The sequence below is a fragment of the Lysobacter enzymogenes genome (assembly GCF_900106525.1).
In the GTDB taxonomy this organism is placed as follows: domain Bacteria; phylum Pseudomonadota; class Gammaproteobacteria; order Xanthomonadales; family Xanthomonadaceae; genus Lysobacter; species Lysobacter enzymogenes.
This window is the reverse complement of sequence record NZ_FNOG01000004.1, coordinates 457286-513881: the sequence shown is the minus strand read 5'-3', so window position 1 is coordinate 513881 and position 56596 is coordinate 457286. Positions and strand designations below refer to the sequence as shown.

The following is a 56596-nucleotide window of genomic DNA, read 5'->3' as shown; positions in this document are numbered from 1 at the left end:
CCGCTGGGGTTGCGCGTGTTGCCGCGCCCGCGTGCGGGCGGGTGCGCGGGCCGGCGAAGCGGTCGCCGGGCCGCTGCGCGCAGCGCCGGCCGCGTGGCGGCCGGGCGTTCGTCGGTTCCGGTCGGAGCCGGTTCAGTGCTGCGGGCACTGCCCGTGTTGCTTGAGGATCTTCAGCTTGGCGGCGTCGTTGCGCGCGATGTAGTCGCAGGTCAGGTACTTGCCGTAGTCGCCGGTGATCTGCTTGCCCTGCGCCGAGACCATGAAGGCCTGCACGCGCTTGCTGCAGTCCGACGACAGGAAGGCGATGACCGCCTGCTGTTGCGCTTGCGGCAGCGCTTCGAGCTCGGCCACCAGCCGGTCGGGGACGCCGGCCTTGCGGCTGGCGCCGCGCAGCGCGGCGCCGTCGGCGGAGTCGACGAAGGCCGCGCAGGCGCGGGCGTCCTCGGCCGGCAGCGACGGCGCCAGGCCGTCGGCGATCCGGCCGGCGAGCGCGTCGGGGTCGAACTGCGCGAACGCCCCGCCGATCAGGGCGCGAAGCTCGGGTTCGTCGGCGGCGCCCTGTTCCAGGCTCTGGTTCATGGCATGGCGGACGTAGAACACGTCGAGGAAGTAGGCCACCACCCGTTGCAGCCCCGGCTCGGCGCGGGTCTGGGCGTGGCTGGCCGTGCACAGCCACAGCAACGGCGCCAGCGCCAGCAGCCGGATGAGCGGACGTTTCATCGGTGATCCCCTGTGGTCCGGCGCGCGCAGCGGCGCCGCGGGCGCCACTTTAGCCCAGGCCTGTGCGATTTCGGCGCCTGCGCCGGGCGCTGCGGGCGCGCGTCCGCCTTGCACGGCCCCTGCATCTACCGATGGTCGGTCGATGTGGCCGCGCGTCGCTCCGATGATGTTTTTAAGCATGAATAATGCGTACAAGGAGTTCGAATAAGTGGCCTGAATTGCGCTTATTCCGCGTTAACGGGGAAAGAAGCCTGGGATTCCAGGCCGCAGTGACGTCCGGACGGCCGCTTCAGCGACGGCCGTGGACGTAAGCGAACCGGGCGCTGCGCCCGGCTCGCAATCGGGGCGCGCCAGGGGCTGGCGTCGTCAGGGGATCGGGATGGCAGGGCCGCACACCGCGGTCCGGCAACGGGCGCCGCTGAGCAGCGGCCCGTCAGGGGACAACATGATCGGTTCGATGGGTGGGACGAAGCGCGCGGGCGCGTCGTTGGATGCGGGCCTGCGGGCACGCCAGGGGCGGCGTCGCGCCGCGTGGTGGGGTTGGCTGCTGCTGCCGGGCCTGGGCCTGGCCGGCGCGGCCCAGGCGCAGAGCTGCGCGGTCGGCGAGACGCCGGCGGCGTTCGGCTTCACCGGCGGCGAGCAGGTCTTGACCGTCCCGTCCGGCGTGCAATCGCTGACCGTGTACCTCAGCGGCGCGCAAGGCGGGGCCGGGCGCAGCGGCGCCGGCACCATCGGCGGCAGTCCCAATTCTCCCGGCGGCACCGGCGGCCTCGGCGGACGCGTGCGCGGCACCCTGGCGGTGACGCCGGGCGCGACCTTGTCGATCTGGGTCGGCGGGCAGGGCTCGCAGGCGGTCAACCCCGGCGGCGTCGGCCAGGGCGTGGACGGCATCGGCGGCGGCGGCACCGACCTGCGCCTCGGCGGCAACGGCATCGGCAACCGCGTCGCCATCGCCGGCGGCGGCGGTGGCGGCGGCAACGCCGGTTGGAGCACCGCCAACGTGATCGCCGGCGGCGCCGGCGGCGTCGGCGGCGGCGGCACCGGTGGCGCGGGCGCGACCGTGCCCGGCGGCCCCGGCCCGTTCGGCGGCGGTGGCGGCAGCGTCGGTACCGGCGGCGCCGGCGGCGCTGGTTGCGGCAGCTTCCCGGCCACGGCCGGCAACGCGGCCAACGGCAACGGCGGTAGCTCGTTCAACTTCTCCGGTTCGTTCGTAGGCGCCGGCTTCGGCGGCGGCGGCGGCGGCGGCGCCACGGTCGGCGCGGGCGGCGGCGGAGCGGGCGTGGGCACCACCGGCTGCCAGCAGAACTGGAACGGCGGCGGCGGCGGCGGCGCGGGCGGCAGCTCGGGCGCGACCGGCTTGTCCGCGGTGTCGATCAACAACGGCGTGCAGGCCGGCAACGGCGCGGCGCTGATCTGCTTCGCCTCGCCGCAGTATTCGGTCGGCGGCACCGCGGCCGGCCAGACCGGCCCGGTCACCCTGCAACTGGCGGCGACCAATCCGGCCAGCAGTCAGCAGGTGGTGGTGGCCCAGGCCGCCAATACCTTCGTTTTCCCCACCCGCTTGCCGCAGGGCGCGAACTGGAACGTCAGCGTGCTCAGCGCGCCGGCCGGGCAGTTGTGTTCGGTCGCGCCGGCCAGCGGCGCGGCGATCGCCGCGGACGTGAGCAACGTCGCGCTGACCTGCACCACGGTGACGGTCGCGATCGCGCCGGCGACCTTGCCCAACGGCGCGCTCGCCACCGCGTATTCGCAGACGCTCAGCGCCAGCAGCGGCAACGGCGGCGTCGCGCCTTACACCTTCGCGATCAGCGCCGGCGCCTTGCCGGCCGGGCTGACCCTGTCGGGCGCAGGCACGCTGAGCGGCACGCCGACCGCGGCGGGCTCGTTCAACTTCACCGCCCAGGCCACCGCCAACAACGGCTTCAGCGGCACCCGCGCCTACACCCTGGTCATCGCCCAGGGGACGCAGGCCATCACCGCGTTCGCCGCCAATCCGGCCGCGCCGACCTATGCGCCGGGCGGCGCGTTCACTGTGTCGGCCAGCGGCGGCGCCTCGGGCAACCCGGTGGTGTTCGCCAGCACCACGCCGGCGGTGTGCACGGTCGCAGGCAGCACCGTCACCATGCTCGCCGCAGGCGCGTGCGGGCTGACCGCCAACCAGGCCGGCAACGCCAATTACAGCGCCGCGCCGCAGGCGAACTTGAACGTGACCATCGGCCAGGCCGCGCAGGCGATCTCCGCCTTCGCCGCCAACCCGGCCGCGCCGGTGTATTCGCCGGGCGGCACCTTCACCGTTTCCGCTACGGGCGGCGCCTCGGGCAATCCGGTGACCTTCGCCAGCACCAGCGCCAGCGTGTGCACGCTCAGCGGCAACACCGCGACCATCCACAGCGCCGGCACCTGCGCGCTCACCGCCGATCAGGCCGGCAACGGCAACTACGCCGCCGCGCCGCAGGCGAGCTTGAACGTGACCATCGGCGCGGCGACCCAGTCGATCAGCAACTTCGCCGCCAACCCCGCCGCGCCGGTGTACGCGCCGGGCGGCAGCTTCACCGTGTCGGCCACGCCGGGCCTGTCGACCAGCCCGGTGGTATTCGCCAGCACCACGCCGGCGCTGTGCACCGTCGCCGGCAACACCGTGTCGATGCTCGGCGCGGGCAACTGCGCGCTGACCGCGAACCAGGCCGGCGACGGCAACTACAGCGCTTCGCCGCAGGTGAACTTGAACGTCGCCATCGGCCTGGCCGCGCAGACCATCACCGGTTTCGCCGCCAATCCGGCCGCGCCGGTGTTCGCCGCCGGCGGCAGCTTCGCGGTTTCGGCCACGCCGGGCGCCTCGACCAGCCCGGTGGTGTTCGCCAGCACCACCGCCGCGGTGTGCACGGTCAGCGGCAGCAGCGTGACCATGCTCAGCGCGGGCACCTGCGGCTTGACCGCGAACCAGGCCGGCGACAGCAACTACAGCGCCGCCGCGCAGGTGTCGTTGAACGTGACCATCGGCGCCGCGGCGCAGGCGATCAGCAACTTCGCCGCGAATCCGGCGACGCCGGTGTACACGCCGGGCGGCAGCTTCGCGGTCTCGGCCAACGGCGGCGCCTCGGGCAATCCGGTCACGTTCGCCAGCGCCTCGCCGGCGGTGTGCACGGTCAGCGGCAGCACCGTGGCGATGCTCGCCGCGGGCACTTGTTCGCTGACCGCGGACCAGGCCGGCAACGTCAGCTACACCGCCGCGCCGCAAGTCGCGCTGCAGGTGGTGATCGGCGGCGCGACGCCGACGCTGTCGTGGATCGGCGACCTCGCCAAGACCCTCGGCGAAGCCGCGTTCGACCTGCCGAACCCGAGCAGCAACAGCAGCGGCGCCTTCACCTTCGCCAGCTCGAACACCTCGGTGGCGACGGTGAGCGGACGCCGCGTGACCATCGTCGGCCCCGGCACGGCGACGTTGACCGCGACCCAGGCGGCGACGCCGAACTATCTGCAGGGCAGCGTCAGCCTGGTGCTGACCGTCGCCGACCGGCCCGACCCGACCCGCGATCCCAGCGTGGTCGGCGGCCTGCAGGCGCAGGCCGACGCCAGCGTGCGCTTCGCCGCCGCGCAGCAGTCCAACATCAACGACCGCCTGCGCCAGCAGCGTTACGCCGGCGCCAACCGTTCCAGCAACGGCCTGGCGCTGAGCGTGAACAGCCGCTCGGGCGGCGGGATGTCGCTGAGCGGCGAGCAGATCGCGCAGATCGACGGCTCGCGCCTGCCGCAGGGCTGGGGCGTGTGGACCGCCGGCACTGTCAGCAGCGGCCAGCGCGACCGCAACGCGCGCAGCGACGGCTTCGACTTCCAGAGCGACGGCGTCACCGTCGGCGCCGACTGGCGCATGGGCGAGCGCTTCCTGCTCGGCGTCGCCGGCGGCTTCGGCTGGAACGACACCGACCTCGACGACGGCCGCTCCAAGCTGGAAGCCAAGCAGCGCGCGTTGTCGCTGTACGGCCTGTGGCGGCCGAGCGAGCGCTGGTTCGTCGACGGCATCCTCGGCTGGGGCCGGCTGGACTTCGACATCCGCCGCTTCAGCGCCACCGCCGGCGCCATCGCCCGCGCCGACCGCGAAGGCGACCAGGTGTTCGGCACGCTCACCGCCGGTTACGAGCACACCAGCGCCGGCGGCGTGCTGCTGACCGGTTACGGCCGCCTCGACGGCAGCCGCACCAAGCTCGACGGCTACCGCGAAACCGGGCTGGGCATCTACGACCTCAGCTACGGCTCGCAGACGGTGGAAAACAGCGGCGCCGCGCTCGGCCTGGAAGGCAGCTTCCCGATCCTGACCACGCGCGGCAACGTGTTCCGCCCGTACTGGACGATCGAGTACCGCCAGGCGCTGGAAGACCGCAGCGACGTGCGCCTGAACTACGTGATCCTGCCGGCCGCCAACGACTACCTGCTGCGTATGCGCAGCTACGGCGACAACGCGCTGAGCTACGGCGCGGGCCTGGACATGGAACTGGCGCGGCGCTGGCGCCTGTCGTTGCTGCTGCGCCGCCAGCACGCCAGCGGCCTGGACGCCGGCACCAGCTTCGGCCTGTTGCTGTCGTACTCGCCGGCCAGCGGCTTCGGCGCCGCTTCGGCGATGGCGGCGGCGCCTGCGGGCGGCGATGCGCCGGCCGGCGAAACCGGCACGCAGCGCACCGGCAGCAGCGACGGCGCTCGCTGAGCGCGCGCTACGGCCCGGAGCGTCGCTCCGGGCCGGCCTGGAACAGACGCAGGAGGGGCGAAAGCCCCTCCTTTTTTGTGCGCGAAACCTGCGCGGCGTTGCTTCGATGTGCGCCGGCGTCGCCATCGAAGTGCGCTCTCGCCATCCCCGGCGCACGCCGCCGTCCAGGCTCACGTTGCGCTTACATTCCCGGCGAAGGCATTGGCTATCCTGCCGGCGGCCCCAGCGCGCGCCGATCGGATCGGCGCCGGGGCCTTGCCCCGCGGGCATCCCCCGATGCCCCTCGCAGTCGTCGAACAAGGAGTTTCGCCATGCCGAGCTTTACCCCGTCGCGTCGTGTCCGCGCGCGTTCCGCCTCGCCCCGCCGCCTGTTCCCGCTCGCGCTCGCGCTGCTGCTCGGCGCCGGCGCCGCCCACGCCCAGAGCGACAACGAAGTCTACGAAGCGGCCATCGCCAAGGCCTCGCGCCTGTGCCCCGGCCATTCCAAGGAACGCACCACGCCGGGCGTGCGCGCGGTCCCGGTCGGCGCGCTGCGGGTGCTGGCGCAGCGCAACTACACGATGTGTCCGGATCGCCGCCTCGACGCCGCCGCGCCGGCGGTGTGGTACGGCCAGGTCGGCGTGTTCGCCTGGAATCCGGAGGTCGAGGGCGCGGCGAAGCTGATCGCCAAGCAGATCGACGCGATGACGCGCAAGGAAGATTTCCCGCCCGAGACGCTGGTGTGGAAAGCCGACGGCCGCCCGGCTCAGGGCGTGACCGTGCCGATGTTCGAGCCGCGGCCGCGGCCGGTGGGTTCGTACTGAGCGCGGCCGGCGCTTAGCGGTCGCAGCGCGCGGACGCGGCGTGGGCCGCGTCCGCGTTGTTTTTGAGGCGCGTTGTTTTGGGCCGCGCTGTTTCTGAGGCGCGCCGTTTCGCAGCCGCGCCGTTTCCGGGCTATTGCCGAGTAATTGCGCGACCGGCGCCGCTCCGGCGCGCGATGTTGCCGCACCGGCCGGTTGCGCGCGTGGCGGCTGACAAGCGCGCGCCGGCTGGCTTATCGTCGGCGCACCCGCACCGTGCGCCCGCCCGATCGCCTCATGCAGCAACACGCCGACCTGCTGATCGCCTTGCTGACCCGGGTCCGGCTGGAAGCGCGCTTCGTGTGCGAAACCAACCGACCGCAGCGTTGGCGCGAGGGCGGCGCGGATTCTGCGAACGCCCTGTTCGTGTACGCCGCGCGCGGCCGCATCGAACTCGACGATCGCGGCCGCACGCTGGTGCTGGAGCAAGGCGATCTCGCGCTGCTGCCGCACAGCGTGGCCGAACGCATGGCCGGCGCCGCGGCCGACGCCGAATTGCCCGCAGCGCTGCTGCGCGGCGATGCCGCCGGCGCGCAAGGCGAGACCGCGCCGCGCGCGCTGTGCGCCGGCCTGCACTACGACGCGACCAGCGCGATGCCGCTGTGCCGGCTGTTCGGCGCGATCATGATCGCGCCGGCCGCGGCCATCGCCGGCGAGCCGATGCTGAGCCACGCGCTGCACGGGCTCAGCCGCGAACTCGAACGCACCGCCGCGTTGCGCAATCCGGTGCTGCTGCGCGCGCTGGAACTGATCTACGCGCTGGCGCTGGAACTGGCCGTCGCCGGCGCGGTGCGCGCGGGCGAGGAGCAGGCCGACACCGCCTTGCGCGATCCGCGCATCGCGCGCTGCCTGTACTACATGTACACCCACTTCGGCGAGAAATGCTCGCTGGACGAACTGGCCGCGCACGCCGGCCTGTCGAAGTCGGCCTTGTCGGCGCGCTTCAACGCGCTGGTCGGCGAACCGCCGGCGCGGCACCTGGCGCGCATCCGCGTGGCCGAAGCGCGGCGGCTGCTGCGCAGCACCGAACTGTCGCAGGAAGCCGTGGCCGAGCAGGTCGGCTATGCCTCGGTGGTGGGGATGCACCTCGCGTTCCGCAGCATCGCCGGAGAACCGCCGGGCGCCGCGCGCCGGCGCGCAGGAGCGGGCGAGGCGGTGTGAGTCCGGGCAAGACCTCCGGCTTGAGCGCCGCGCCGCAGCGGCCGTGGACGATCGTTTAAACGCCCAGCACTCGGCTTAATGGCCGCGCCGCGGACGCTGGCCTACATTGCGCTGCGTCCGTTGATCGCCTGCCGCACGCGCAGCGATTCGGACCGCCATCGCCGCGCGCCCCGACACGAATCGAACCGAAGGCCGAAGCGCCGTCGGACGGGCGCGCGTTTCGTTCGATCCTGCAAGGAGTTGCCCATGAACCATCCCACCCTGCGCACCATCGGCGGCGCCGCCGCGCCGCAATCGCTCGCCGCCGGCCGCACCGCGCTGCTCGTCGTCGATTTCCAGAACGAATACTTCAGCGGCCGCATGCCGCTACCGGGCGGCGCTGCGGCGCTGCGCAACGCGCGCGCGCTGGTCGAGCACGCCGATGCCCACGGCCTGCCGGTCTTCCATATCCAGCATGTGACCCCGCCCGATGCGCCGGTGTTCGCCGAGAACGGCGACGGCGTGCGCTTCCACGCCGAACTGCAGCCGGCCGCGCACCATCGCGTGGTGCGCAAGACCTCGGTCAGCGTGTTTCCGACCACCGACATCGAACAGCAACTCAAGCAGGCCGGCATCGACACCTTGGTGATCGCGGGATTGATGACCCACGCCTGCGTCGCCGGCGCCGCGCGCGACGCGGTGCCGCTGGGTTTCGAGGTGATCGTCGCCGGCGACGCCTGCGCCACCCGCGATCTCGACAACGGCGATGGCACGGTGCTGGCGCATGCGGACCTGCATCGCGCCGCGCTGGCGTCGATCGCCGACACCTTCGGCGAAGTGATGCATACCGCGCAGGTGCTGGCCTTGCCGGTGCGTTGATCGCGCTGCATTGATCGCGCCGCGCCGCCCGACGCGGACCGGCGGCGCGGCGGCCGCGCGTCGCCGCCGGTGCTGCGTGCTACGCTGCGGCCGGGTCGCGCCGAGCCGTGCCGGTTTTGTGCGAAGCCCATCAAGGACACCCGGCCGCGATCTCGCGCCGGGCCGCCGAAGGACTCAGAGGCCGCCGCATGAATCACCCGACCTTTCGCGCCGAAATCGACAAGCTGCGGATCCTGTCGGCGGTGGCGTTCCTGCTCGCGCTGGGCATCGCCTGCGCCTATCTGCTGCTGCGCGGTCCCGACCCGGACAGCGCCCGGGCGATGCTGCGCGATCCGCGCATCTTCTATCCGGCGGTGGGACTGGGCGGCGCCTTGTTCCTGGGCCTGGCCGCGTTCGGCGCGGCGAAACTGCGCGGCGGCAGCCCGCTGCGGGCCGGCCCCGAGGGCCTGGACTTGAATGGCGCTATCCGCATCGCCTGGCGCGACATCGACCGCGTCGAGCCGTACTACGACTTCACCGATCCGGCCTTGCACGGCTACAAGGTCGTGCTCAAGGACGCCGACCGCTTCCTCGCCGCGCACCGCGATCATCGCCTCTATCGGCGCATGCTGTCCGCGCACCAGACCGCCGGCTCGCCGGTGATCGTCTACACCAACAGCCTGCGCTACGACCCGCAGCGGTTCGACGAAGTGGTCGAGCATTACCTGCGCGAGAGCGAAGCGCGGCTCGCCTAGAGCCTGCGCGCGGCGCGACGGCCGCCGCGGCGATGAGTAGGTCGACATTGCGCCGAGCGGCGCAGCGCTCAATTCGCCCGAACCCCGATGCCCGCGTTCGCCGCGACGATGCCGCGCCGCCGGCGCGCATCCGAAAATTTTTCCCCCAACCTCGATGGAGAGTCACATGCCCACCCACATCCGCCGAATCGCTGCGCTCGCAGTCGCCTGCGCCGCCGCGATGCCGCTGGCGTCGCTGGCCCAGAACGACACCGCCAAGGCGCTGGCCGATTTCGTCGAATGCAAACTCAGCGCCGAGCAGGTCGCCCAGTTCAACCAGAAGCTCCATGCCGAGGAGTTCGCCGGCTTCGCCCAGAGCGACGACGGCGGCTCGGCCGCGCTGATGCTGTGGAAGTCGGCGCAGCCGGTGTCGGCCTGGGGCGAGAACTCGGCCTACATCAACTTCCCCAGCCGCAAGGAGATGCATCTGGCATTCAAGGTGCCCGAAGGCCAGGAAATCAAGGTCGGCGAAGCGCTGGCCGCGCGCATCGGCGGGATGAAGCCGCGCCCGGACCTCGAAGCGATGAAGGAAACTTACGACTGGAAGGGCATGGACTCGCGCAAGCCCTTGGGCGCCGACAAGACCGTGCGCGTGCTGGTCGATGTGAGCTATGCGCCGGGCTGGGTCACGGTCGGCTGCGGCTACGGCGACGCGATTCAGTAAACCGCCCGCACCGTCGGATCGATTCACGCCCGCGGGCCGGCGCCTCAGCCGCCGGCCCGCGCGGAAACGCGCGCAGAAGCAACGCCTGCGTGCGCCGGCCGCCGATCAGCCGCCGGCGTCGCCGCCGCGCCCGGCGACCAGCTTGTCGACGATGGCGTTGTACAAGGACGCGACGAACTCGGCGTCGCCGCCGGTGTCCTCGCTCATGGCGTACTGCCCGCTGGCCAGCATCCCCGCGGCGAGATGCGCCGCGATCTGTTCGGCTTTTTCGCGATTCATATCCGTCTCCACTCCATGTCAGTGCGCGGCCTCGCCGCGCCGCGCCGACGGCGCGTGCACCCAGGCTACGTCCGCTCGCGCTTGCGCGGGTTGGCGCAAATGGAATGGTTCGGCCCAGCGGCAGCGTTCGGGCAGGGTAGGCAAGGCGGCCTCGCCAGAGTCGGCAAGCTCCGGCGAGCCCAATCATGAGGAGCCGTCAAGCCGCTGCGGATGCGGCCAAGCTGCGCTCGGTCCGTCGAGCCCGCGGCCGATAGACGCGCGCAGTCGCTGCCGATAGAAGAGCGTCGCCTCAACCGACAACGGGGCGCTGCGCCCTCTTGGCGAACAAGAACCAAATCGCCGGTGCCAGATAGAACGGCAGCATGTGCCCACTGAACCCGCGGACCTGTCTCACTATCGCCTCGCGGTACTGTTGCGCGGTGAGTTCCCGAATCACGCGCCCATGCTCCTGCAGCACATACCTGCCGTCGGAAACGACGGGCGAGCCGTTGGACGCGACATTCACAAGAAAGTTGAGCCCGGCATACACCGACACTGCGATGACGACGGCGACCGCCCACCGGGGCAGTTTGCCGGGCAGTCCAACGATGTTGCGTTGTTCGGGCGGGATGCGGTAGGTCTCGAGCACCAACGGTGCGAATACCACGGGCAGGGCGAGCGCGAGCAGATGTTGGCCGCCGGGCAGGTCCAGGGTGTAACCCCAGAACGTGCGCAAGTGCACGATCAAGCTCGCTGCGAAGCCGCACAAGGCAAGCACGCCGAAAAAACCATCCAGGTACTTTCTCATCGGCTGCTTGCCCCGGCGATCGAGATACGAGATGCGAAGCTGGCGCCGCGGCGTTGCGGCAAACAACTCGCGGCTGGGCCGGCGTACCGGGCCAGCCGCGCAGTGGCGGCGGCCTTACTCGACCGCCAACCCTTCCACCTTCTGCCACCCGCGCGGCAACAACCCGCCGCGAGTCGCGCGCGCGCCGAGGTACGTGTCGAGATCCTTGAACGACAGGCTCATCGTCCGCGCTCCCGACTTCACGCTCAGCGTTTGTCCCGGCGCGACCACCGCCACCGCAACCACGCGCTCGGTGCCGAGCTTGGCCTTCGGAATATCGATGATCTTGTTGCCCTTGCCCTTGTCGAGCTCCGGCAGCTCGGCCACCGGGAACGCGAGCAGGTGGCCGACGTTGGTCACCGCGACCACGCGGTCTTGTTCGACGTCGCCGATCTGCGCCGGTTGCAGCACCTTGGCGTTCGGGGTCAGCGACAGCATCGCCTTGCCGGCCTTGTTGCGGCCGGTGAGGTTTTCGAAGCGGGTGACGAAGCCGTAGCCATGACTGCTGCCTAGAACGAAGCGCATGTCGTTGTCGCCCGCCGCCAACGCCTGGAACGACGCGCCCGCGGCCGGCGAGAAGCGCCCGGTCAGCGGCTCGCCGTTGCCGCGCGCCGACGGCAGGCCGTGGATCAGCGCCGAGTAGGCGCGGCCGGTCGAATCCAGGAACGCGACCTGCTGGGTGCTGCGCCCGCGCACGGCCGCGAGCAGGCCGTCGCCGTCGCGGTAACTCAGGGTGGACGCGTCGATCTCATGACCCTTGGCCGCGCGCACCCAGCCCTTTTCGCTGACCACCACGGTCATCGGTTCGCTGGCGACCAGTTCGGTTTCCGACAGCGCCTGCGCCGCATTGCGCGACACCAGCGGCGAGCGGCGGGCGTCGCCGAACTTCTTGGCGTCGGCCAGCAGTTCGTCCTTGATCAGCTTCTTGAGCTTGGCCTTGCTGGCGAGGGTCGCGATCAGCTGTTCGCGCTCCTTCTCCAGCTCGGCCTGCTCGCCGCGGATCTTCATCTCTTCCAGCCGCGCCAGCTGGCGCAGGCGGGTTTCCAGGATGTAGTCGGTCTGCTCTTCGGTGAGGTCGAAGCGCTTCATCAGCACCGGACGCGGTTCGTCCTCGCTGCGGATGATGCGGATGACTTCGTCGAGGTTGAGGAACGCGACCAGCAAACCCTGCAACAGGTGCAGGCGGCGCTCGACCTTCTCCAGCCGGTGATTCAGGCGGCGGGTGACGGTGTCGGCGCGGAAGCTCAGCCACTCGCTCAGGAACGCCCTCAGGCCCTTGACCTGCGGGCGGCCGTCCAGGCCGATCACGTTGAAGTTGACGCGGAAGCTGCGTTCCAGGTCGGTGGTGGCGAACAGATGGCCCATCAACTGATCGGCATCGACGCGGTTGGAGCGCGGCACCAGCACGATCCGGGTCGGATTGGCGTGGTCGGACTCGTCGCGGATGTCTTCCAGCCACGGCAGTTTCTTGGCCCGCATCTGGCTGGCGATCTGCTCGATCACCTTGCCCGGCGAGGTCTGGTAGGGCAGGGCGGTGATGACCAGGTTGGCGCCGTCCTTCTCGAACACGGCGCGGGCGCGCACGCTGCCCAGGCCGGTTTCGTACATCTGCAGCAGGTCGGCGCGCGGGGTGATGATCTCGGCCGTGGTCGGGTAGTCCGGGCCGAGCACGTGCTCGCACAGATCGCGCGTGGTCGCGTCGGGATCGTCGAGCAGGCGCACGCAGGCGCTGACCACTTCGTTCAAGTTGTGCGGCGGCACGTCGGTGGCCATGCCCACGGCGATGCCGGTGGTGCCGTTGAGCAGCAGGTGCGGCAGCCGCGCCGGCATCCAGGTCGGCTCTTCCAGGGTGCCGTCGAAGTTCGGGGTCCAGTCGACCGTGCCCTGGCCGAGCTCGCCCAGCAGCACCTCGGCGATCGGGGTCAGCTTGGACTCGGTGTAGCGCATCGCCGCGAACGACTTGGGATCGTCGCTGGAACCGAAGTTGCCCTGGCCTTCGACCAGCGGATAGCGGTAGGAGAACGGCTGCGCCATCAACACCATCGCCTCGTAGCAGGCGCTGTCGCCGTGCGGATGGTATTTGCCGATCACATCGCCCACGGTGCGCGCGGACTTCTTCGGCTTGGACTGGGCGTTCAGGCCCAGCTCGCTCATGGCGTAGACGATGCGGCGCTGCACCGGCTTGAGGCCGTCGCCCAGGAACGGCAGGGCGCGGTCCAGGACCACGTACATCGAGTAGTCCAGGTAGGCGCGTTCGGCGTATTCGCGCAGCGGGATCTGTTCGAAGCCGTGGAACGCCGTACGTACGGAATCTGTCATCTGAAACTGGCAACCGGGTGGGGCACAGGCCCGGATTCTACCCGGGAGCAGGTCGCAGGGGGTGCGACGGGGGTGAAGGCGGCGGGGCGGCCGGCGGCGACGCGAGGGGCTCGCAGCCTTTGTGGGAGGGGCTTCAGCCCCGAAGCTCTTGTGCCAGATCGCCGCGACCTGAGCGGAGGGCATCGGGGCTGAAGCCCCTCCCACAAGAGCCCTGGCGCCTGGGCGAGGCAGTCGCCGAGCCATGGCCCAAGGTATTCTGCCGCCTTGGCTCCCGGAACCCGCCCATGCCCCAGCGTCGTCCTTGCCTGCATCCGTTCGCCGTCGCCGCGTTGACCGCGGCCCTCGCCAGCGCCTGCGCGCCGACGCCGGCCGCGCCGCACGCCGCCGCCGCCGCCGCGCCGGTGTATTCCTACAAGGTGATCGCGCGCCATCCGCACGATCCGCAGGCCTTCACCCAGGGCCTGATCTGGAAGGACGGCTTTCTGTACGAGAGCACCGGCCTCAACGGCCATTCCTCGGTGCGCAAGGTCGAGCTGGCCAGCGGCCGGGTGCTGCAGCGCACGGCGCTGCCGGACGAGGTGTTCGGCGAAGGGATGACCGACCGCGGCGATCAGCTGCTGGTGCTGAGCTGGACCAACGGCGCCGGCTACGTGCTCAACCGCGCCGATTTCTCCTTCGCCGGCACCTTCCAATACCCGGGCGAGGGCTGGGGCCTGACCCGTTCGGCCGACACGATCTACATGAGCGACGGCAGCGCGCAGATCCGCCTGCTCGACCCGGCCACGCTGCGCGAGCGCTCGCGCATCCAGGTCCGCGACCAGGGCCGCGCCATCGACCAGCTCAACGAACTGGAGTGGGTCAAGGGCGAGATCTACGCCAACGTCTGGCAGAGCGACCGCATCGCCCGCATCGACCCCAAGACCGGGCAAGTGCGCGGGTGGATCGACCTGTCCGGCCTGTTGCGCCAGCACGGCAGCGGCGGCCGCGGCGCCGACGTGCTCAACGGCATCGCCTACGACGCCCAGGGCGACCGCCTGTTCGTGACCGGCAAGCTGTGGCCGGACCTGTTCCAGATCGAACTGGTGCCGCCGGCCAAGCCCGGCAAGCGCTGATCCGGCAAGCGCCGCGCCTCACACCCCGCGCAGGCGGCCGTTTTCGCTGACGTAGACCGCGCCGGCGAAGCGCGGGTGCGCGGCCTCGATGTCCTGCAGAAAACGGTGTTCGACCGAGAACAGCCGCAGCATCGAATTCCACGGCTGCGCCAGCAGTTCGATCCGGCCCTCGCGGAAGAAGCACAGCTCGTCCGCGCACAGTTCCGGGTCGGTGCTATGCCAGTGGTTGAAGCCGGTGCGGCCGAGCAGATACGCGGTGTAGGCGTTGAAGTCGCAGACCTGCAGGTCGTAGCGTTCGCCGTCGATTTCGGTCGCCGGCAGCGCTTGCGCCGCGTCCAGTTCCAGCGTACGGGCGATGCCGCTGCGCAGGAAGTCCTCGCTGCCCGCGCCGAGGCGGATGCCGAAACCGAAGCCGAAGCCGATGCGGTCGTAGCGCCCGGCCAGCACCGGCGCCAGCGCGCGCCAGGTCGCATCGGGCAGACGCGCCCAGGCGTGCAGGAGGCCGTCGGATTCGAACACCGCATCGACGATCAGCGCCGCGTCGACCTGCCAGGCCGGGGCGCGCGAGGGCGGAGGGTTCGCGGTCATGCGCGGTGGGTCGTTCCTGCGACGGGGCGGCGGGGGATGCGCCGATGCTAGCGCAGCCGCCGATGCCGCCGCCGGCGCCTGCGCGTTCTTGCAACCCAGTTCGCAACCGCGGCGCCCGCGCGCAGCGGCGCAACTGACGAATTTGTCAGCGCGGCGACAGCGTGGCGTAGGCGCCGCGCGCCTACAGTGCCGCCCATGGCCCGCGTCCTCCCCTCGCAGGCCATGGGCGGCGCGTCGAGCGAGGCGCCGCCTTCCTTTTTCCCGCGCCGTCCAGGACGCCGCCCATGCCCGAACGCAGCCCTTCCGCCCGCCTGCCGCACCTGCGCGCGCCGGCGCCGGGCCGCGGCGGGGTTAGGATGACCGCAGGCCCCGTCCGCAGCCACCGCCCGCCATGAAGTTGTTGATCGTCGAAGACGAAGCCAAGACCGCCGATTACCTGCGCGACGGCCTGGCCGAGCAGGGCTGGAGCGTGGACGTGGCGCGCGACGGCAACAACGGCCTGCACCTGGCGCGCGAGTTCGACTACGACGTGATCGTGCTCGACGTGATGCTGCCCGGCCTGGACGGCTTCAGCGTGCTGCGCGAGCTGCGCCTGCGCAAACAGACCCCGGTGATCATGCTGACCGCGCGCGACCGCATCGACGACCGCGTGCACGGCCTGGGCGCCGGCGCCGACGATTACCTGGTGAAACCCTTCTCCTTCATCGAACTGCTGGCGCGGCTGCAGGCGCTGGTGCGGCGCGGCCGCCAACAGGAGCCGACCGAACTGAGCATCGGCGACCTGCAGATCAACCTGATCGCGCGCCGCGCCTTCCGCGACGGCAACCGCCTGGACCTGACCGGCAAGGAATTCGCCCTGCTCGCGCTGCTGGCCCAGCGCCGCGGCCAGATCCTGTCCAAGACGGTGATCGCCGCGCAGGTGTGGGACATCAACTTCGACAGCAACACCAACGTGGTCGAGGTGGCGATCAAGCGCTTGCGCGCCAAGATCGACGGCCCGTTCCGCAGCAAGCTGCTGCACACCGTGCGCGGCATGGGCTATGTGCTGGAAACGCGCGAGGACGAGGACGCCGGCAGCGCGAGGTCGCCGGCGTGACGCCGTGGCGCGAGCTGCCGATCGCCCGGCGCCTGGCGGCGATGTTCGCCGGCGCCGCGCTGCTGGTGTTCGCCCTGGTCGGCGTCGCGCTGTATCAGGTGCTGCAGACCCAGATCGTGCGCTATCAGCACGCCGAGCTGGAAACCAAACTGCGCTACGTCGCCGGCAGCGTCGGCGCCTGCGACCTGCGCGAGCGTTGGCACAAGGTCGAGGACAAGGTCGAGAGCATGGTCTCCAGCGACCGCAGCACCAAGGTCTGGGCCTGGAGCGACAGCGATCTGTTCCGGATCGGCCCGGCCGCGCCGCAAGTCGAGGCCGCGCGCGGCGCCGCCGACCGCGGCATGGGCCGGCTGTGGCTGGACGACAGCGACGCGCCGTACCGGGTGCTGGCGCAGGCGATCCCGGCCAAGGGCGAGCGGCCGTCGGTGCAGGTGTGGGTGGCGATCGATTCGCAGCCTTATCGCGCCGCGCTGCGCAGCTTCGCCTTCGCCCTGGTCGCGCTCGGCCTGGGCGGCGCCGCGCTGGTGGCGCTGCTCGGGCACTGGATCGCCCGGGTCGGCCTGCGCCCGCTGCAGCGCTTGTCGGAGCAAGCGCAGCGGCTGAGCCCGAGCAAGCTGTCGCAGCGCCTGCAACCGACCGACCTGCCGCCGGAACTGGGCCGGCTGACCGACGCGTTCAACGGCGCGCTCGACCGCCTGGAAGCCGCCTACACCCGGCTGGAAGCGTTCAACGCCGATGTCGCCCACGAGCTGCGCACGCCGCTGACCAACCTCATGGGCCAGACCCAGGTCGCGCTGCAGCGCCCGCGCGAGGCGCAGCGCTTGACCGAAGTGCTGACCTCGAACCTGGAAGAGCTCGAGCGCATGCGCGGCATCGTCAACGACATGCTGTTCCTCTCGCGCGCGGGGCAGGGCGACATCGCCCTGGACCGGGTCTGCGTGCCGCTGGCGACGGAAGTGGCCAAGACCGGCGAATTCCTCGAATACCTGCTGGAAGAGGCCGGCATGCGCCTGCGCATCGACGGCGCCGCCGACGCCTGGATCGACACCTCGCTGTTCCGCCGGGCGATGACCAACCTGCTGCACAACGCGGTGCAGCACGCCGCGCCGGGTTCGGAGATCGTGGTGGAAGTGCGCGGCGGCGACGGCGCGGCCGGCGACTGCGGCAACGGCGCCAGCGTGGCGGTGCGCAACCACGGCAAGAGCGTGGAGCCGCAGCACCTGGCGCGGATGTTCGACCGCTTCTACCGCGTCGACGCCGCGCGCGAGCACGGCGGCGAACGCCATCACGGCCTGGGCCTGTCGATCGTCAAGGCGATCGCCTCGTTGCACGGCGGCAGTGTGTTCGCCGCCAGCGGCGACGGCCAGACCACGGTCGGCTTCAGCCTGGCCCCGCCGGCGGCGTAGCGCCGGCGGCTGCGTGCGCGGCTGCATCGCCTCCCGCCTGCCGCCCCTCCCGACTCCGTCATTCCGGCGAAAGCCGGAACCCATTTTGCGTTTGCCTTTGCTGTTGACCGCGTTTCTCGATCAGCCAAGAAACATCGCCTGCAGAGCAGCGGTGGCAGCAGCAAAAGCAAAATGGGTTCCGGCTTTCGCCGGAATGACGGAGTGTGGGGTTCTACAGTCTCCGGCAGCGCCGGATTGCTTCGCGCGCGGCGCCGACCCGGCTTCATCGCGCGGCATCGGCGCTCAACGCGCGCTTAGCGATGCAGGTCGCCGGCGGCTTCGGGCTGGTAGCGCAGCGCCAGCACCCGCAGCGAGGTGTTGCGTCCGCCCGGCAGCGGCCACTGGATGCTCGCGCCGATGCGCAGGCCGAGCAGGGCGCTGCCGACCGGGGCCAGGATCGAGATGCGTTGCGCGCTGCCGTCGGCGTCGCGCGGGTAGACCAGCGCGGCTTCGCGCTCTTCGCCGCTGTCCTCGTCGAGGAAGCGGATCACCGAATTCATGGTGATGACGTCGTCCGGCATCTGCGCCGGTTCGCGCAGTTCGGCGCGGTCGAGTTCGCGGCGCAGGCCGCTGGTGTCCAGGCCGGCGGCCTGCGGGGTTTCCAGCAAGGCTTCCAGGCGCTCGCAATCCAGGCGCGAGACGATCAGCGGCGGCGGCAGGCCGGAGGGGTGGGGCAGGTGACGCTCGTTCATGGCAGGCTCCAAAGCAAGAGCGGGCGGCGCCGACGCGCCGCCCGCAATGGGGTGTGCGCCGACCATAGCCGGCGCGTGCGCGCGCATCAAGCCGCGTGCGCCGATTCGCGATCGGTTTCTCTCGAGTCGGTATCGCGCCGGTCCCGTGGCGGCGCAGCGTACGCAAGCTCGCGCGGCGAAGGCTTGCGAGTCGCGCCCCGCGCGTTAGCCCGCGCCTGCACCGGCCCGCGCCTGCATCCGCGCCGCATTGCGCCCCGTATCCCCGATCAAGCCCCGGGCCGCGCCCGCGATCGAGCCTCCGCCATGCCGGTTCCGCCTCTCGTCACTGTCTACCCGCCGCCGCGCTGGCATGCTCGGCGCGACGCCGGCGAGGCGGCCGCGCGGTTTCCGGGGCGTCCGCCGCCGCGCGCAGGTTTGCCGAATCTGTTCGCCGGCTGGCTAGAATCCCCGCATTCGCGCGCCGAGCCGGCGTGCACCTTCGAGGCGCAGATGACCGAACTCACGGCCCCGCAGTCCGCCCTTTCCGATCCCGCCGACGACCCCGCCGCCGAGTTGCTCGGCGCGATCGCGCGCGGCGACCGCGCCGCGTTCGAGCGGCTCTACCGCGACACCTCCGCGCGCCTGTTCGGCGTGTGCCTGCGCCTGCTGCCCGAGCGCGCCGAGGCCGAGGACGTGCTGCAGGAGGTCTACGCCACGGTCTGGCGCAAGGCCGGCCAGTTCGACGCCGGCCGCGCCAGCGCCGCGGTGTGGCTGGCGATGATCGCGCGCAACAAGGCCATCGACCGCCTGCGCGCCTCGCCGTCGCTGCGGCGCGCGCCGCTGGAGCTGATGGACGAGATCGCCGACGCCGCGCCGACGCCGTCGGCGCAGGCCGAGAGCGCCGACGAGAACGAGCGCCTGCGCCGTTGCCTGGACGAGCTCGACGCGCGCCGCCGCGGCCTGATACGCACTGCGTTCTTCGACGGCAGCACCTACGAGGAACTGGCCCAGCGCACCGGCTCGCCGCTGGGCAGCGTCAAGAGCTGGATCCGGCGCGGGCTGATCCAACTGCGCGTCTGCCTGGAGCGCTGAGCCGCCATGGACATCCGCGAACACGATATCGACCGCGAACCGCCCGGCGCCGACGTGCACGCCGGCGAATACGTGCTGGGCGTGTTGAACGAGCGCGAACGCCGGCTGGCGGAATTGCGCGTGGAAACCGACCCGTCCTTCGCCCAGTTGGTCCAGCAGTGGCAGCGGCGCCTGGCCGCGCTGCTGGAAGAGATCGAACCGGTCGCCGCACCCGCGCAGTTGTGGGCGCGCCTGCGCGTGCGCCTGGGCTGGTCGCCGGCGCAGGGCGAGCGCCCGCGCGGGCTGTGGCACAGCGCCGGCTTCTGGCGCGGCGCGGCTGCGGCCGCCGCGGCGCTGGCCGCGGTGGCGCTGTGGAGCGATCGCGCGCCGTCGCCGTCGCCGCCCAAGGTGGCGCAGCAACCGCCGGTGATGATCGAGCACCAGCCCGCGTTCCCGGTCACCCGGCTCGCGCGCGACGACGGCAGCGCCGGCTGGCTGGCTTCGATCGACCAGCGCCACGCCAAGGTCATGACCATGCCGGTGCCCGCGCCGCAGGATCCGCAGGGCCGCGTCGCCGAACTGTGGCTGATTCCCAAGGGCGAGCCGCCGCGTTCGCTGGGCCTGATTTCGACCGAATGGGCCGACTCGGTGAAGGTACCGGCCGAGGCCGTGGCCAAGCTCGCCGCCGGCGCGACCCTGGCGATCACCCTGGAACCCAAGGGCGGCGCCCCGCACGGCGTGCCGACCGGGCCGGTGGTGGCGAAAGGCAACATCGCGTTGTGATTGCGCCGGCGCGCGCAGGTCGCGAGGGGCCGGTCCGGCTCTCGCGGCGGAGTGCGAAAATTTTTTGAAATAACCGTTGACAGCCGCGTCCTCGCAACGCAACATACGCCTCCTCGCAGCGGCGCCGGTTCATCGGCAACGAAGCGAAAGGCCCAGGTGGCGGAATTGGTAGACGCACTAGTTTCAGGTACTAGCGGGTAAAACCGTGGAGGTTCGAGTCCTCTCCTGGGCACCACTACATAGCTTCGGCGCACCGCGACGAAGCGAACAAAAAACCCCGCGAAAGCGGGGTTTTTTGTTTGCGCGCGAGAAAAGCGGCGCGCGCGCATCGCGGTGATCGCGCGCTAACGCCGGGTATCGCATGGGACCGGACCGCGCCGACGTATCCGCACGTGCCGCAGCGCCGAATCGATCCCGCCGCAGCCCCCGCGATCGAGCCCAAACGCCGGGTTTTCGCGCCTGCGCCGGCGGCCGCGCCACAGCGTCGGCACCGGCCGCCTGCCTGAACGCCGCGCCCGCTACCAGTCAGGTCTCCGACTTCCGGCTGAAGCGGGCGGGGGCCGGAACGATTCAACTGCGGCCCGGCGGGCAATACTTGACCGCTTAACGCCCGGCCCCCGCGCCGCGGCGCAGCGCACGCCCGCCGCGCGGGCGCGCTCGCACTCCCGGCTGCGTGGTTATGACCGATATCCTGCTCATCGAAGACGACGAACGCCTTGGCTCGCTGGTAGCCAATTACCTGGGCAAACACGGTTACGACGTGGCCCTGGAAACCGACGGCGCGCGCGCGGTCGCCGCGATCCTGGAACTGCAACCGGCGGTGGTGCTGCTGGACTTGTCGCTGCCGGGGCAGGACGGGTTCGAGATCTGCCGGGCGGTGCGTTCGCGCTACGCCGGGGTGATCTGCATGCTGACCGCGCGCACCGACGACATCGACCAGGTGCTGGGCCTGGAGCTGGGCGCGGACGACTACATCGGCAAGCCGATCGAGCCGCGCGTGCTGCTGGCGCGGCTGCGCGCGCATCTGCGCCGCGATCACGCCGCGCGCCACAGCGGCCGGGTGATGCGTTTCGGCCAGTTGCGCATCGATTGCGAAACCCGCGAGGCGACCCTGCGCGAGGCGCGCATCGACCTGACCACGGCCGAGTTCGACCTGCTGGTGCTGCTGGCCGGCCGCGCCGGCCAGATCCTGAGCCGCGACGATTTGCTGCAGGCGCTGCGCGGCATCCAGTTCGACGGGCTCGACCGCTCCATCGACGCGCGCATTTCGCGCCTGCGGCGCAAGCTCGGCGATCTGGCCGAGGAGCCCGAGCGGATCAAGACCGTGCGCGGCAAGGGTTATCTGTTCAATCGGGCCGCCTGGGAATGACCGCGGCGCAATGGCTGCGGCAGTGGCTGCCGCGCAAGCCGGGCTCGGCCGACGCCGGCTGCGCCCGCTTCGATCCGGCCAAGCCCGCTCCGGCCAAGCAGGGCCACTTCGGCCTGTTCGTGCGCTATTACCTGATCGTGGTGCTGATCTACGCCCTGGTCGTGGTCGGCGGCATCTCGGCCTGGCTCAGCATTACCGCCGAGAACAGCCGCGGCTACGGCGAGGCGCAGCTGCGCGGCACCCACTACCTGATCGAGCAGCGCTACCTCGGCGCGCCGCGCGAGGAATGGCCGGCGCTGGGCGAGGAACTGAGCGAGCACTTCGCCTATCCGGTGCGGCTGGCGCCGCTGGCGGAACTGCGCGAGACGCTGACCCCGCGCGAGTACGAACGCCTGCTGCGCGGTGAAGTGGTGATGGAAAGCGAGGACGAGGCCTACACCTATCAGCGCCTGCCCGGCAGCGACCAGGCCGTGGCGCTGGGCAATTTCGACGATGTGATGGTGCAGGGCGTGCCGTGGAGCGACCTGGACCTGATCGATTCGATCGTGATCCTGGCGATGTACTTCCTCGCCATCGCGCTGCCGCTGTATTTCCTGGTCTACCGCTTCTGGCGCGACCTGCGCCGGCTGCGCACCACCGCCGAGGCGCTGAGCGCGGGCGAGCTGGACGCGCGCGCGCCGGAGGTCACCACGCGCCTGGTCAATCCGCTCGGCCACGCGCTCAACCAGATGGCCGGGCAGGTGCAGCAGGTGCTGGAAAGCCAGCGCATCCTGGCCCAGGCGGTGGCGCACGAGATCCGCACGCCGCTGGCGCGCATGCGCTTCGGTCTGGAGATGCTCGAGCAGGCCGGCGGCGACGAGGAGCGCGCGCATCTGCGCGAAGGCCTGGAAACCGACATCCAGCGGCTGGAGCATCTGGCCTCGCACAGCGTGGCCTATGCGCGGATCGGGCGCATGGTCGGGATCGAGCGCGCGCCGGTGTCGGTGAGCGCGCTGCTGGCCGATCTGGCCGATGTGTTCGATCCCGAGCCGCCGCTGCTGCTGAGCTTCGACAGCGGCGGCATCGACAGCCTGTCGGCGCATCGCGAGGCGTTGGAGCTGGCGCTGCGCAATCTGATCGGCAACGCCCTGCGCCATGCGCGCACGCGCGTGGCGGTGAGCGCGGCGCGCACCGACGAGGGCTATGCGCTGTGCGTGGACGACGACGGCGAGGGCGTGCCCGAGGCCGAACGCGAGCGCGTGTTCCAGCCGTTCGCGCAATTGCGCAAGCACCCCGAAGGCTTCGGCCTGGGCCTGGCGCTGGTGCGGGTGGTCGCGGAGAAGCACGGCGGCCGCGCCACGGTCGGCGAATCGGCGCTGGGCGGGGCGCGCTTTCGCATCGATCTGCCGGCGCAGTAAGCGCACCCGCGCGCCGCGTGCGCGTTCGCAACGGCGGCGCGCGGCGTCGTAAGCTCTCCCCGCTGGCGGCCGATCGGGCCGCCGCAGCGCCGCCCCCTTCGCCGGTAACACTCCGTTACCGAGCGTCGCCGGCCGTCACTCGCGCGCCCTGATACTGCAACTGACGTCGCGCTTCCCGCGCCGCAGCATGGTTCCGTCCCCCACGACGGAGCATTTCCCCCATGCAACGCAAGCTGTTCGCGCTGAGCGCCGCCGCGCTCGCGCTGAGCCTCTCGACCGCCGCCAACGCCCAGGGCGCCGGCGATCGCGAGGGTTTCTACGTATTCGGCGGCGTCGGCGCCGCGATGACCCAATGGGACGCCAAGCGTTCGGCCGTGCCGGCCGGGCAGAAGCGCAGCCAGGACAAGACCGGCACCAGCTACGTGCTCGGCGGCGGCTACCGCTTCAACCAGTACTTCGCCGTGGAAGGCTCCTACCACGACATGGTCAGCGAGGTCAGCCGTCGCGGCGTCGGCGATTACGACACCCGCACGCTGCAGCTCAGCGCGCTGGGCATCGTGCCGATCGGCGAGCGCTTCGAAGTGTTCGGCAAGATCTCGGCCGGGCGCGCGCGCAACGAATTCAGCCCGGTGCGCGGCGCGGTCGGCCTGAGCAAGGCCAGCGAGAGCGTCAACATCGCCTCGCTCGGCATCGGCGCCAACTACCACTTCAACGATCAGCTCGCCCTGCGCCTGGACGTCACCGGCCTGAGCAAGGCCGACGGCGGCAGCTTCCGCCGCAAGGCCGGCGCCGACGACATCAAGACCGGCGAAGCCAGCCTGAGCGTGATGTACCGCTTCTGATCCGCCCCCGCCGGCGGAAGCGGCGCGTCCGCTTCCGCCGCGTTCTCCTTCCGCCGAGCGCGCCTGATGACTATCGCGACCCGCCGTCTTTCCCCTCGACGCAGCGCCCGGAGGCCGGCATGAGCGGCCTGGCCGGGCTGTGGCGCGCGCAGCCGGATTGGGACGACGAGCGCCTGCGTTATTGCATGCGCTCGATGATCCACGCCTTGCAGCACCGCGGCGCGCATTCGCACGAGGTGTGGAGCGACCCCGCCGCCGGCGTCGCCGTCGGCCATTGCCGCGACCGCCACGGCGCCGCGCAACCGGTGGCCAGCGCCGACGGCCGCTATCTGCTGAGCCTGGACGGCGCGCTGTACCAGCGCGAGTCGCTGCACCGCGCGCTGATCGCGTCCGACGCGGTCGGCGAGCAGGCCAGCGACGCCGAACTGGTGCTCGCCGCGATCGTGCGCTGGGGCCTGCGCCGCGCGCTGGCGCGCTGCGACGGTGCGTTCGCGCTGAGCCTGTGGGACCGCCAGGAGCGGCAGCTGTGGCTGGCCCGCGACCGGGTCGGCGAGCGCCCGCTGTATTACGGCTGGGTCGGCGGCGATTTCGCCTACGGCTCCGAACTCAAGGCGCTGCACCGCCATCCCGGCTTCGACGCGCCGGTGGACCGCGATGCGCTGAGCCTGTTGCTGCGTTACGACTACATTCCCGCGCCGTTCTCGATCCATCGCGGCGTGTTCAAGCTCGCCCCCGGCACCTTGCTGCGCATGAACTTCCAGGCCGTGCGCGCCGGCGCCGGCGCGCACCAGCCCGAGCGCGACGCGCAGACTTACTGGTGCCCGCGCCAGCGCATGGCCGAGGCGATCGAGCTGCGCGGCGAGATCGGCGTGGATGAAGCCGTCGATCAGCTCGAAATCCTGCTGCAACAGGCGGTCAGCGCGCGCATGCGCGCGCCGTGCGCGGTCGGCGCGTTCCTGTCCGGCGGCACCGATTCCTCGCTGGTCACCGCGATGATGCAGGCGCAGTCCTCGGTGCCGGTGGACAGCTACGCCATCGGCTTCGACGACGACCGCCACGACGAGAGCGACTGGGCGCGCAAGGTGGCGCGCGCGCTGGGCACCCGCCATACCGAACACCGGGTCGGCGGGCGTGAGGCGCTGGAGGCGATCGAACGCCTGCCGCAGGTGTGGTGCGAACCTTTCGCCGATTCCTCGCAGGTGCCGACCCTGATCGCCAGCGAACTGGTGGCGCGGCGCAGCCCCATCGCCCTGACCGGCGACGGCGGCGACGAACTGTTCTTCGGCCACTCGGCCTATTGCCGCGCGGTGCGCAACGCGCGCTGGAAAGCGCGGCTGCCGGCGCCGCTGCGCCGGCTGGCGCCGCAACGCAGCGGCGAGCAGGCCGAGCGCGCGCGCCTGGGCGGCCTGCGCGCGCTGTGGGCGGAGCTCGGTGCGCAGCGGGTGGAAGACCATTATCTGCAGCGGGTCTCGCGCTGGCGCGACCCGGCCGCGGCGGTGCTCGGTGCGCGCGAACCGGCGACGCTGTTCTTCGACCGCGACGGCCACTTGCCGGTCGGTGACGCCGCCGACCGCGTGCAATACCTCGATTTCCGCATGGACCTGGCCCACGGCATCCTCACCAAGATCGACCGCGCCGGCAGCGCCTGCGGCCTGGAGACGCGCTCGCCGCTGCTGGACCGCAGCGTGATCGAGTTCGCCTGGTCGCTGCCGACCGCGCTCAAGCACCATCGCGGCGAGCAGAAATACGTGCTCAAGCGCCTGCTCGAACGCTACCTGCCGCAGCCGCTGATCTACCGCCCCAAGACCGGTTTCGGCGCGCCGGTCTCGCGCTGGCTGCGCGGGCCGCTGCGCGAGTGGGCCGATGCGCTGCTGGACGAATCGCGCCTGCGCCGCGAAGGCCATTTCGACGCGAGCGCGATCGCCACGTTGTGGCGCGAGTTCCAGGCCGGCGAGCGCAAGTGGCATACCCATTTGTGGAACGTGTTGATGTTCCAGGCCTGGCTGGAGCGGCATCGTTTCGCCGCGGCGCCGGCCGCGCTGACGCTGCCGGCCGAGGCCGCGCCCATCGTGCCCGCTGCGCCGCCGCGCCGCATCGGCGCCTGGGAAGGCGCGACGAGCTAGGGCCGTCGCGCTGGCCGGCGCGCGCCCGCGGCGGCATCATGGCCGCCCGCGAACGCGCAACCCCGGCTCCGACATGGATCAACTCGCGCTGATGCGCAGCTTCCGCCGGGTGGTGGAGCTGGGCGGTTTCGCCCGCGCCGCCGACGACCTGGGCCTGTCGGCCGCCGGCCTGAGCAAGCAGGTGCGCCAGCTCGAAGCGCGGCTGGGCACGGTGCTGCTCCAGCGCACCACCCGGCGCATGAGCCTCACCGACGGCGGCCGGCTGTATTTCGCCGAATGCTGCCGCCTGCTCGACGAGATCGAAGCGCTGGAGCAGCGCGTGCGCGAAGGCTCCGAGCGCGTGGACGGCCTGCTGCGGGTCAGCGCGCCGCTGTCGTTCGGCCTGTGCGTGCTGTCGCCGCTGTTGAGCCGTTTTTTGGCCGAGCATCCGCATCTGCGGTTGGACCTGGCGTTGGAGGATCGCGTCGTCGACTTGGTCGGCGAAGGCTTCGACGTGGCGGTGCGGCTGCGCGCGGAGCTGGAGGATTCCAGCTTGGTCGCGCGCCGGCTCGGCCAGGTCGGGCAGTTGCTGTGCGCGTCGCCGGACTATCTGCAGCGCCACGGCGAGCCGCGCACGCCGCAGGAGCTGTGCGGGCACGCGCTGCTGGGCTACAGCCTGTCCGAATCGCCGCGCGCCTGGCAGTTGCGCGGCGCCGACGGCGAACACGAATTCACCGTGCCGGCGCCGCGCGTGGCCGCCAACAACAGCCTGCTGCTGCGCGACCTGCTGATCGACGGCCACGGCGTGGGCAGCCTGCCGGCGTTCGTGGCGCGGCCGCAAATCGCCGCCGGCCGCCTGCGCGAGCTGCTGCCGCGCCATCGCCAGCCGCCGCGCCATGTGCATGCGGTTTACGCCACCGGCCGGCATCTGCCGGCCAAGGTGCGCGCCTTCGTCGATTTCCTCGGCGCGCAGTTGCCGGCGGCGTTGGTCGCCGACGGCTAGCGCCTGCGGTTACGAGCGCGGATTGCTGACCGCCAGCGAATAGTCCCTGCACCCGGCGCGGCTGTTTCGCCGCAAGCGCCGCGCCCAAGCTGTGTCCATGCGGCGCCGCGCCGCCCCCACCGCGCCGCCCCGGCGCGAACGCATGGAGACTTCGATGAAACTCGCCCCCACCCTTGCCGGCGCCGCGTTGGCGCTGGCTTTGACCGCCCCCGCCGGCGCCGCCGAAGTCGGCCGCAGCCCGTGGGGCGCCGACGACCAGATCGGCCGCCTCAACCTGATCACCGAACAATCGCGCGCCGCCGTGCTCGGCCGCCTGCGCGGCGGCAAGGTCTACGACCTGGCCACCGAATACTTCGTCGGCATGCCGAGCTGGCAGGCCGCCGGCGATCCGCATTACCAGTTCTGGATGACCCACACCCCGCGCGGCACCCAGGTCGACGACCCGATGCGCGTCGGCGCGGCGATGAACGCCCACACCAGCTACACCGGCACCGCGTTCTCGATGTACAGCCACACCGGCACGCATATCGACGCGCTCAACCACTTCGGCATCGGCGGGCGGATCTGGAACGGTTTCGAGGCCGACAAGCATCTCGGCGACCGCGGCTGGAACAAGGCCGGCATCGAGAAATTCCCGCCGCTGGTCGGGCGCGGGGTGATGCTCGACATCGCCGCGGCCAAGGGCGTGGACATGCTGCCCGACCAGTACCGCATCACCCGCCAGGATCTGCGCGAGGCGCTGGCCAGGCAGAAGACCGAACTGCAGCGCGGCGACATCGTGCTGATCCGCACCGGCCGGATGAAGTTGTTCGAGCAAGCCGAGGCCTACATCGCCCAGCCGCCGGGGCTGGGCATCGATGCAGCGCGCTATCTGGTGGAAGAGGCCGGGGCTATGGTGATCGGCGCCGACAACCTGAGCCTGGAGACCTTCCCCTCGGAAGTGCAGGGCGAGTACGTGCCGCTGCACACCTACCTGCTAGCCCAGCACGGCGTGCCGATCATCGAGTTGATCGCGCTGGACGAACTCTCGCGCGACAAGGTCTACGAGTTCGCCTTCATCGGCGGCCCGCTGAAGATCCGCGGCGGCGACGCCGCGCCGCTGCGGCCGGTGGCGATTCCGCTGCGCTGAGCAGTCGCACCGCTGCCGACGACGCACGACACGATCCCGGGGCCGCGCTGCGGCCCCGGGAGTCGTCGTTTCGCTGAGCTCGGCGCGAGCGCCGGTGCAGGCATTCACCGACGCCCGCGCCGCGCGGTTTACTGCGGGCACGACTCCTGCAGTTCGTAGTACTGCAGTTCCGACGGCGCTACGCCCCAGCCGCTGCCCTGGACCAGGCCGGCCGAGTCGGCGTAGGACAGGTTGATGCTCACGCCGGGGAAATCGCCGACGTTGAGGGTGGCGTACAGGCTCTTGGCGCCGCTGGTGGCGTTGTAGGCGTCCACCGCGGTCTTGAACCGCGACAGCGCCACCGAGTTGCTGGTGAAGTTGCGCAGCGAGGAGATGTCGAGCGCGAACACGTATTGCACGTTGGTCGGGCCGTAGCGGTTGACCGTGCTCGGAACGACGATGGGCTTGTTGCTCCAGTAGTGGTTGATCACGCGCAGGTCGCAGGTGCCGGCCTGCGGAAAACCGCTCGGCGCGTTGAGCCGGCCGAGCGAGGTCCAGCCGGAGGCGAGGGCGCCGTGGCTGGCCAGGGCCAGCGCGCAGAACGCAACGAAACGCTTGAAGTTCATGGGACTCCTTGTCGGAACACAGAAGGGGCGCGCCGTGGCCGGCGTCGCCCGCCGCGGTCGCGGTGCGATCGTCGGCCAGGCCATTAGCGCCGGTCGGCGTCTTACCGGGTTGGACGCGCGTCGAGGCCGGCGAGCCGCCGGTCGGGCGCAACGCCGCGTCCGTCGACGTAGCCGGACGATGTTTCGATCGACGCCCGGCCGCATCGGCGCGCGCGGCCACGGCAGTATCGGCCGCACGCATGTCGCCGCTGCGACCGCGGCGTGGCGGGTCTCGCCCGCACGCACGCGCCGGCAGTGACTGCCATCGCGATATCGCGAAGACGGCGCCGTGCGGCGCGCGATCGACAGGTCCGCGACAGCCCGGCGGCCTACAACGAAGGCCGCGGGCGCCGCCCGTTGCCTTCGCCGGCCGCGGCGGACGCATCCAGTCGATCCGGGATTCCGCCATGACTTCTCGCCGTATCCGTTTCTCCTCTCCCGGCCGCTGCCTCGCCGCCGCGCCGGCGCCGCTGGCGCGCAGCGGCCTGCCGTGGCTGGCCGGCTTCTGCACGCTGATCATGGGCAGCGCCTTCGCCGGCCAGAGCGCGCCGGTGGCGCCGGCCGCGGCAGGGGAGGCCGCACGCATCGCCGTGCGCAGCGACGCCAGCGCGGCCGCGTTCGACCTGCGCGTGCGCGACAGCGTCAGCGGCCGCGCGCTGCCGGCGCAGTTGAGCCTGGCACCGGTCGGCCGCGCCGCCGACCGCCAGAGCCTGGACCTGGCCGCCGCCGGTGGCCGCGTCGCCGGCCTGGCCCGCGGCGAGTACCGCCTGACCGTGTCCGCGCCGGGCTATCTGCCGGTGGTCACCACGGTCCATTCCGACGCTGCGCTGGGCCTGCCGACCACGGTGTGGCTGGCGCCGAAGCTCGAATCCGAGGCGCTCGACCTGCTCGCGCTCAAGGCCGCCGAATGCCGCGATTGCAGCGTGCTCAGCGGCCACGTCTACGACCAGCGCAGCGGCCAGCCCCTGGTCGGCGCGCGCGTGCGCAGCGGCCTGGGCGAGCGCGCCACCACCGATGCCGACGGCTATTTCGAAGTGCGCGGCAAGTTCGCGCAGGACGCGTCCAGGCACGAAGCGCTGCCGCCGACGACCTCGCTCGACATCGAAGCCCCGGGCTATCGCGCGCAGCGTCTGGAAGGCCTGTCGCTGGTCAACGATTCCAGCCACTTCGTCGTCGACCTGCAACGCGGCAGCGGCCGCAGCGTGGAAAAGCGCGTGCACGTCCAAGCCGACGACAATGCCGCGGCGCGGCGCGAGCGCGAGGCGGTGATGAGCAAGCTCGACGCCGACAACGCCGGCCAGGCGATGCGCGCGGGCCAGACCCTGGCCGCGGCGCAGGTGTCGGCCACCGCGGTGTCGGTGCCCTCGAGCATCCGCGTCGGCACCAGCTGCTCCGGGCGCTCGTGCTCGGGCGTGTCGGTCTACAGCCTGGAGGATTACGTCGCCAAGGGCCTGGACGAAGAGTGGATCCCATCGTGGCACGCGCAGTCGCTGGCCGCCGGCGCGGTCGCTTACCGCACCTACGGCGCCTACTTCGTCGCCCATCCGATCAGCAGCCGCTACGACATCTGCAACACCACCTCGTGCCAGGTGTTCAACGCCGACTCGGTTTCGGCCACCGTCGCCGCGGCCAAGGCCACCGCCGGGGTGATCCTCAGCCGCGACGGCAAGAGCGCGGCCTTCAGCGAATACTCCTCGGAAAACAACGCCTGGGACGACCCCAGCGACGGCCTGTCGTGCAGCAACAACGACCTGAGCTGCGGCAACGGCAACAACGGCTCGCCGCGCAACAATTGGCCGTGCCTGAGCGATTCGGTCGGCAAGGGCAAGGGCTGCTTCGGCCACGGCCGCGGCATGAGCCAGTGGGGCACCCAGCGCTGGGCGGCCAACAACGGCCGCGACTGGAAGTGGATCACCGACCACTACTTCAACAACAACGACAAGCCCGCCGGCATGCGCAACGCGTTCCGCTCCAACGGCGGCGGCTCCAACCCCGGCGGCGCGCCGGGCACGGTCGACACCAACGGCACGCCGCTCAACGTGCGCTCCGGGCCGGGCACCGGCCACTCGGTGGTCGGCACGCTCGCCGACGGCAGCAGCGTGACCATCCAATGCCAGACCAACGGCACCTCGGTCACCGGCACCTTCGGCACCAGCAGCATCTGGAACCGCATCGGCAGCGGGCGCTTCATTCCCGACGCTTACACCCAGACCGGCTCCGACTCCCGGGTCGCGCCGGATTGCTGAGCGGCGCGATGCGCGCGCGGCGCGCGGCGAGATCGCCGCGCGCCGTCACCTCCCAACTCATCCAAGGACTTTCCGTGACCGCATTTTCCAGGACTCTGCTCGCGGCTGCGCTCGCCGTCGCGTGCGCGCCGGCCGCCTATGCCGGCAAACCCGCCGCTGCGCTCGATGCGCTGGCCGATCCGGCGCTGAGCGCGCGCGTGCGCGTCGAACAGGACGCGTTGCGCGCCGAGCGCGCGCAACTGCCGGGCTATTTCCGCCAGGCCTACGCGCGCTATCCGGCGATTCCCGCCGGCACGCTCGAAGCGCTGGCGTATGTCGCCAGCCGCTGGCAGCACCTGCGTCCGAGCACGAGCCAGGAGCACAGCGAAATGCCGCGCGCTTACGGCGTGATGGGCCTCTACCACGGCGAAGGCTTCGCCGATCAGGTCGGCGAGGCCGCGCGTCTGCTCGGCGTATCGCAGTCGCGCATCCTCGCCGAGCCCTCGCTCAACATCCTCGCCGCGGCCGCCTTGCTCGACCGCGAGATCGGCCGCGACGGCGCGCTGCGCAAGCCCGATGCCGAAGCGCTGCGCCCGGCGCTGGAGCGCTACGCCGGTTTCGCTAAACCTGTGGCAGGCGCGGCCAAGAGCGCGGTGGCCGATTACGCGCGCACCAGCTTCGCTTACGACGTGTTGTTGACTCAGGATCGCGGCGTCGAGGAGAGCGGCATCCAGGTGCCCGCGCGCGCGATCGCCTGGGAGCGCGCGTTCGACGCGCCCGCGCTGGTGCGCCTGCGCGCGCCGCTGCTGCGCCTGAACGCCGATGCCGACCGCATCGAGACCGCCGATTACTACGTCGATCCCGATACACAGACGCTGCGCAGCAAGGATCCGAAGCTCGCCACCGCCGCCGCCAGCACCGACTACGCGCCGGCGTTGTGGGCGGCTTCGCCGTACCACTCCGAGCGCACGTCTTACGATTCGGCGACGATCCACACCGTGCAAGGCTCCTACGCCGGCAGCATTTCGTGGTTCCAGAACAATCCCGACCACGTCAGCATCCATTACCTGGTGCGCAGCAGCGACGGCCAGATCACCCAGATGGTGCGCGAGAACCGCGCGGCCCATCACGTGCTCTCGCACAACAAGACCACCTTGGGGATCGAGCACGAAGGCTATGTCGACAACGCGGCCTGGTACACCGCCGCGATGTACAACGCCTCGGCCGGCATCGTCCGCCACTTCTGCGCCAAATACGCGGCGATCAGTTGCTCCAGCGCGTTCCAGGGCCCGGCCGGCAGCGTGGTGCGGGTGTTGCCGGCCAGCGTCAAAGTGAAGGGCCATCAGCACTACAGCGGCAACGACCACACCGATCCGGGCAAGAACTGGGACTGGGCGCGCTATTACAAGCTGCTCAATCCCGGCGGCGGCACGCCGGGCGGCGCGGCGGGCACCGTCGCCACCAACGGCACGCCGCTGAATGTGCGCTCCGGGCCGGGCACCTCGTACTCGGTGGTCGGCACGCTCGCCGACGGCGCCGGCGTGACGATCCAGTGCCAGACCACCGGCACCAGCGTCACCGGCACTTACGGCACCAGCAACCTGTGGAACCGCATCGGCAGCGGGCGCTTCATTCCCGATGCCTACACCTACACCGGCTCGGACGGTCGCGTCGCGCCGGATTGCTGAGCCAACGCCCGCGGCAGCGGTTGCGCCGCATCGTGTCATCGCGTCGAGGTGGGCGGGCGCGGCGGCGGTTCTGCGCCGTCGCGCCCGTTTTTTCGCGGTGAATTTTTCGTATCGAGCGTTCGCGGCTTCATCCGCGTGGGGCGCATGTCTCGCGTTTGACACGCCGCAGTCACGTCGGTCGCGCGACTATGGGTCGAGCTCGGCGGCGCGCGCATCCGCGCTGCGCCGGCCCGGACGGGAGACGAAGATGCGCAACGCACGGCGTTCCCAATCGCAACTCATCGCCATCGGCCAGGACGCGCCGTGGGTGATCGCCAGCCGCCTCGGCGCGCTTTCGCGCGCGGCCTCCGCACCGAGCGCGCGCGATGTCGGCGAACTGCATCGCATGGTCGAGGAGAAATGGCTCGCGCTCGGCGACGGGTGGTGGCAGATGGCGGCGCAGTGGTGGCAGTGGCAGGCCGGCTGGTGGCTGCGTCCGCAACCGTGGCTGGGCCCGATGGGCGACGACCCGCTGCGCTGGTGGCAGGAGTCGATGCGCGCCGGCGACGCGGTGCTGGCCAGCGGCCTGCGGCCGGTGGCGCGAACGGTCGCACGCAACCGGCGGCGGTTGGCCGGGCGGTCCTGATCGCGCGTTCCGGTTGCATGCCCTGACTGCGCCTCTGGCCCGCCCGCCACGCGCGGATCTGCGCACGCGCCGAGCCCGCACACTTCGAAACGATTCGCCACCGGCGCCGCCGCGCCGGCGGGGCTACCCTGGGCACCCGCGATCGCCGCATCGCGTCCGCGCCGAGGCCGCGCCATGCCCGCCCAGGTCTGCCCGTTCCTGATGTTCGCCGGCCGCTGCGAGGCCGCGATGACGCTCTACGTCGCGCTGATCCCCGACAGCCGCATCCTCGACATCCGCCGCTACGGCCCCGGCGAAGCCGGCCCCGAAGGCTCGGTGATGGTCGCCAGCTTCGCCCTGGGCGATCTGACCGTGATGTGCAGCGACAGCCCGGTCCAGCACGCCTTCGACTTCACCCCCTCGAGCTCGCTGTTCGTCACCTGCGAATCGCGCGAACAGTTGGATGAGTTGGCGGAGAAGTTGAGCGAAGGCGGCAAGGTGCTGATGCCGCTGGACAACTATGGCTTCAGCCAGCGGTTCGCCTGGGTGCAGGATCGGTTCGGGGTGTCGTGGCAGCTCAATCTGGATTGAAGCGAGTAGGTTCAATCACGTCGAGAGTCAATCGTAATGAAGCAGCCGTTATACGACTGCTTTCGGTATCTCTCGGACGAGACGATGAATTTTTTCGTACAGAAGATCGATTGCCGCGTGAGCGTCTCGCGCGTAATGCAATCGTCGATGGCAGTTAGGACAAATGGCGATAGCGTTTGACGTTGTGTCCGAGCCTCCGTCGGCAAGTTGTTGTACATGATGAACTTCAAGATAGGGGCCATTGATCGTGTCGAATGGGGCCGGTAGTCGGCAGCATTCGCATATGCCCTTCGCTTGGGTTAAAACCCATGCTTTGACCTCGGGATCTCGGTCGTACTGGGTTACAGCGACCTTCTTCGCGGCCTGGTTTCGATTGCCCTGAGGTTTTTTAATCCCTTGTTTTGTGGCTTTTTGGGCGGCCAACTCGAAAGCGATTATGGGAAGGGAATTATGTCCCTCCAGCTCTGCGACGAGGCTTTCGATCTTGCTCGCGACGCTGATTCCGACGTTTCTAGCTGGGTTGAGCCCTGGCACCCAAGAGCGTCCGAGCAAGGCGAATACGTAGGAGATATTTTGCATTCGATATTCGAATGCCTTCGGAGTTCTGCCGAAGCGCTTTGCCAGCGCCGAGTATATCTGGCGCTTGACGAACGATTCTCCGGTTTTGATCCGGCGCTGCATTTCGAGGTAGGCCTGGACTGAGGCGAGCAGTTCCTCATCCGCCCATGGTTCGTCGTTCGAAGCCGGGTCCCGTTCTCTGGCTTCATGACTGAGCGAACAAGCTGCATTTCGTTCTAGATGCTCAAAATGGGCGCGAGCGTTTCCGCCCGATCTGTGCGGGCGGACGAGTTGGTCGCATTCCAGGCACTTGAATTCGAACAGCGCACCCGACGATTTGATTCGTAGAGCTTCTTCGATATCGATCACGACGCTGCCGAACCTGCAGTTAGTCATCGTTGCCATGGCTTCATCCCCCTGTGTAGCGCGGCCCGGTAGTCCGTCCAAAGGTCTACTTTAGGATGGGGAGGACGTCCTGGACGCCTCGCGAGCCGTAACAGGAGAAGATTTAGGCAGCGGGTTGCCTTTGACCGGCGACTCCGCCCCCAGCGTGCCGGCTTGTCTCGGCTACGTCCTTCGAAACAGCTGCCCAACAAAAAAGCCGACGATCGCTCGTCGGCTTTTTCGTTGATTTGGTGGAGCCAGGGAGGATCGAACTCCCGACCTCGTCATTGCGAACGACGCGCTCTCCCAGCTGAGCTATGGCCCCGGATGAATCCGAGGCGGCAAGTTTAGCGGCACTCGCGCGGCCGCGCTAGCCCTGTCGGGAAAATTCGCGGAACGCCCGCCGCTGCTGCGTTTGCGCGGGCTCAGCCGGCGCTGGCGGGCGGCGCCAGCAGCGGCGCCAGCGCCGGTTCCAGCGCGGTGCGGCGCCAGCCGGACAGGGCGTCGGGCCATTCGCCGTGGTCGAGCAGGGCTTCGAGCCAGCGGCGCGAGGCGAGCACGCCGTCGGGCAGGCCTAGCGCGGCGCTGCGGCCGGCGACGGCGTCCTGCAATTGGCGCAGGCGCTGCTTGTCGCGGGTTTCGGCGATGCCGGCGTCCGGGGCCTGGTCTTCGTCGGCCAGCGGCGCCGACAGTGCGGCCCAGATCGCGTCGACCAGTTTGCGCGGCGCTTTCGGGTGGGCTTCGATCTGGCGCTGCAGCGCGTCGCGGTCGGTCGGGGCCTGGCGGGCGATGGCCACGGCCAGTTCGTTGTCGAGGATCCAACTGCGCGGCTTGTCGCTGTCGCGCGCGTAGCCGTCGCGCCAGCGCAGCAGGCGCAGCAGGCGCTGTTGCGCGGGGCGGTCGAGGAACTGGGCGCTGCGCATCGACAGGTGCGGCCAGCGTTCGGGCGCTTCGTTCTCGGCGTTGACGACGGTGCGCGCGGCGTCTTCGGCCAACCACTCGCGCCGGCCGAGCTGGCCGAGTTGGCCGTCGAGCGCGTCGTGCATGGCGAACAGGTGGCGCACGTCGTCGGCGGCGTATTCCAGCTGCGACGGCGACAGCGGCCGGCGCATCCAGTCCGAGCGGGTCTCGCCCTTGGGCAGGGCCACGCCGGTGAGCTGTTCGACCAGCTTCTGATAGCCCAGGCCGCCGCCGATCCCGGCCAGCGCCGCGGCCTGCTGGGTGTCGAACAAGGGCTTGGGCACCACACCGCAGGCGTGCTTGAACGCGACCAGATCCTCGCTCGGGCTGTGCACCAGCTTGAGGATGCCGGTGTCGGCCAGGATCGGCGCCAGCGCCTGGGTCATGCCCGGGCGCAGCGGATCGACCAGCAGGATGGTCGGCTCGTCCTCGCCGTCGCGCTCGATCGCGATCTGCACCAGGGCCAGCTGCGGCCAGTAGGTGCGTTCGCGGATGAACTCGGTGTCCAGCCCGATGCGCGCGGGCTTGGCTTCGAAATGCGCTTGCAGCGCGGCGGGGGTGTCGATCCAGAGAGGCATGGGCGATGAGCGCAACGTGCGGGCGGGAATGAGCCGGCAGGGCCGGGCGGGCGACAATAGCTCAAATCGCCGGCGCCGGCCGCGACCGGCCGGGAAAGAACGCGAAATCGCGCGATCGCGGCTTTGCCGAATCCTCATTCCCGCGGCGCCGATGCCCGGCGCCGGCCGCCGAGGCGATATGCTGCGCGGGTGTTCGCCTTCCCACCGAGGCCGCAGGTTTGCCCGCAACGAACTGGACCCGCACGCTAGCCCTGGGCCTGGCCTGCGCCGGGCTGCTGGCCGGCTGCGGCGACCGCGGCGGGCCCGCCGGCGCGCCGGTCGCGCCGCGCCAGCCGATCGTGACGGTGAGCGCCGACCAGGCGGTCTCGCCGGTGCCGGCGTGGCGGCCGCCGGCGGTGACGGTGAGCGAGGACACCCAGGCCGGCCTGCGCAAGCGCGCCGACGCCGCGCTCAAGGCCGGCGATCTCTACGCCAGCGCCGATTCGGCGATCCCGCTGTATCTGGCCCTGCGCGGCTTCGCCCCCAACGACCGCGGCGTCGCCGCCGGGCTGGACCGCGCGGTGGCGCTGCTGCTGGCCGAGGGCGACGCCGCGCTCAAGCGCATCGACGATGAGCCGCTGGCCCTGCGCGAGGCGCACCGGGCCGCGGCGGTGGCGCGCGCGGTGGCGCCGGAGCATCGCAAGGTCGAGGCCTTCCTGGAGCGGCTCGACGCCGCCGACCAGGCCCAGGAATCCGACCGCCTCGGCGAGGAGGCGCTCAACGCCGGCCGCATCGGCGAGGACGGCCGCGAGGGCGGGGCGCTGGCGCATTTCCGCGATGCGCTGGAGGTGCGGCCGCGCGATGTGCGCGCCCAGCAAGGCATCGCCGCGGCCGAAAGCGCGCTGATCCGCCGCGCCGAGCTGGCCGCCGACCGCGACGACTACGCCGGCGCCGAGCGCTGGCTGGCCCAGGCCGCGCAGGTGCGGCCGAAGATGGCGACCGCCTCCGACGCCCAGGGCCGCATCGCCGCGCAGCGCCAGGAGCGCATCCGCCGCCTGCGCGACCAAGGCATCGCCCTGCTGCCCAAGCTGCGCGGCATCGACGACGCGCGCGGCGTGCTGGCGACCCTGCTGCGCATCGCCCCGCCCGGCGATCCGGCCGCGGCCGAACTGCGCGAACGCATCGAACTGGCCACCCACTACGGCCTGTTCCGCCCCGGCCAGATCTTCACCGACGCGATGAACCTGGGCGGGCGCGGCCCGCAGATGGTGGTGATTCCGCACGGCGCGTTCCGCATGGGCGCCGAGGCCGGCGAGCCCGGCTCCAGCGACGCCGAGCGGCCGCTGCGCAACATCCGCTTCGAACGCGGGCTGGCGGTGTCGCGCTACGAAATCACCGTCGGCGAGTTCCGCCGTTTCATGAACGCCAGCAAGCACCGCGCCCGCGCCACCCGCCGCGGTTACTCCATCGCCTACGACGAGCGCAGCGGCAACCTGGTCCGGCGCGGCGGCGTGGACTGGCGCTCGGACTACGCCGGCCAGCCGGCCGCCGACAACCTGCCGGTGGTCCATGTCAGCGCCAAGGACGCCACCGCCTACGTCGAATGGCTGTCGGCGATCACAGGCCAGCGCTACCGCCTGCCGAGCGAGGCCGAATACGAGTACGCGCTGCGCGCCGGCAGCCAGGGCCGCTATCCGTGGGGCGACGGCGCGCCGCCGGCGAAGGCCGGCAATCTGACCGGCGCGCTCGACGTCTCGCCCAGCGGCCGGCGTTGGCGCAACGCCTTCGCCGGCTACGGCGACGGCTTCTGGGGGCCGGCGCCGGTGGGCAGCTACGCGGCCAATGCATTCGGCCTTCACGATATGGGCGGCAATGTCAGCGAGTGGGTGGCCGACTGCTGGCACGACAACTACCGGCGCGCGCCGCGCGACGGCGCGGCGTGGTTCAACCCGGGCTGCCGCACGCGGGTGTTCCGCGGCGGCTCGTGGTCGAGCTCGCCGGCGCAATCGCGCGCGGCGTGGCGGCAGGGCACCAGCGCCGACACCACCAACGGACGCTTGGGCTTCCGCGTGGTGCGGGATATCTGATCTGATGTCCGCCTGCGCGCTGCGGCTGCGAAGGTGGAAGCGGCGGGCACGGGACACGGAGTCGGCGAGCTCGCCGGCAGCGTGGTCGGCAGTGGATTTCGCGGACGGCGACGTCCGGCATTTTTCGGGAGCGGGCGGATGAGAGTGGATCCCTACGGCAATCAGGCCCAGGGCGGGCGGCGCGGCTTCGGCGGGTTCCGCTGGTGGATCCTGCTGCTGTTCGGCCTGTACGCGGCGTGGTCGTGGTTCGGCAATGCCAAGACCGATCCCTACACCGGCGAGACCGCGCACTACGGCACCAGCGCCGACGAGGAAGTGCAGCTCGGCGAGCAGGCCTTCGTGCAGGTGCTCAACGACGCCAGCTCGCAGCGCGCGCTGCTGGCCTCCAGCGCGCCGCAGAGCCAGGCGGTCAGCCAGATCGCCCAGCGCCTGATTGACAAGGTGCCGCAGGTCACCGAGGCGCTGGCGCGGCAGAACAACCAGCAAGCGCCGACCGACTACCGCAACTTCAAGTGGAGCGTGGCGGTGATCAATTCGCAGGAGGCCAACGCCTTCTGCCTGCCGGGCGGCAAGATGGCGGTCTACACCGGCCTGTTCCCGGTGACCCAGAACGACGACGCGCTGGCGGTGGTGATGGGCCACGAGATCGCCCACGCGCTGCTGCGCCACGGCTCGCAGCGCATGGCCCAGCAGAAGCTGGTGCAGCTGGGGCAGGTCGCGGCCGGCGCGGCGGTCGGCGGGATGGACCCGCAACAGCAGCAGATGATCATGGGCGCGCTCGGCGCCGGCGCGCAGTACGGCCTGGTGTTGCCGTACGGGCGCAATCACGAGACCCAGGCCGACAAGGTCGGGCTGATGCTGGCCGCGGCGGCGTGCTACGACCCGCGCCAAGCGGTGCCGTTGTGGCAGCGCATGTCGCAGCTCGGCGGCGGCCAGCGCCCGGCGGAATTCGCCTCGACCCACCCGGACCCGGCCAACCGCATCCAGGTGCTGCAGCAGCTGATGCCGACCGCGCTGAAGTTCTACGAGGCCAACTGCGCAAACAAACCGCTGGCGGCGAACTGAGCCGAAGCCCCTGTAGGAGCGGCGCGAGCCGCGACCGCGACATCGCGCCTACGACGCAAGCGAGGTTTCGCAGTCGCGGCTCGCGCCGCTCCTACAGGGAGCCTGCGCAGCATCAGAAGCTCATGAACAACCCGCCGTTGACCGGAATGTTCGCGCCGGTGATGAAGCCGGCCTCGTCCGCGGTCAGGAACTCCACCGTGCGCGCGATCTCGCTCGGCTTGCCCAGCCGTCCCACCGGCACCGATTCGACGATCTTGCTGCGGATCTCCTCCGGCACCGCCATCACCATCGCCGTCTCGCAATAGCCGGGCGAGACCGAATTCACCGTCACGCCCTTGCGCGCCACCTCGCGCGCCAGCGCCATGGTGAAGCCGTGCATGCCGGCCTTGGCCGCGGAATAGTTGGTCTGGCCGAACTGGCCGGTCTGGCCGTTGACCGAGCTGATGTTGACGATGCGGCCGAAGCCGCGTTGCGCCATCGCGTCGACGGTGTGCCGGCACAGGTTGAACACGCCGTCGAGATTGACGTTGAGCACCTCGTCCCAGGCGCGCTTGTCCATCTTGCGCAGGCTGCCGTCGCGGGTGATGCCGGCGGCGTTGACCAGGATGTCGATCGCGCCTTCGCGGCCGACGATGCGTTCCACCGCGGCGGCGCAGTCGTCGAAGTCGCCGACGTCGGCGGCTTCGAAGGCGATGTCGTGGCCTTGGGTCTGCTGCGCGAATTCGGCGACGCGCTGCTCGCGCGCGCCCAGGTCCAGCGCGATCACGCGGCGGCCGGCGCGGGCCAGGGCCAGGCAGATCTCGCTGCCGAGCCCGCCGATGCCGCCGCTGACCACGGCGATGCGTTTGTTCATGCGATTACCTCGAAAACTGGAGCGCGGCGGCGGCGATGCGCGCGGCGCCCGGCGCGTTCGCGGCCGCAGGCGGCCGTGCGTTGCGCGCCGGCGCGGCCGAGCGCGCGAACGGTCGTGCCTGCGGCGATAGTTGCGGTCGTGTGGGTCGTTGCGCGGGCGTCCTCCCCAGGCCGCCTGCGCAGGCGCGCGCCGGCTCGCGGCGCGCGAAGAAAGGTTCGAAACCCGGCGCGGCTCAGCGCTCGCGCTTGCCCGGATCGTGCTTGCCGGGCTCGCTGTTGGCCTTCGGCTTGGGCGTGACCGGTTGGCCGACGCTGCCCGACAGATTCTGCTGGAATTCCTTCCACAGATTGAGGTTGCGCTCGGTCAGCTGGTTCATCATCGCCCACGGCGTCTGCCCGAGCATGCCGCCCATCTGGTTGCGGAACTGCTGCTGCTGGTCGAGGAACAGCTGCATCGAGCGTTCCAGATAGTTGCCCATGAAGCCCTGCAGCGAATCGCCGTAGAAACGGATGATCTGGCTCAGCAACTGGGTCGACAGCACCGGGTCGCCGTCCTGCTCGTGCTCGGCGATGATCTGCAGCAGCACTTGCCGGGTCAGGTCGTCGCCGGAGCGGGCATCGCGCACTTCGAACTCTTCGCCGTCGACGATGAGCTGGCGCACGTCTTCGATGGTGATGTAGCTGGAGATCTCGGTGTCGTAGAGACGACGGTTCGGATATTTCTTGATGACGCGGGTCGAGGCCATTGAGCTTTGGCTCTAAAAATCGTGGTGCCTTGCAGCATGGCGCAGGCCGGCGGGCCTTGCAACAGTTGGCGGGAAGGGCCGGCGGCGGGCGTCGCGGGTGGCCGCGGCGGGCATCGGCGAGGGCGGAAATAATTCCCTGAAAAAAGCGGAAAATGCGCGCACGGCGCGGTCTTGCGGGTGTGTTCGACGGGCGCGCGGGAGGCGATGCGCGGCTCGCGATCAGTGCCGCGACGTGGCCTTCGCCGCGCCCGTTGCGCGAACCGGTGCGCGCGGCGCAAGACCTGAACAGGGAAACCGAAGACGGATGAAGCGGGGTGGCCGGCCGCGGCGCGCGCGGCCGGCCCGCAACGACGGCGCGGCCGTCACCAACCCATGTACTGGCCGCCGTTGGCCGAGAGGTTGGCGCCGGTGATCCAGCCGGCTTCGTCGGGAACGAAGAACGCCACCGCGTAGGCGATCTCCTCGGGCGAACCCAGACGCCCGGTCGGGATCTGCGCGATGATCTTGTTGCGCACGTCCTCGGGCACGGCCATGACCATGTCGGTGGCGATGTAGCCGGGCGAGACCGTATTGACGGTGATGCCGAACTTCGCGTTCTCCTGCGCCAGCGAAATGGTGAAGCCGTGCATGCCGGCCTTGGCCGCGGCGTAGTTGGCCTGGCCGTACTGGCCCTTCTGGCCGTTGATCGAGCTGATCTGCACGATCCGGCCCCACTTGCGATCGCGCATGCCCTCGATCACCGGACGGGTGACGTTGAAGCAGGAGTTGAGGTTGGTGTCGATGACCTCGGTCCACTGCTGCGGCGTCATCCGGTGGAAGGTGGTGTCGCGGGTGATGCCGGCGTTGTTGACCAGGATGTCGACCGGGCCGAGCTGGCGTTCGACCTCGCGCACCAGCGCTTCGGCGTGCGCGGGCGAGGACACGTCGCCGTGGGCGACGGCGACGTCGTAACCCTGATCCTTCATCTGCGCCTGCCAGGCGCGGCCCTTGGCTTCGTCGCGGTAATTGGTCGCGACCTTGTGTCCGAGCTTGGCGAGGCGCTGGACGATCGAGGTGCCGATGCCACCGGTACCGCCGGTGACGAGTGCAACGCGTGACTGCATGCTGAGCTCTCCATGGCCGCAAAAGGGCGGTCGCGTTCCGATTCTAGACAGCATTCGCGCCGGGATCGTTGTGCATCGCGGCGAGACCTGAAGCGGCCTGCGGAATCTGTGCCGGACTGAACGAATCGCGGGCCGCCGCCAACAACTGCATGACAGTTTCCACCGCAACCAGCGCATGCGGATCCTGCCCGAGCGCGGCCCAGGCCGCACGCAGCGCCGGCAGCGGATCGGCCGGATTCAGCGGATGCGCGGCTTCGGACTTGGACAGCTTGCGGCCGTGCGCGTCGAGCAGCAGCGGCAGGTGGGCGTAGCGCGGCGTCGCCAGGCCGAGCGCGCGCTGCAGCAGGATCTGGCGCGGGGTCGAATCGAGCAGGTCGGCGCCGCGGACCACGTCGGTGACGCCTTGGTCGGCATCGTCGACCACCACCGCCAGCTGGTAGGCCCAATGGCCATCGGCGCGGCGCAGGACGAAATCGCCGACTTCGCGCGCCACGTCCTGACGCTGGCGGCCGAGCACGAGGTCGTCGAACTCGACCGGCGCGGCGTCGGCCACGCGCAGCCGCACCGCCGCCTGCGGCGCGGCGTGGCCGGCGCGCGGGCCGTGCGCGACGCAGCGCCGGTGCACGCCGCCGGCAGCGGCCAGGTCGCTGCGGCTGCAATGGCAGACGAAGGCTTTGTTCTGATCGAGCAGGCGTTGCAGCGCGGCTTGGTACAACGCATGGCGCTGGCTTTGTCGGATTACCGGCAGATCGCTGGCGAAACCGAACGCCTCCAGCGCATCGAGCTGGCGCCCGGCGGCGCCGGGAACTTCGCGCGGCGGGTCGAGGTCTTCGATACGTATCAACCATTGTCCGCCGGCGTGACGCGCCAGCAGCCAACTGCCGAACGCGGCCAGCAGCGAACCGGCGTGCAGATCGCCGGTGGGCGAGGGCGCGAAGCGGCCGCGATAGGCGGGCGCCCGATCGCCGTTGCTGTGGCCGTCGATGGAATGTTTATGTCCCGACAATGAACGAAAACCCGTATCGCTGCGGTCGTTGTACGGATTCTCGTTGAATTAACGCGCTCTTCGCCACATTTCCACATCGACGGCGTCGGCCAGGCCGGCGTCGCGCCAGACACGGAGCGTCGAACAGCCAAGGCCGCCGGCGCGCGGCCCAACGCCCATAAAGACGATAAAACCATGTTCAAACGCATAGCCCTGTTCCTCGCCACCAACCTGGCCGTCCTGGTCCTGCTCGGCATCGTGATGTCGGTATTGCAGAACGTGTTCGGCATCCGCCTGGGCAACAACGGCGCGATCCTGGTCATGGCCGCGGTGTTCGGCTTCGGCGGCTCGCTGATCTCGCTGCTGATGTCCAAGTGGGTGGCCAAGAAATCCACCGGCGCCTACGTGATCGAGCAGCCGCGCAACGAGACCGAGCAATGGCTGGTCAGCACGGTGCGCCGCCAGGCCGAGGCCGCCGGCATCGGCATGCCGGAAGTGGCGATCTACGACGCGCCGGAAATCAACGCCTTCGCCACCGGCGCCAACCGCAACAATTCGCTGGTCGCGGTGTCGACCGGCCTGCTCGGGGCGATGACCCGCGACGAGGCCGAGGCGGTGCTGGCGCACGAGGTCAGCCACGTCGCCAACGGCGACATGGTCACCATGGCGCTGATCCAGGGCGTGCTCAACACCTTCGTGCTGGTCGCCGCGCGCATCGTCGGCGGCTGGATCGACGCGATGATGAGCGGCAACCGCGAAGGCGGCGGCCGCGGCCTGTTCTACTTCGTCACCGTGTTCGCGCTCGACATCGTGTTCGGCCTGCTGGCCAGCATGATCGCAATGGCGTTCTCGCGTTACCGCGAGTTCCGCGCCGACGCCGGCGGCGCGCGCCTGGCCGGCCGCGAGAAGATGATCGCCGCGCTCAAGCGCCTTTCGCTGACCTACGGCGAGAGCACCTTGCCGAACCAGGTGCAGGCGTTCGGCATCAGCGGCGCGGTCGGCCACGGCATGGGCAAGCTGATGCGCAGCCACCCGCCGCTGGAGGAGCGCATCCAGGCCCTGATCGACGCCGCGCCCGAGCGCGCCCGCGGTTCGGCCGTGGTTCGCTGAGTCCGGCGCGCGACGCAAACGAAAAGCCCGCCATCCGGCGGGCTTTTTTTGCGCTTGGATTTCGTGAGGCTTGTTCCGACTGCGGCCTTACTGGAAGTCGTAATCCATCTCCGGCCCCGCCGCCGCCAGGAAGTGTCCCTGCGCGTAGTCGATTCCGGCCGCGAACAGCAGGCTCATGCTGGCCGCGTCCTGGACGAATTCGGCGATGGTCTGGCGGCCCAGCTCGCGCGCCTTTTCGGCGATCTCGCGGATGCGCTGCTGGTGGTCGGGGTGGGTGGCCAGCTCTTCGGTGTAGCCGCGGTCGATCTTGAGGAAGGCCGCGTCGAAGTGGTTGAGCAACTGGAACGAGTTGAGGCCGGCGCCGAACTGTTCCAGGCCCACGCGCACGCCGTAGTGGTAGACCCGCGACTGGAACTCCTGCGCCGCGCGCAGGTTGGTGAACACCTTCGACTCGGGCAGTTGCAGCACCAGCAGCTTGCCGTCGGCGCCGTGCTTGGCCAGTTGCTCGACGATGTGTTGTTGCAGGCTCTCGTCCTGCAGCGAAGCCTGGGTGATCTTGACCAGCAAGGTGGTGCGCTTGCCCTGGCGCATGCGCTCGCCGATGACCTGGATCGCCTTGCCGACCACCCAGCGGTCGATTTCCCACAGCAGGCCGTGTTCCTCGGCGACCTGCAGGAACGACAGCGGCTGGACCAGCTCGCTGCCGTCGTCCGGGCCGGCGCTCTGCATGCGCAGGTAGGCCTCGTACATCTCGATCGGCTCGCCGTGCAGGTTGATCAGCGGCTGGTAGTTCATGACGAAGCGGTCGGCGTCGAGCGCGTCGCGGATGCGCGCGACCCAGGCGGCGATGCGCTCTTCCTCGGCGCGGTCGGCCGCGCCCGGGTCGAACAGTTCGCTGCGGTTGCCGCCGATGTCGATCGCCGACTGCAGACACTGGCTGGCCTTGCCCAGCACCGCGGTGACGCTGGCGATCTTCTCGCCGATCTGCACGCCGCCGACGCTGGCGGTGGCGCTCAGGGCGAGATGGTCGGTCTCCAACACGCGCTCGGAGAAGGCCGCGCGCAGGCGCTCGGCCAGGGCCGAGGTGTGCTGGTGGTCGCTGCGCAGGGTCAGCACCGCGAACTGGTGCTCGCTGAAGCGCGCGGCGATGTCGTCCGGGCCGATCGCCTCGCGCAGGCGCTGGCCGCAGGCGGCGACCAACTGGTCGGCCTGGTCCAGGCCGATTTCCTGCAGCAACTGGTTGTAATGGTCCGGCTCGACCAGCAGCAGGCCGTGATGGGCCTGACCCTGGGCGGCGTCGGCCACCGCGTCCTCGAGCTGGCGCAGGAAGGTGGCGCGGTTGAGCAGCCCGGTGACCTGGTCGCGCTGGCGCAGCGCTTCGACTTCGCGCGCCAGTTCCGGGTCGATCTCCTGCCGGCGCAGCACCACCTGCAGGCAGTGCTCGCCTTCGTAGGTGGCGGGGGTGAACTCCATAACCGCCGGAAAGGCGTTGCCGTCGAGGGTGCGGGCCTGGGTTTCGTAGCTCGGCGGCGGCGCCTCGCCCTTGCTGAGCTGCTTGAGCAGTTGCTTGAAGCCGTCGACCTGGCCGGGCGCGACCAGGTCGAGCAGGGACATGCCCTCGATGTCCTCGAACGACTCGAAGCCGAACATTTCCAGGTAGGCCGCGTTGGCGCGGATGTGCATGCCTTCGTGGATGTAGGCGATGGGGTCGCGCGAGGAGTCGATCAGCGCGTCGCAGCGGCGCTCGGTCTCGCGCACCTGGGCCTCGAGCTTGCGCAGCGAGCGGCGCGCTTCCAGGTCGGCCCATTCGGCGCGGACCCGGTTCTGCAGGTGGCCGGTGTTGGAGCGCAGGACGATGCCGCGCGCGCCGATCTCCATGACCCCGAGCAGGGCGGTCTCGTCGACCGCTTCCATCATCACCAGCACCGGCAGGTCCTTGCCGCTGGCGTCGACCGCCTGCATCAGCCTGGCCAGCGAGACGTGGCGCGAGTTGCGCGCGGCCAGGACCAGGTCCGGCGGGTGCTGCAGGATCAGCGCGGCCAGTTCCTGTTCGCTCTCAGGGCGGGTGGGCCGTACCGCGATGCCGCTGTTGCGCAGCGCGCTGACGATGGCTTCGGCCGCCTCGACGCTGTCGTCGACGATCAGCAAGCGCAGCACCATGTCTTTGCCGAATTGCATTCACCACCTCCGTGGGCCGGTTTTATGACACGAAGCGCCGGCCTCGTCCACGCGGGGACGAGAATCTGTGACCCGTTTTAGGGTTCGAACACGCCACGGATGCGAAGCTGGCGGACTTTGCGCGAACGCAAAGCCGCAACCTGCGGCGTTCCCCATCAAACCCCAACCAGATTACAACCTTACAACGGACGCTTGCCCGGGTCGCCTGCCACTTCGCGCACCAGCTTGGGCACCAGATAGCCCGACAGGCGCGCGGCCAGGGCGCGGTGCAGCGCGAGCGCTTGTTCGTCGGCGACTTCGAAGTGGGCCGCGCCCTGCACGCGGTCGAGCTGGTGCAGGTAGTAGGGCAGCACGCCGGCGGCATAGCTGCGTTCGCTCAGCGCGGCCAGCGCCTCGACGCTGTCGTTGACCCCGCGCAGCAGCACCGCCTGGTTGAGCAAGCTGGCGCCGGCCTCGCGCAGGCGCCGCATCGCCGCGTCCACGGCGGCATCGAATTCGCGGGCGTGGTTGGCGTGCAGCACCACCGCCACCGGCCACGGCAGCGCCGCTAACCACTCGGTCAGGGCCGCGTCGACGCGCTCGGGCAGCACCACCGGCAGACGGGTGTGCACGCGCAAACGCTTGAGCTGGGGCACGCCTTTCAGGGCGTCGGTGAGCTCGGCCAGCTTGGGCGTGGCCAGCGACCACGGGTCGCCGCCGGACAGGATCACCTCGTCGATGTCCGGGTCGGCGGCGATCGCCGCCACCGCCTCGCGCCAGCCGGCCGCGGCCGCGGTCTCTTCGGCGTAGGGGAAGTGACGGCGGAAGCAGTAACGGCAGTTGATCGCGCAGCTGCCGGTGGCGATCAGCAGGGCGCGGCCGCGGTACTTGCGGATCACCCCGTGGCCGGCCTTGGCCGCGCCGTCGCCGACCGCGTCCAGGCTGAAGCCCGGCATCGGGCGCATTTCCGCGTCCAGCGGCAGCACCTGGCGCAGCAACGGGTCGGCCGGATCGCCGTGGCGCATGCGCGCGACGAAGCCGCGCGGCACCCGCAGAGGGAACTGCGCGGCGGCGGCGTCCGACATGCCCAGCGCGTCCGGGTCCAGGCCGAGCAGGCCCAGCAGCTCGCGCGGATCGCGCACCGCCTCGCGCCACAGCGCCTGCCAGCGCGGCGGCGCGTCGCCCCCCTGGGAGGGGGCCGGGTGCGAGAGGGGATGCGCAGCAGGTATCATGCGGGGCTAGCCTTCAGGGTTCCGATCGCGGCGCCCGGGTTCCGGAGCGGCGGTTCGCCGCGGACGGGGCCGGCGCAGCCCGACATTCTAGCCTTCCCCGCGCCGCCCGGCGGCCGCGGGAGCCCGCCCGGTTCCGGGCGCGGCCGGCAGGGGAGCGCGACGGCGGCGGACGCCCGCGGCCTGCGGCTGCGGCGGACGGAACCTCATTCATCGACAAATACAACATTGGTAGGGAGTTTGAGCATGGCCACCCTTGGCATGAACGACGTGAAGAACGGTCAGAAGATCCTGGTCAACAACGATCCGTGCATCATCACCGAGACCGAGTACGTCAAGCCGGGCAAGGGCCAGGCGTTCACCCGCGTCAAGTACCGCAGCATCAAGTCCGGCCGCGTGGTCGAAATGACCATGAAGGCGACCGACAGCGTCGAGCAGGCGGATGTGGTCGATACCGACATGCAGTACCTGTATTCCGACGGCGAGTACTGGCACTTCATGAACCAGGAATCGTTCGAGCAGGTCCAGGCCGACAAGGCCGGCATGGCCGGCGCCGAGAAGTGGCTCAAGGGCGAGGAAGAGTGCGTGGTGACGCTGTGGAACGGCACCCCGATCTCGGTCCAGCCGCCGAACTTCGTCGAGCTCAAGATCGTGGAAACCGATCCGGGCGTGCGCGGCGACACCTCCGGCGGCGGCGGCAAGCCGGCGACCCTGGAAACCGGTGCGGTGGTGCGCGTGCCGCTGTTCGTGGGCCAGGAAGAAACCATCAAGGTCGACACCCGTTCGGGCGAGTACGTCAGCCGGGTGAAGTGACGCATCGGCCCGTGGCCGCTATCGGCGGCCACGGCTTTGCCGGATCGTCGTCCTGGCGAAAGCCAGGATCCATTTTGCTTTTGCGGTTGCTTCGGCCGCTGTAGCGCTCAAGCAAGAAAAGCCACGGCAAAATGGATTCCGGCTTTCGCCGGAACGACGGTGTCGAAACGGGCGCCGGGCAGCACGTTGCGGCGAACCAGCGGATTTCCAGGCGCCGCGGCGCTTGAGCTACCCGCTCCCGCAGCGCGCGCCGAGCCGCAACACCCGAGGCGACACCCAGAACGCGGCCGGCACCTGTGGCCGCGTTTTCGCAACACGTTCCGCAACACGCTTGGCAACACCCGGCCGGCCCGGCCACGGGGCGGCGTCCCCCTTGCGGCCCGAACACCGGCCCACACCAGCGAGCAGCGCCGATGACCTCCGAACTCCAGCCCGTTCCCTGCGACCTGTCCATCGAAGCGGGCTGGGTGGTGCCGGTCGAGCCGCATGCGGTGGTGCTGGAGAACCACGCGGTGATCGTCAGCAAGGGCGTCATCGCCGATGTGCTGCCGATCGCCCAGGCGCGCCAGCGCTACGCCGCGGCGCAGACTGTCAGCCGCCCCGAATCGGCGCTGATCCCCGGCCTGGTCAACGCCCACACCCACAACCCGATGACCCTGCTGCGCGGCGTCGCCGACGACCTGCCGCTGATGGAATGGCTGCAAGGCCACATCTGGCCGGTCGAAGCGGCGGTGATCGGCCCGCAGTTCGTCGAGGACGGCATCGCCCTGGCGATCGCCGAGATGCTGCGCGGCGGCACCACCTGCGCCAACGAGAACTACTTCTTCCCCGACGTGCAGGCCGCGGTGTACAAGCGTCACGGCTTCCGCGCCCGGGTCGGCCTGCCGGTGATCGATTTCCCCACCGCCTGGGCCAAGACCTCCGACGAATATTTCGACCGCGCCGGCGAAGTGCACGACCTGTGGCGCGACGACGCGCTGGTCGCGACCGCGTTCGCGCCGCACGCGCCGTACACGGTCAGCGACGCGAATTTCGAGCGCATCCGCATGCTCGCCGATCAGCTGGATCTGCCGATCCATCTGCATACCCACGAGACCGCGCAGGAAATCGCCGATTCGATCAAGCAATACGGCCAGCGCCCGTTGGCGCGGCTGGATCGCCTGGGCCTGGTCACCGACCGCCTGATCGCGGTGCACATGACCCAGCTCACCGACGCCGAGATCGAGCTGTGCGCGCAGCGCGGCGTCAGCGTGGTGCATTGCCCCGAATCCAACCTCAAGCTGGCCTCGGGCTTCTGCCCGGCCTGCAAGCTGCAGCACGCCGGCGTGAACCTGGCGATCGGCACCGACGGCTGCGCCAGCAACAACGACCTGGACATGTTCGGCGAAACCCGCACCGCGGCGATCCTGGCCAAGGCGGTGGCCAACGACGCCAAGGCGCTCGACGCCTTCAGCGCGCTGCGCGCGGCGACGCTGGGCGGCGCCAAGGCGCTGGGCTTCGAGGCCAAGGTCGGCTCGATCGAAGTCGGCAAGCAGGCCGACCTGGCCTGCGTCGACCTCGGCCAGCTGGAGACCCAGCCGCTGCACCACGTGGTCTCGCAACTGATCTACGCCACCGGCCGCCATCAGGTCAGCGATGTGTGGATCGCCGGCAAGGCCAAGCTGCGCGAGCGCGTGCTGGTGGACATGGACACCGCCGCGCTGATCGCCAACGCGCGCCAGTGGCGCGAGCGCATCGCCGCGATCGCGCGCTGAGCGCGGCCGCGCGCACCGCAGCGGCGATCCGCGACGACCCGCACGCCCCGCGACGCTGCGACGCTGCGACGCAGGGCATTCACGCAGACGGCGGCGGACCTGCTTCAGACTAGACAAGCAACACGCCAGGCACGCAACCCGTCACGCACGCAGCACACCGGCCGCCCGCATCGCGCGCGCGGCCACCGAACCGGCAGGCAGGCAATGAGCAGCGCAGCAAGCAACGCATCGCACGACACCGGCGCCCCGGCGGGCGGCGACAACTTCAGCCAGGCCGAGCTCGACAAGTTCGGCGCCCTGGCCAACCGCTGGTGGGATCCGCAGGGGCCGCAGAAGCCGCTGCACGCGCTCAACCCGGTGCGGCTGGACTACGTCGCCCGGCGCGCACCGCTGCGCGAGGCGCTGGCGCTGGACGTGGGCTGCGGCGGCGGGCTGCTGAGCGAGGCGCTGGCCGCGTCCGGCGCCCAGGTCACCGCGATCGATCTGGCCCCGGAGCTGATCAAGGTCGCCAAGCTGCACCGCCTGGAAACCAGCGTCGCCGTCGATTACCGGCTGCAGTCGGTGGAGTCGCTGGCGCAGGAGATGCCGGCGCGCTTCGACGTGGTCACTTGCATGGAAATGCTCGAGCACGTGCCCGACCCGGGCGCGATCGTGCGCGCCTGCGCGAGCCTGCTCAAGCCCGGCGGCCGCTTGTTCCTGTCGACCTTGAACCGCACCCCGGCCGCGTTCGCGCTGGCCATCGTCGGCGCCGAGTACGTCGCCCGGTTGCTGCCCAAGGGCACCCACCAATACCGCGATTTCATCAAGCCGTCCGAGCTGGCCGCCTGGCTGCGCGAGGCCGGCCTGCACCTGGAAGACGTCAGCGGCCTGATGTACGAGCCCTGGCGCAACGGCGCGCGCATCGTCCCGCGCGCCGACGTCAACTATCTGGCCTGCGCGCTCAAGCCTGCCGACGCGCAGGACGCGTCGGCATGAGCGCGGCGCCAGCCGCGGCCTTTCCCAAGGCCGCGCTGTTCGACCTCGACGGCACCTTGCTCGACAGCGCCCCGGACATGCTCGCCACCGCCAATGCCATGCGCGCCGCACGCGGCCGCGGGCCGATGCCGCTGGAGGCGCTGCGTCCGCACGTGTCCAAGGGCGCGCGGGCGATGCTCGGCGCGGCCTTCGCCGATGTCGAGGCGGCCGAACGCGAAGCCTGGGTGCCCGAATTCCTCGCCATCTACGAGCGCGAGCTCGGCCTGCACGGCGCGCCGTTTCCCGGCGTGGAAGCGATGCTGGCGGCGCTGGAAGCCGCGGGCACGCCGTGGGGCATCGTCACCAACAAACCCGAATACCTGGCGCGCAAGCTGATGCCGCTGCTGGGCTGGGAAAGCCGCTGCGCGGTGCTGATCGGCGGCGACACCCTGGCCGCGCGCAAGCCCGATCCGCTGCCGCTGACGGTCGCGGCGCAGCGCATCGGCGTCGAGCCCGGCGCCTGCGCCTACGTCGGCGACGACGAGCGCGACATCCTCGCCGCGCGCGCCGCCGGCATGCCGTCGGTGGTGGCGCTGTGGGGCTACCGCCTGGAACTGGACGACCCGATCGCCTGGCAAGGCGACGTGCTGGTCGACGACCCGGCCGCGCTGGCCGCGGCGGACGCATGGCCGGCGACACGATGAACGCCGCCCCGGCCGCCGACGCCGTCCCGCAGGAGCAGGCGCTGCAGGACTTCGCCGGCAAATGGCGGGCGCGCTGGCCGGAGTGGTCGGTGGCCGAAGTGTTCGTGCCGCGCGCCCAGCGCGGCGCTGCGGTGGCCTGGGCGGCGCTGCAGCAGGAACTGACCGACGCCGCCTGGGGCGGCAGCGACGCGCTGCCCGGCGAGGCCAAGCTCGGCTGGTGGATGGAAGAACTCAAAGGCTGGCGCGAAGGCCGCCGCCGGCATCCGCTGGGGCTGGCCCTGCAGCGCCAGAGCGCGCCGTGGGCGGCGCTGGCCGCGGCCCTGCCGGGCCTGCGCGACAGCCGCGAGCGCCCCGGCGACCGCAACGAAGCCTTCGACGGCCTGCTGCCGCTGGCCCAGGCCTGCGCCGCGATCGACGCGGCCCTGTTCGACCCGGTGCCCGGGCAGTTGCCCGAGGCGGCGGTGCCGGCGATCCAGTCCTCGCTGCTGGAGGCCCGGCTGGTGCTGCAGGGCGACGCCGCGGTGCCGCTGAGCGTGGTCGCCCGCGCGATGGCGCGGCCGGGCGAGGGCGCGGCGGTGGAATGGAGCCGCGAGCTGCTGGCGCAGTGGCCCGAGCGCTTCGGCGCGACCGTGCCGCGGCGGCTGTGGACCGCGTTGGCCCATACCCGCCTGCAGCGCGGCGACGCGGCCCGGCCGCTGTCGCCGTGGACCGCGCTGCTGGCGGCCTGGCGCGGCGCCCGCAACTGAGCGTTGCAGGGCGGGGCCGGGGCAGGGCGGGCCGGCCCCGGTAGAATGGCGCCGTTGCGTATCCCCCACGCGCCCCCACTTTCAGCGTCGTGAACACTCCTTTCGTACCCTCCCGCTCCAGCCTGCCCGATGTCGCCTTCGATGCCGCCGCCGCGGCGCGTCCGCTCGACTGGGTCGGCATGTCCCATATCGCGTTGCCGCTGCGCATCGCCGGCGCCGACGGCGCCGCGATCCAGGTGCCGGCCTCGGTCGACGTCTCGGTCAACCTGCGCGACGCCAACGCGCGCGGCATCCACATGTCGCGCATGTACCTGCACCTGCAGAACGCCTTCGCCAGCGAAACGGTCACCCCGGCCGGCCTGCGCCGGGTGCTGCAGAGCCTGATCGAAGGCCAGGGCGGCATTTCCAGCGCCGCGCGCCTGGTGCTGCGCTACGAGCAGTTGCTGCTGCGTCCGGCCCTGGCCAGCGACAACGCTGGGTGGAAGCGCTATCCGGTCGAGATCGATGCGCGCCTGGTCGACGGCCACCTGCACCTGGGCCTGCGCTTCGCGGTCGAATACTCCAGCACCTGTCCGGCTTCGGCGGCGCTGTCGCGCCAGCTCAACGCCGAGCGCTTCGCCGCCGATTTCGCCGCCGCCCATCCGCTGTCCACCGCCGTGGTCAGCGACTGGCTGGCCTCCGAGCGCGGCCTGGCCGCGACCCCGCACGCCCAGCGCAGCCGCGCCGACGTGCGCGTGGAGCTGCGTCCGGCCTTCGACGAACTGCCGCTGGTGGCGCTGATCGACGCGCTGGAAACCGCGCTCGCCACCCCGGTGCAGACCGCGGTCAAGCGCGAGGACGAGCAGGCCTTCGCCCGCCTCAACGCCGAAAACCTGATGTTCTGCGAAGACGCCGCGCGCCGGGTCGCCGCGGCGTTGTCGGCCGATCCGCGGATCGAGCGCTTCGACGCCGAAGTGGCGCACTTCGAAAGCCTGCACGCGCACGACGCGGTCGCCCGCGTGACCGGGCAGGGCGCGCGCGAGTAAGCCGCGCGGTGTGACCCCAGCGATGTGACCTGGGTGGCCGGGTTCGGCCGCTTCGGGCCGTATTCGGCGGCATTTTGCCGCTTTGGCGATGCCGGCCGCGTGCGCCGGCGCGTCGCCGCGGCATCCGTGGCGCTGCCTCGGCGCCACCCATTCGACGCTTCGCCACTGTCGTTTTTGTCGGCAGCGCCATCACGCTGCGCCGGTGTAGGATCGCCCCGGACCGCCATCGAGGCCGGCCGCCAATGGGGGCGGTGCGCCCGCAATCGCGCGGTCGGGCATGGAGGCGTGTGCGTCGGCACAATTTCAAGGTGGAAACCGTGATGGCACCCTGCACCGGATACCGGCCCCCTTGGGCTATGCTCGGCACAGCAGACTGGTGACCGGAAGGGGCATGGGGACACCCTGGCGTGGAAGCTGGCGCGGCTGGTTGGCCGTGCTCGCGTTGTGGGCGGTGGCGGCGATAGCGTCGGCGCAGCCTCTGGCCCTGCCCTCCGTCGCCCTCGGCGCCGCGCAGCAGGCGCAGCGCGACCCTTACGATCCCACTGGTTTCCATGCGCCGTCGCTGAGCCTGTCGCGGCTGGTGCAGGGCGATCCGGTGCCGGCGCGGGTGCTGTCGGGCGAATTCGACAACCGCTTCGAGGCCGTGTCCGGCCAGCAGGTGTGGGCGCCCAAGGGCGGCCCGGCGTGGTGGCGGGTGGTGGTCAACGAAGACGTCGATGCGGCGGTCGCGCCGCAACTGACCATCGACCGGCCCTCGCGCCGCGAGATCGAGCTATGGCGGCCGGGCGACGAGCTGCCGCTGCGCCGCGCCATCTACGGCCCGGACATCGACCTCAACCATTCCACCCGCATGATCGTGTTCCCGCTGCCCAAGGGGCTGCACAAGGGCGACACGCTGTACCTGCGCATGCTCGCGGCCGACTTGATGCAGTCGCGGGTCGAGATCGAGCCGCTGGCGATGGTCCAGCGCGAGGACATGATGCACGTCGGCCTGCGCAGCGTGGTGCTGACCGCGATGGGCGTGGTCGCGGTGCTGGCGTTCGGCTTCTGGATCGGCCTGCGCGAGCGCGGCTACGCCTATCTGGGCCTGACCCTGATCCTGCAGATCCTGACCCTGACCTCCGACGGCGGCGAGATGCGGGTGGTGCCGTGGCTCAACGAGATCGCGCCGGACGCGCGCACGAATATCGTGCTCAACACCGCGGCGGTGCTGGCGAGCATCCGCTTCCTGATCTTCTTCCTCGGCCTGCGCGCGACCCAGCCGCGGATCTCGCGCCTGCTGGACTGGTGCAGCTACTCGCTCGGCGGCCTGATCCTGGTCACCTTGTTCCGCACCTGGAAGTACAGCGCGCTGTTCGGCAACCTCAATCTGTTGGTGGTGGTCGCGCTGATCCTGTACGCGACCGTGGTGGCGGTGTGGCGGCGCCAGCGCGAAGCCTATTTCCTGCTGCTGGCATGGCTGCCGTTGATGGCGCTGCTGGTGGTCCTGGTCGGCGCCAACCATCAGTGGTGGCCGGAGTTCAGCTGGCTCGAATACACCTTCCCGGTCGGCCTGGCCTTCGGCGGGCTGGGCCTGCTGCTGGGCTTGACCTCCAAGCTGCAGCAGCTGCGCCGCGACCGCGACACCGCCAACCGCCTGGCCACCTACGACAGCCTGACCGGGGCGATGACCCGCGCGGCGATCTCGCAGAGCCTGCGCAGCGCGGTGGAAAGCGCGCACCGCTCGCACCGGCCGCTGTCGGTGGTGTTCTTCGACATCGACCACTTCAAGCGCATCAACGACGAACACGGCCACCGGGTCGGCGACGAGACCTTGCGCATCGTCGCCCTGCGCACCCGCAACCGGCTGCGCGCCTACGACCTGTTCGGCCGCTACGGCGGCGACGAAGTGCTGGTGGTGCTGGCCGACACCTATCTGCGCGATGCGGTGCGGGTGGCCGAACATTTGCGCGACTCGGTCAGCGGCAGCCCGCTGTCGATCGACGGCCGCCTGCTGCCGGTGAGCCTGAGCCTGGGCGTGGCCGAACTGCTGCCCAACGAGACGCCGGAGCAGTTGCTCGAGCGCGCCGACGCGGCGCTGTACGCGAGCAAATCCGCCGGCCGCGACCGGGTCACCGCGCACGGCGCGGAAACCGCGCCCGAGGTGGTCTCGTGACCCCCGAGGGCGGCGCGGCGCCGGCGCAACTGCGCACCGGCGACGTGCTGCTGCTGCGCGCGCGCGGGCCGCTGGCGGCGCTGACCGCCTGGTTCGGCGAGAGCCGCTTCGACCACGTCGCCCTGGTCGGCCGCGCCGGCTATCTGATCGAAACCGGGCCCGGCGGAGTGATCGAACGTCCGCTCGCCGAACGTCTGGCCGACCCGGCGCTGCAGGACGCGCAGGCGCGCCGGCCGCTGGTGGCCGCGCGTCCGCTGCAGGATCCCGACCGCATCGCCGTGCTCGCCCATGCGTTGTCGTTGCGCCGGCCGGCGTTTTCCGGCGACCCGCTGGCCGCGCTCGGCCGCGCCGCCGCGCTGCGCGACCGCACGCTGCCCGACTCGGCGCCGTTGCGCGCGGTGCTGCGCGAAGCCTTGCTGCACGCCGCCGCCGACGGCCCCGGCGCGATGAGCGCGAGCGAGTTCGTCTACCGCTGCTTCGCCGAAAACCCCGCGCAACCGCGCGGCCGCCTGGCCCCGAGCCTGCCGGCCGCGACGCCGCCGGCCTTGCCGTTCCCCGAACTGGACTGGCCGGCCTTGTGGCTGCAGATCGGCGCCTGGCTGCGCCCCTCGCGGCGCGACGCGCTGGGGCTGACCGCCGACGACGCGCTCGCCGCCGGCCTGCACGCCGACGCCGAAGAACTCGAACAAGCCCAGACCCAAGCGCGCCAACGCCTGGGCCTGATGGAACGCGGCAACGCCCTGCTGGCGCTGGCCGGCCCGCGCCTGCCCAACCCCAAATGCGTGCGCCTGCGCGAACTGGAACTGTCGCCCTCGCTGCAGCCGCTGGCGCTGTAGTCGCGATTGCGTCGACGCAACTGCGATGGCGCGGCGGTTGGGCATGCGCGGTTTCGCCGCGACCTGTAACCCCGCAGTCGCGGCTCGCGCCGCTCCTACAGGTAGATCGCAACCATCAACCGCCCCCTGTAGGAGCGGCGCAAGCCGCGACCGCGGCAATGCAATTACGACGAACGCAACCCGCAGCCAGCATTGCGGCCGGGCGCGCGCACGATTTTGCCGCGACCTGATGCCCCGCAGCCGCGGCTCGCGCCGCTCCTACAGGCAGATCGCAACCACCAACCGCTCCCTGTAGGAGCGGCGCAAGCCGCGACCGCG

Annotated in this window: 47 protein-coding genes, 2 tRNA genes and 1 pseudogene; 33 read left to right on the top strand and 17 right to left on the bottom strand. The window is 70.8% G+C overall.

Translation table 11 applies throughout. The features are described from left to right. Positions 1-132: 132 nt before the first annotated feature. A complete protein-coding gene (locus BLU84_RS13120) occupies positions 133-720 on the bottom strand; it encodes a hypothetical protein (RefSeq protein ID WP_074867503.1) in 588 nt (195 codons plus the stop codon). Between the two features lie 457 nt (positions 721-1177). Between BLU84_RS13120 and BLU84_RS13115 the strand changes: the two genes are divergently transcribed. From BLU84_RS13115 to BLU84_RS13090, 6 genes are all read left to right on the top strand, one after another. Next, positions 1178-5419, top strand: a complete 4242-nt coding sequence (locus BLU84_RS13115) for an autotransporter domain-containing protein (protein WP_139174975.1) — start codon at positions 1178-1180, stop codon at positions 5417-5419. 311 nt (positions 5420-5730) lie between these two features. Next, entirely contained in the window at positions 5731-6222 is a 492-nt protein-coding gene (locus BLU84_RS13110; RefSeq protein ID WP_233431130.1) for a hypothetical protein, read from the top strand. Positions 6223-6495: 273 nt separating this feature from the next. Then, complete coding sequence (locus BLU84_RS13105) at positions 6496-7419, top strand: helix-turn-helix domain-containing protein (protein ID WP_074867494.1); 924 nt, start codon at positions 6496-6498, stop codon at positions 7417-7419. Between the two features lie 246 nt (positions 7420-7665). After that, complete coding sequence (locus BLU84_RS13100) at positions 7666-8277, top strand: cysteine hydrolase family protein (RefSeq protein ID WP_074867491.1); 612 nt, start codon at positions 7666-7668, stop codon at positions 8275-8277. 188 nt (positions 8278-8465) lie between these two features. Next, complete coding sequence (locus BLU84_RS27195; RefSeq protein ID WP_074867488.1) at positions 8466-9011, top strand: hypothetical protein; 546 nt, start codon at positions 8466-8468, stop codon at positions 9009-9011. Between the two features lie 166 nt (positions 9012-9177). Then, the gene (locus BLU84_RS13090) at positions 9178-9714 is read left to right on the top strand and encodes a hypothetical protein (RefSeq protein WP_074867485.1); all 537 of its coding nucleotides are present in this window, start codon (positions 9178-9180) and stop codon (positions 9712-9714) included. Between the two features lie 105 nt (positions 9715-9819). On the opposite strand, the gene BLU84_RS27190 is transcribed toward BLU84_RS13090, so the two are convergent. The 4 genes and pseudogenes from BLU84_RS27190 to BLU84_RS28645 form a co-directional block, all read right to left on the bottom strand. Next, positions 9820-9993 carry a hypothetical protein gene (locus tag BLU84_RS27190; protein ID WP_170849162.1) on the bottom strand — a complete coding sequence of 58 codons (174 nt, stop codon included), beginning with the start codon at positions 9991-9993 and terminating at the stop codon, positions 9820-9822. A gap of 289 nt (positions 9994-10282) precedes the next feature. Beyond that, positions 10283-10780 (bottom strand): hypothetical protein, encoded by a 498-nt coding sequence (locus BLU84_RS13085; protein WP_074867482.1) that lies wholly within the window; start codon positions 10778-10780, stop codon positions 10283-10285. Between the two features lie 114 nt (positions 10781-10894). Beyond that, positions 10895-13138, bottom strand: a complete 2244-nt coding sequence (parC, locus tag BLU84_RS13080) for a DNA topoisomerase IV subunit A (protein ID WP_074867478.1) — start codon at positions 13136-13138, stop codon at positions 10895-10897. A gap of 120 nt (positions 13139-13258) precedes the next feature. Then, a pseudogene (locus tag BLU84_RS28645) lies at positions 13259-13381 on the bottom strand (DUF6053 domain-containing protein); the annotation flags it as partial. A 41-nt stretch (positions 13382-13422) separates the two neighbouring features. On the opposite strand from BLU84_RS28645, the gene BLU84_RS13075 reads away from it, so the two are divergent. Further along, positions 13423-14250, top strand: a complete 828-nt coding sequence (locus tag BLU84_RS13075; protein ID WP_074867474.1) for a glutaminyl-peptide cyclotransferase — start codon at positions 13423-13425, stop codon at positions 14248-14250. Between the two features lie 18 nt (positions 14251-14268). On the opposite strand, the gene BLU84_RS13070 is transcribed toward BLU84_RS13075, so the two are convergent. Next, the gene (locus tag BLU84_RS13070) at positions 14269-14838 is read right to left on the bottom strand and encodes a hypothetical protein (protein ID WP_074867470.1); all 570 of its coding nucleotides are present in this window, start codon (positions 14836-14838) and stop codon (positions 14269-14271) included. 391 nt (positions 14839-15229) lie between these two features. On the opposite strand from BLU84_RS13070, the gene BLU84_RS13065 reads away from it, so the two are divergent. Continuing rightward, positions 15230-15934: a heavy metal response regulator transcription factor gene (locus BLU84_RS13065; RefSeq protein ID WP_074867468.1), complete on the top strand. Its 705-nt coding sequence runs from the start codon at positions 15230-15232 to the stop codon at positions 15932-15934. After that, entirely contained in the window at positions 15931-17340 is a 1410-nt protein-coding gene (locus tag BLU84_RS13060; protein WP_233431129.1) for a heavy metal sensor histidine kinase, read from the top strand. The genes BLU84_RS13065 and BLU84_RS13060 overlap by 4 nt, the downstream gene beginning before the upstream one ends. A 293-nt stretch (positions 17341-17633) precedes the next feature. Here BLU84_RS13060 and rnk read toward each other — a convergent pair whose 3' ends face one another. Then, complete coding sequence (gene rnk, locus BLU84_RS13055) at positions 17634-18071, bottom strand: nucleoside diphosphate kinase regulator (protein WP_074867466.1); 438 nt, start codon at positions 18069-18071, stop codon at positions 17634-17636. A 489-nt stretch (positions 18072-18560) separates the two neighbouring features. Here rnk and BLU84_RS13050 point away from each other — a divergent pair, with 489 nt between their 5' ends. The 9 genes from BLU84_RS13050 (at position 18561) to BLU84_RS13010 (ending at position 27746) form a co-directional block, all read left to right on the top strand. Further along, positions 18561-19142, top strand: coding sequence for a sigma-70 family RNA polymerase sigma factor (locus BLU84_RS13050; protein WP_083382561.1), 582 nt, complete (start codon positions 18561-18563; stop codon positions 19140-19142). Between the two features lie 6 nt (positions 19143-19148). Next, positions 19149-19904: an anti-sigma factor gene (locus BLU84_RS13045; RefSeq protein WP_074867463.1), complete on the top strand. Its 756-nt coding sequence runs from the start codon at positions 19149-19151 to the stop codon at positions 19902-19904. A 150-nt stretch (positions 19905-20054) separates the two neighbouring features. Next, positions 20055-20139 (top strand) — tRNA-Leu (locus tag BLU84_RS13040). A 444-nt stretch (positions 20140-20583) separates the two neighbouring features. Beyond that, on the top strand, positions 20584-21273 hold the full coding sequence (locus BLU84_RS13035) for a winged helix-turn-helix domain-containing protein (protein WP_074867462.1): 690 nt from the start codon (positions 20584-20586) through the stop codon (positions 21271-21273). Then, positions 21270-22670, top strand: a complete 1401-nt coding sequence (locus tag BLU84_RS13030; RefSeq protein WP_083382543.1) for an ATP-binding protein — start codon at positions 21270-21272, stop codon at positions 22668-22670. The genes BLU84_RS13035 and BLU84_RS13030 overlap by 4 nt, the downstream gene beginning before the upstream one ends. A 221-nt stretch (positions 22671-22891) precedes the next feature. Next, positions 22892-23512: a porin family protein gene (locus BLU84_RS13025; RefSeq protein WP_074867461.1), complete on the top strand. Its 621-nt coding sequence runs from the start codon at positions 22892-22894 to the stop codon at positions 23510-23512. A gap of 119 nt (positions 23513-23631) precedes the next feature. Then, positions 23632-25635 carry an asparagine synthase (glutamine-hydrolyzing) gene (gene asnB, locus BLU84_RS13020; protein ID WP_074867460.1) on the top strand — a complete coding sequence of 668 codons (2004 nt, stop codon included), beginning with the start codon at positions 23632-23634 and terminating at the stop codon, positions 25633-25635. Between the two features lie 73 nt (positions 25636-25708). Next, on the top strand, positions 25709-26617 hold the full coding sequence (locus BLU84_RS13015; RefSeq protein ID WP_074867459.1) for a LysR family transcriptional regulator: 909 nt from the start codon (positions 25709-25711) through the stop codon (positions 26615-26617). A 154-nt stretch (positions 26618-26771) separates the two neighbouring features. Then, the gene (locus BLU84_RS13010; RefSeq protein ID WP_074867938.1) at positions 26772-27746 is read left to right on the top strand and encodes a cyclase family protein; all 975 of its coding nucleotides are present in this window, start codon (positions 26772-26774) and stop codon (positions 27744-27746) included. A 128-nt stretch (positions 27747-27874) separates the two neighbouring features. Here BLU84_RS13010 and BLU84_RS13005 read toward each other — a convergent pair whose 3' ends face one another. After that, positions 27875-28351 carry a hypothetical protein gene (locus tag BLU84_RS13005; RefSeq protein ID WP_074867458.1) on the bottom strand — a complete coding sequence of 159 codons (477 nt, stop codon included), beginning with the start codon at positions 28349-28351 and terminating at the stop codon, positions 27875-27877. 446 nt (positions 28352-28797) lie between these two features. Between BLU84_RS13005 and BLU84_RS25515 the strand changes: the two genes are divergently transcribed. From BLU84_RS25515 to BLU84_RS12980, 4 genes are all read left to right on the top strand, one after another. Next, positions 28798-30636 carry a SpoIID/LytB domain-containing protein gene (locus BLU84_RS25515; protein WP_170849161.1) on the top strand — a complete coding sequence of 613 codons (1839 nt, stop codon included), beginning with the start codon at positions 28798-28800 and terminating at the stop codon, positions 30634-30636. A 74-nt stretch (positions 30637-30710) separates the two neighbouring features. Beyond that, the gene (locus BLU84_RS12990) at positions 30711-32303 is read left to right on the top strand and encodes a peptidoglycan recognition protein family protein (RefSeq protein ID WP_074867457.1); all 1593 of its coding nucleotides are present in this window, start codon (positions 30711-30713) and stop codon (positions 32301-32303) included. 247 nt (positions 32304-32550) lie between these two features. Beyond that, on the top strand, positions 32551-32928 hold the full coding sequence (locus BLU84_RS12985) for a hypothetical protein (RefSeq protein ID WP_074867456.1): 378 nt from the start codon (positions 32551-32553) through the stop codon (positions 32926-32928). A gap of 174 nt (positions 32929-33102) precedes the next feature. After that, positions 33103-33498 carry a VOC family protein gene (locus tag BLU84_RS12980; protein WP_074867455.1) on the top strand — a complete coding sequence of 132 codons (396 nt, stop codon included), beginning with the start codon at positions 33103-33105 and terminating at the stop codon, positions 33496-33498. Between the two features lie 48 nt (positions 33499-33546). On the opposite strand, the gene BLU84_RS12975 is transcribed toward BLU84_RS12980, so the two are convergent. From BLU84_RS12975 to rnd, 3 genes are all read right to left on the bottom strand, one after another. Then, complete coding sequence (locus tag BLU84_RS12975; RefSeq protein ID WP_211664534.1) at positions 33547-34461, bottom strand: HNH endonuclease; 915 nt, start codon at positions 34459-34461, stop codon at positions 33547-33549. A 228-nt stretch (positions 34462-34689) separates the two neighbouring features. Beyond that, positions 34690-34765, bottom strand: a tRNA-Ala gene (locus BLU84_RS12970). 100 nt (positions 34766-34865) lie between these two features. Further along, the gene (rnd, locus tag BLU84_RS12965; protein ID WP_074867453.1) at positions 34866-35978 is read right to left on the bottom strand and encodes a ribonuclease D; all 1113 of its coding nucleotides are present in this window, start codon (positions 35976-35978) and stop codon (positions 34866-34868) included. A gap of 218 nt (positions 35979-36196) precedes the next feature. Here rnd and BLU84_RS12960 point away from each other — a divergent pair, with 218 nt between their 5' ends. Both BLU84_RS12960 and BLU84_RS12955 read left to right on the top strand, forming a co-directional pair. Continuing rightward, entirely contained in the window at positions 36197-38044 is a 1848-nt protein-coding gene (locus tag BLU84_RS12960; protein ID WP_233431128.1) for an SUMF1/EgtB/PvdO family nonheme iron enzyme, read from the top strand. A 138-nt stretch (positions 38045-38182) separates the two neighbouring features. Beyond that, positions 38183-39109, top strand: coding sequence for a M48 family metallopeptidase (locus BLU84_RS12955; RefSeq protein ID WP_074867452.1), 927 nt, complete (start codon positions 38183-38185; stop codon positions 39107-39109). A 112-nt stretch (positions 39110-39221) separates the two neighbouring features. Here the strand turns inward: BLU84_RS12955 and phbB (BLU84_RS12950) are convergent, their stop codons facing one another. The 4 genes from phbB (BLU84_RS12950) to gluQRS form a co-directional block, all read right to left on the bottom strand. Further along, positions 39222-39962, bottom strand: coding sequence for an acetoacetyl-CoA reductase (phbB, locus tag BLU84_RS12950; protein WP_074867451.1), 741 nt, complete (start codon positions 39960-39962; stop codon positions 39222-39224). Positions 39963-40194: 232 nt separating this feature from the next. Next, positions 40195-40707: a polyhydroxyalkanoate synthesis repressor PhaR gene (gene phaR, locus BLU84_RS12945; protein WP_074867449.1), complete on the bottom strand. Its 513-nt coding sequence runs from the start codon at positions 40705-40707 to the stop codon at positions 40195-40197. 362 nt (positions 40708-41069) lie between these two features. Then, positions 41070-41810, bottom strand: coding sequence for a beta-ketoacyl-ACP reductase (gene phbB / locus BLU84_RS12940; protein ID WP_074867447.1), 741 nt, complete (start codon positions 41808-41810; stop codon positions 41070-41072). A gap of 43 nt (positions 41811-41853) precedes the next feature. After that, on the bottom strand, positions 41854-42816 hold the full coding sequence (gene gluQRS, locus BLU84_RS12935) for a tRNA glutamyl-Q(34) synthetase GluQRS (RefSeq protein WP_233431127.1): 963 nt from the start codon (positions 42814-42816) through the stop codon (positions 41854-41856). 174 nt (positions 42817-42990) lie between these two features. Here gluQRS and htpX point away from each other — a divergent pair, with 174 nt between their 5' ends. Continuing rightward, entirely contained in the window at positions 42991-43905 is a 915-nt protein-coding gene (htpX, locus tag BLU84_RS12930; RefSeq protein ID WP_074867445.1) for a protease HtpX, read from the top strand. An 87-nt stretch (positions 43906-43992) separates the two neighbouring features. Here the strand turns inward: htpX and BLU84_RS12925 are convergent, their stop codons facing one another. Both BLU84_RS12925 and epmB read right to left on the bottom strand, forming a co-directional pair. Next, positions 43993-46083, bottom strand: coding sequence for an EAL domain-containing response regulator (locus BLU84_RS12925; protein ID WP_074867443.1), 2091 nt, complete (start codon positions 46081-46083; stop codon positions 43993-43995). Positions 46084-46262: 179 nt separating this feature from the next. Continuing rightward, positions 46263-47294 (bottom strand): EF-P beta-lysylation protein EpmB, encoded by a 1032-nt coding sequence (epmB, locus tag BLU84_RS12920; RefSeq protein ID WP_074867441.1) that lies wholly within the window; start codon positions 47292-47294, stop codon positions 46263-46265. 243 nt (positions 47295-47537) lie between these two features. On the opposite strand from epmB, the gene efp reads away from it, so the two are divergent. From efp to BLU84_RS12880, 8 genes are all read left to right on the top strand, one after another. Continuing rightward, positions 47538-48104 (top strand): elongation factor P, encoded by a 567-nt coding sequence (gene efp, locus BLU84_RS12915; RefSeq protein ID WP_074867440.1) that lies wholly within the window; start codon positions 47538-47540, stop codon positions 48102-48104. Positions 48105-48517: 413 nt separating this feature from the next. Then, entirely contained in the window at positions 48518-49858 is a 1341-nt protein-coding gene (locus BLU84_RS12910; RefSeq protein WP_074867438.1) for a TRZ/ATZ family hydrolase, read from the top strand. 204 nt (positions 49859-50062) lie between these two features. Then, positions 50063-50833, top strand: a complete 771-nt coding sequence (ubiG, locus tag BLU84_RS12905; RefSeq protein ID WP_074867436.1) for a bifunctional 2-polyprenyl-6-hydroxyphenol methylase/3-demethylubiquinol 3-O-methyltransferase UbiG — start codon at positions 50063-50065, stop codon at positions 50831-50833. Continuing rightward, positions 50830-51516 (top strand): phosphoglycolate phosphatase, encoded by a 687-nt coding sequence (locus BLU84_RS12900; RefSeq protein WP_074867433.1) that lies wholly within the window; start codon positions 50830-50832, stop codon positions 51514-51516. Before ubiG ends, BLU84_RS12900 begins: the two co-directional genes overlap by 4 nt. Further along, positions 51513-52262, top strand: coding sequence for an isoprenoid biosynthesis enzyme family protein (locus BLU84_RS12895; protein ID WP_074867928.1), 750 nt, complete (start codon positions 51513-51515; stop codon positions 52260-52262). The genes BLU84_RS12900 and BLU84_RS12895 overlap by 4 nt, the downstream gene beginning before the upstream one ends. Positions 52263-52351: 89 nt before the next feature. Then, positions 52352-53287: a GTP cyclohydrolase FolE2 gene (gene folE2 / locus BLU84_RS12890; protein ID WP_074867431.1), complete on the top strand. Its 936-nt coding sequence runs from the start codon at positions 52352-52354 to the stop codon at positions 53285-53287. A 391-nt stretch (positions 53288-53678) separates the two neighbouring features. Beyond that, on the top strand, positions 53679-55442 hold the full coding sequence (locus BLU84_RS12885; protein WP_170849160.1) for a sensor domain-containing diguanylate cyclase: 1764 nt from the start codon (positions 53679-53681) through the stop codon (positions 55440-55442). Continuing rightward, positions 55439-56278, top strand: a complete 840-nt coding sequence (locus BLU84_RS12880; protein ID WP_074867427.1) for a hypothetical protein — start codon at positions 55439-55441, stop codon at positions 56276-56278. The genes BLU84_RS12885 and BLU84_RS12880 overlap by 4 nt, the downstream gene beginning before the upstream one ends. Positions 56279-56596: the final 318 nt, after the last annotated feature.

Bases quoted from the DNA above. Each gene is read 5' to 3' on its own strand.
- BLU84_RS13120 (WP_074867503.1), bottom strand. From the start codon at position 720: ATGAAACGTCCGCTCATCCGGCTGCTGGCGCTGGCGCCGTTGCTGTGG.
- BLU84_RS13115 (WP_139174975.1), top strand. From the start codon at position 1,178: ATGGGTGGGACGAAGCGCGCGGGCGCGTCGTTGGATGCGGGCCTGCGG.
- BLU84_RS13110 (WP_233431130.1), top strand. From the start codon at position 5,731: ATGCCGAGCTTTACCCCGTCGCGTCGTGTCCGCGCGCGTTCCGCCTCG.
- BLU84_RS13105 (WP_074867494.1), top strand. From the start codon at position 6,496: ATGCAGCAACACGCCGACCTGCTGATCGCCTTGCTGACCCGGGTCCGG.
- BLU84_RS13100 (WP_074867491.1), top strand. From the start codon at position 7,666: ATGAACCATCCCACCCTGCGCACCATCGGCGGCGCCGCCGCGCCGCAA.
- BLU84_RS27195 (WP_074867488.1), top strand. From the start codon at position 8,466: ATGAATCACCCGACCTTTCGCGCCGAAATCGACAAGCTGCGGATCCTG.
- BLU84_RS13090 (WP_074867485.1), top strand. From the start codon at position 9,178: ATGCCCACCCACATCCGCCGAATCGCTGCGCTCGCAGTCGCCTGCGCC.
- BLU84_RS27190 (WP_170849162.1), bottom strand. From the start codon at position 9,993: ATGAATCGCGAAAAAGCCGAACAGATCGCGGCGCATCTCGCCGCGGGG.
- BLU84_RS13085 (WP_074867482.1), bottom strand. From the start codon at position 10,780: ATGAGAAAGTACCTGGATGGTTTTTTCGGCGTGCTTGCCTTGTGCGGC.
- parC (WP_074867478.1), bottom strand. From the start codon at position 13,138: ATGACAGATTCCGTACGTACGGCGTTCCACGGCTTCGAACAGATCCCG.
- BLU84_RS13075 (WP_074867474.1), top strand. From the start codon at position 13,423: ATGCCCCAGCGTCGTCCTTGCCTGCATCCGTTCGCCGTCGCCGCGTTG.
- BLU84_RS13070 (WP_074867470.1), bottom strand. From the start codon at position 14,838: ATGACCGCGAACCCTCCGCCCTCGCGCGCCCCGGCCTGGCAGGTCGAC.
- BLU84_RS13065 (WP_074867468.1), top strand. From the start codon at position 15,230: ATGAAGTTGTTGATCGTCGAAGACGAAGCCAAGACCGCCGATTACCTG.
- rnk (WP_074867466.1), bottom strand. From the start codon at position 18,071: ATGAACGAGCGTCACCTGCCCCACCCCTCCGGCCTGCCGCCGCCGCTG.
- BLU84_RS13050 (WP_083382561.1), top strand. From the start codon at position 18,561: ATGACCGAACTCACGGCCCCGCAGTCCGCCCTTTCCGATCCCGCCGAC.
- BLU84_RS13045 (WP_074867463.1), top strand. From the start codon at position 19,149: ATGGACATCCGCGAACACGATATCGACCGCGAACCGCCCGGCGCCGAC.
- BLU84_RS13035 (WP_074867462.1), top strand. From the start codon at position 20,584: ATGACCGATATCCTGCTCATCGAAGACGACGAACGCCTTGGCTCGCTG.
- BLU84_RS13030 (WP_083382543.1), top strand. From the start codon at position 21,270: ATGACCGCGGCGCAATGGCTGCGGCAGTGGCTGCCGCGCAAGCCGGGC.
- BLU84_RS13025 (WP_074867461.1), top strand. From the start codon at position 22,892: ATGCAACGCAAGCTGTTCGCGCTGAGCGCCGCCGCGCTCGCGCTGAGC.
- asnB (WP_074867460.1), top strand. From the start codon at position 23,632: ATGAGCGGCCTGGCCGGGCTGTGGCGCGCGCAGCCGGATTGGGACGAC.
- BLU84_RS13015 (WP_074867459.1), top strand. From the start codon at position 25,709: ATGGATCAACTCGCGCTGATGCGCAGCTTCCGCCGGGTGGTGGAGCTG.
- BLU84_RS13010 (WP_074867938.1), top strand. From the start codon at position 26,772: ATGAAACTCGCCCCCACCCTTGCCGGCGCCGCGTTGGCGCTGGCTTTG.
- BLU84_RS13005 (WP_074867458.1), bottom strand. From the start codon at position 28,351: ATGAACTTCAAGCGTTTCGTTGCGTTCTGCGCGCTGGCCCTGGCCAGC.
- BLU84_RS25515 (WP_170849161.1), top strand. From the start codon at position 28,798: ATGACTTCTCGCCGTATCCGTTTCTCCTCTCCCGGCCGCTGCCTCGCC.
- BLU84_RS12985 (WP_074867456.1), top strand. From the start codon at position 32,551: ATGCGCAACGCACGGCGTTCCCAATCGCAACTCATCGCCATCGGCCAG.
- BLU84_RS12980 (WP_074867455.1), top strand. From the start codon at position 33,103: ATGCCCGCCCAGGTCTGCCCGTTCCTGATGTTCGCCGGCCGCTGCGAG.
- BLU84_RS12975 (WP_211664534.1), bottom strand. From the start codon at position 34,461: ATGGCAACGATGACTAACTGCAGGTTCGGCAGCGTCGTGATCGATATC.
- rnd (WP_074867453.1), bottom strand. From the start codon at position 35,978: ATGCCTCTCTGGATCGACACCCCCGCCGCGCTGCAAGCGCATTTCGAA.
- BLU84_RS12955 (WP_074867452.1), top strand. From the start codon at position 38,183: ATGAGAGTGGATCCCTACGGCAATCAGGCCCAGGGCGGGCGGCGCGGC.
- phbB (WP_074867451.1), bottom strand. From the start codon at position 39,962: ATGAACAAACGCATCGCCGTGGTCAGCGGCGGCATCGGCGGGCTCGGC.
- phaR (WP_074867449.1), bottom strand. From the start codon at position 40,707: ATGGCCTCGACCCGCGTCATCAAGAAATATCCGAACCGTCGTCTCTAC.
- phbB (WP_074867447.1), bottom strand. From the start codon at position 41,810: ATGCAGTCACGCGTTGCACTCGTCACCGGCGGTACCGGTGGCATCGGC.
- htpX (WP_074867445.1), top strand. From the start codon at position 42,991: ATGTTCAAACGCATAGCCCTGTTCCTCGCCACCAACCTGGCCGTCCTG.
- BLU84_RS12925 (WP_074867443.1), bottom strand. From the start codon at position 46,083: ATGCAATTCGGCAAAGACATGGTGCTGCGCTTGCTGATCGTCGACGAC.
- epmB (WP_074867441.1), bottom strand. From the start codon at position 47,294: ATGATACCTGCTGCGCATCCCCTCTCGCACCCGGCCCCCTCCCAGGGG.
- efp (WP_074867440.1), top strand. From the start codon at position 47,538: ATGGCCACCCTTGGCATGAACGACGTGAAGAACGGTCAGAAGATCCTG.
- BLU84_RS12910 (WP_074867438.1), top strand. From the start codon at position 48,518: ATGACCTCCGAACTCCAGCCCGTTCCCTGCGACCTGTCCATCGAAGCG.
- ubiG (WP_074867436.1), top strand. From the start codon at position 50,063: ATGAGCAGCGCAGCAAGCAACGCATCGCACGACACCGGCGCCCCGGCG.
- BLU84_RS12900 (WP_074867433.1), top strand. From the start codon at position 50,830: ATGAGCGCGGCGCCAGCCGCGGCCTTTCCCAAGGCCGCGCTGTTCGAC.
- BLU84_RS12895 (WP_074867928.1), top strand. From the start codon at position 51,513: ATGAACGCCGCCCCGGCCGCCGACGCCGTCCCGCAGGAGCAGGCGCTG.
- BLU84_RS12885 (WP_170849160.1), top strand. From the start codon at position 53,679: ATGGGGACACCCTGGCGTGGAAGCTGGCGCGGCTGGTTGGCCGTGCTC.